The 56,431-nt window shown below is 72.9% G+C and carries 52 protein-coding genes and 1 riboswitch (2 of these 53 cut by a window edge); of the genes, 12 read left to right on the top strand and 40 right to left on the bottom strand.

All coding sequences use genetic code 11. The features are described 5' to 3' along the window. The 4 genes in view from ACFXMG_RS21955 to ribD are tightly spaced (at most 44 nt apart) and all read right to left on the bottom strand, a layout consistent with a single transcriptional unit that may run on beyond the window. A protein-coding gene (locus tag ACFXMG_RS21955; protein WP_383820776.1) for a bifunctional 3,4-dihydroxy-2-butanone-4-phosphate synthase/GTP cyclohydrolase II crosses the window boundary here: on the bottom strand, positions 1–964 show its 5' portion. 314 nt of this gene lie to the left of the window's left edge; the window shows 964 of its 1,278 coding nt (coding positions 1–964); it begins with the start codon at positions 962–964; its stop codon lies beyond the left edge, outside the window. Next, positions 961–1,551, bottom strand: coding sequence for a nicotinamide riboside transporter PnuC (locus ACFXMG_RS21950; RefSeq protein ID WP_383820863.1), 591 nt, complete (start codon positions 1,549–1,551; stop codon positions 961–963). Before ACFXMG_RS21950 ends, ACFXMG_RS21955 begins: the two co-directional genes overlap by 4 nt. Before the next feature lie 44 nt (positions 1,552–1,595). After that, the gene (locus ACFXMG_RS21945; protein WP_383820774.1) at positions 1,596–2,204 is read right to left on the bottom strand and encodes a riboflavin synthase; all 609 of its coding nucleotides are present in this window, start codon (positions 2,202–2,204) and stop codon (positions 1,596–1,598) included. Positions 2,205–2,206: 2 nt separating this feature from the next. Continuing rightward, positions 2,207–3,283 carry a bifunctional diaminohydroxyphosphoribosylaminopyrimidine deaminase/5-amino-6-(5-phosphoribosylamino)uracil reductase RibD gene (gene ribD / locus ACFXMG_RS21940; protein WP_383820771.1) on the bottom strand — a complete coding sequence of 359 codons (1,077 nt, stop codon included), beginning with the start codon at positions 3,281–3,283 and terminating at the stop codon, positions 2,207–2,209. Positions 3,284–3,457: 174 nt separating this feature from the next. After that, positions 3,458–3,588: riboswitch (FMN riboswitch) on the bottom strand. Positions 3,589–3,833: 245 nt separating this feature from the next. On the opposite strand from ribD, the gene ACFXMG_RS21935 reads away from it, so the two are divergent. Further along, positions 3,834–6,209, top strand: coding sequence for a chitinase C-terminal domain-containing protein (locus tag ACFXMG_RS21935; protein ID WP_383820769.1), 2,376 nt, complete (start codon positions 3,834–3,836; stop codon positions 6,207–6,209). Between the two features lie 154 nt (positions 6,210–6,363). Here the strand turns inward: ACFXMG_RS21935 and ACFXMG_RS21930 are convergent, their stop codons facing one another. Next, positions 6,364–7,488, bottom strand: a complete 1,125-nt coding sequence (locus ACFXMG_RS21930; RefSeq protein ID WP_383820766.1) for an ROK family transcriptional regulator — start codon at positions 7,486–7,488, stop codon at positions 6,364–6,366. A gap of 117 nt (positions 7,489–7,605) precedes the next feature. On the opposite strand from ACFXMG_RS21930, the gene ACFXMG_RS21925 reads away from it, so the two are divergent. The 3 genes from ACFXMG_RS21925 to ACFXMG_RS21915 all read left to right on the top strand — a co-directional run bounded on the left by ACFXMG_RS21925 (position 7,606) and on the right by ACFXMG_RS21915 (position 11,229). After that, complete coding sequence (locus ACFXMG_RS21925) at positions 7,606–8,826, top strand: MFS transporter (protein WP_383820764.1); 1,221 nt, start codon at positions 7,606–7,608, stop codon at positions 8,824–8,826. A 140-nt stretch (positions 8,827–8,966) separates the two neighbouring features. Beyond that, entirely contained in the window at positions 8,967–10,448 is a 1,482-nt protein-coding gene (locus ACFXMG_RS21920) for a uracil-xanthine permease family protein (RefSeq protein ID WP_383820761.1), read from the top strand. 73 nt (positions 10,449–10,521) lie between these two features. Continuing rightward, positions 10,522–11,229, top strand: coding sequence for a DUF5995 family protein (locus ACFXMG_RS21915; protein ID WP_383820758.1), 708 nt, complete (start codon positions 10,522–10,524; stop codon positions 11,227–11,229). Between the two features lie 33 nt (positions 11,230–11,262). Here ACFXMG_RS21915 and ACFXMG_RS21910 read toward each other — a convergent pair whose 3' ends face one another. Both ACFXMG_RS21910 and ACFXMG_RS21905 read right to left on the bottom strand, forming a co-directional pair. Next, positions 11,263–12,963, bottom strand: coding sequence for a flavin monoamine oxidase family protein (locus ACFXMG_RS21910; RefSeq protein WP_383820756.1), 1,701 nt, complete (start codon positions 12,961–12,963; stop codon positions 11,263–11,265). A 62-nt stretch (positions 12,964–13,025) separates the two neighbouring features. Beyond that, positions 13,026–13,832, bottom strand: coding sequence for a carbon-nitrogen hydrolase family protein (locus ACFXMG_RS21905; RefSeq protein ID WP_383820754.1), 807 nt, complete (start codon positions 13,830–13,832; stop codon positions 13,026–13,028). Between the two features lie 286 nt (positions 13,833–14,118). On the opposite strand from ACFXMG_RS21905, the gene ACFXMG_RS21900 reads away from it, so the two are divergent. After that, entirely contained in the window at positions 14,119–14,715 is a 597-nt protein-coding gene (locus tag ACFXMG_RS21900) for a Repetin (protein ID WP_383820752.1), read from the top strand. Positions 14,716–14,719: 4 nt separating this feature from the next. Here ACFXMG_RS21900 and ACFXMG_RS21895 read toward each other — a convergent pair whose 3' ends face one another. Together ACFXMG_RS21895 and ACFXMG_RS21890 are read right to left on the bottom strand one after the other, a co-directional pair. Next, positions 14,720–15,175: an Lrp/AsnC family transcriptional regulator gene (locus tag ACFXMG_RS21895; RefSeq protein WP_189852696.1), complete on the bottom strand. Its 456-nt coding sequence runs from the start codon at positions 15,173–15,175 to the stop codon at positions 14,720–14,722. Positions 15,176–15,185: 10 nt separating this feature from the next. Next, positions 15,186–16,652 carry an amino acid permease gene (locus tag ACFXMG_RS21890; protein ID WP_383820749.1) on the bottom strand — a complete coding sequence of 489 codons (1,467 nt, stop codon included), beginning with the start codon at positions 16,650–16,652 and terminating at the stop codon, positions 15,186–15,188. A gap of 346 nt (positions 16,653–16,998) precedes the next feature. Here ACFXMG_RS21890 and ACFXMG_RS21885 point away from each other — a divergent pair, with 346 nt between their 5' ends. Next, complete coding sequence (locus tag ACFXMG_RS21885) at positions 16,999–17,982, top strand: GDSL-type esterase/lipase family protein (RefSeq protein WP_383820746.1); 984 nt, start codon at positions 16,999–17,001, stop codon at positions 17,980–17,982. Between the two features lie 473 nt (positions 17,983–18,455). Here the strand turns inward: ACFXMG_RS21885 and ACFXMG_RS21880 are convergent, their stop codons facing one another. The 8 genes from ACFXMG_RS21880 to fmt form a co-directional block, all read right to left on the bottom strand. Continuing rightward, complete coding sequence (locus tag ACFXMG_RS21880) at positions 18,456–19,898, bottom strand: GuaB1 family IMP dehydrogenase-related protein (protein WP_383820743.1); 1,443 nt, start codon at positions 19,896–19,898, stop codon at positions 18,456–18,458. A 65-nt stretch (positions 19,899–19,963) separates the two neighbouring features. Continuing rightward, positions 19,964–20,332, bottom strand: coding sequence for a barstar family protein (locus ACFXMG_RS21875; RefSeq protein WP_383820740.1), 369 nt, complete (start codon positions 20,330–20,332; stop codon positions 19,964–19,966). Continuing rightward, on the bottom strand, positions 20,319–20,798 hold the full coding sequence (locus ACFXMG_RS21870) for a ribonuclease domain-containing protein (protein ID WP_383820737.1): 480 nt from the start codon (positions 20,796–20,798) through the stop codon (positions 20,319–20,321). Before ACFXMG_RS21870 ends, ACFXMG_RS21875 begins: the two co-directional genes overlap by 14 nt. A 119-nt stretch (positions 20,799–20,917) precedes the next feature. Then, entirely contained in the window at positions 20,918–21,976 is a 1,059-nt protein-coding gene (locus ACFXMG_RS21865) for a sugar-binding transcriptional regulator (RefSeq protein ID WP_383820734.1), read from the bottom strand. Positions 21,977–22,097: 121 nt separating this feature from the next. After that, positions 22,098–22,781 carry a ribulose-phosphate 3-epimerase gene (rpe, locus tag ACFXMG_RS21860; protein WP_043223725.1) on the bottom strand — a complete coding sequence of 228 codons (684 nt, stop codon included), beginning with the start codon at positions 22,779–22,781 and terminating at the stop codon, positions 22,098–22,100. 96 nt (positions 22,782–22,877) lie between these two features. After that, the gene (locus ACFXMG_RS21855; protein WP_383820731.1) at positions 22,878–24,290 is read right to left on the bottom strand and encodes an RsmB/NOP family class I SAM-dependent RNA methyltransferase; all 1,413 of its coding nucleotides are present in this window, start codon (positions 24,288–24,290) and stop codon (positions 22,878–22,880) included. Between the two features lie 59 nt (positions 24,291–24,349). Further along, positions 24,350–24,688, bottom strand: coding sequence for a hypothetical protein (locus tag ACFXMG_RS21850; RefSeq protein ID WP_383820728.1), 339 nt, complete (start codon positions 24,686–24,688; stop codon positions 24,350–24,352). After that, complete coding sequence (fmt, locus tag ACFXMG_RS21845; protein WP_383820726.1) at positions 24,685–25,617, bottom strand: methionyl-tRNA formyltransferase; 933 nt, start codon at positions 25,615–25,617, stop codon at positions 24,685–24,687. Before fmt ends, ACFXMG_RS21850 begins: the two co-directional genes overlap by 4 nt. A gap of 226 nt (positions 25,618–25,843) precedes the next feature. On the opposite strand from fmt, the gene ACFXMG_RS21840 reads away from it, so the two are divergent. Further along, positions 25,844–26,362 carry a hypothetical protein gene (locus ACFXMG_RS21840; RefSeq protein ID WP_383820723.1) on the top strand — a complete coding sequence of 173 codons (519 nt, stop codon included), beginning with the start codon at positions 25,844–25,846 and terminating at the stop codon, positions 26,360–26,362. Between the two features lie 73 nt (positions 26,363–26,435). Here ACFXMG_RS21840 and ACFXMG_RS21835 read toward each other — a convergent pair whose 3' ends face one another. Beyond that, entirely contained in the window at positions 26,436–28,565 is a 2,130-nt protein-coding gene (locus tag ACFXMG_RS21835; protein WP_383820721.1) for a primosomal protein N', read from the bottom strand. 183 nt (positions 28,566–28,748) lie between these two features. On the opposite strand from ACFXMG_RS21835, the gene ACFXMG_RS21830 reads away from it, so the two are divergent. The 4 genes from ACFXMG_RS21830 (at position 28,749) to ACFXMG_RS21815 (ending at position 33,871) form a co-directional block, all read left to right on the top strand. After that, positions 28,749–30,026 carry a helix-turn-helix domain-containing protein gene (locus ACFXMG_RS21830; protein WP_383820719.1) on the top strand — a complete coding sequence of 426 codons (1,278 nt, stop codon included), beginning with the start codon at positions 28,749–28,751 and terminating at the stop codon, positions 30,024–30,026. Continuing rightward, positions 30,019–30,771: a toll/interleukin-1 receptor domain-containing protein gene (locus ACFXMG_RS21825; protein WP_383820716.1), complete on the top strand. Its 753-nt coding sequence runs from the start codon at positions 30,019–30,021 to the stop codon at positions 30,769–30,771. The genes ACFXMG_RS21830 and ACFXMG_RS21825 overlap by 8 nt, the downstream gene beginning before the upstream one ends. Then, positions 30,768–32,708 carry a hypothetical protein gene (locus tag ACFXMG_RS21820; protein ID WP_383820713.1) on the top strand — a complete coding sequence of 647 codons (1,941 nt, stop codon included), beginning with the start codon at positions 30,768–30,770 and terminating at the stop codon, positions 32,706–32,708. The genes ACFXMG_RS21825 and ACFXMG_RS21820 overlap by 4 nt, the downstream gene beginning before the upstream one ends. An 89-nt stretch (positions 32,709–32,797) precedes the next feature. Then, the gene (locus tag ACFXMG_RS21815; protein WP_383820711.1) at positions 32,798–33,871 is read left to right on the top strand and encodes a hypothetical protein; all 1,074 of its coding nucleotides are present in this window, start codon (positions 32,798–32,800) and stop codon (positions 33,869–33,871) included. Between the two features lie 60 nt (positions 33,872–33,931). Here the strand turns inward: ACFXMG_RS21815 and metK are convergent, their stop codons facing one another. The 13 genes from metK to pyrR form a co-directional block, all read right to left on the bottom strand. Continuing rightward, a complete protein-coding gene (metK, locus tag ACFXMG_RS21810; RefSeq protein WP_383829756.1) occupies positions 33,932–35,140 on the bottom strand; it encodes a methionine adenosyltransferase in 1,209 nt (402 codons plus the stop codon). 260 nt (positions 35,141–35,400) lie between these two features. Next, positions 35,401–36,615: a bifunctional phosphopantothenoylcysteine decarboxylase/phosphopantothenate--cysteine ligase CoaBC gene (gene coaBC, locus ACFXMG_RS21805; protein ID WP_383829759.1), complete on the bottom strand. Its 1,215-nt coding sequence runs from the start codon at positions 36,613–36,615 to the stop codon at positions 35,401–35,403. A 106-nt stretch (positions 36,616–36,721) separates the two neighbouring features. Continuing rightward, complete coding sequence (rpoZ, locus tag ACFXMG_RS21800) at positions 36,722–36,994, bottom strand: DNA-directed RNA polymerase subunit omega (RefSeq protein WP_030493615.1); 273 nt, start codon at positions 36,992–36,994, stop codon at positions 36,722–36,724. 28 nt (positions 36,995–37,022) lie between these two features. Beyond that, entirely contained in the window at positions 37,023–37,586 is a 564-nt protein-coding gene (gene gmk / locus ACFXMG_RS21795; RefSeq protein ID WP_383829763.1) for a guanylate kinase, read from the bottom strand. Between the two features lie 72 nt (positions 37,587–37,658). Next, positions 37,659–37,982, bottom strand: coding sequence for an integration host factor (locus ACFXMG_RS21790; RefSeq protein WP_030493613.1), 324 nt, complete (start codon positions 37,980–37,982; stop codon positions 37,659–37,661). A gap of 308 nt (positions 37,983–38,290) precedes the next feature. Further along, on the bottom strand, positions 38,291–39,127 hold the full coding sequence (pyrF, locus tag ACFXMG_RS21785; RefSeq protein ID WP_383829767.1) for an orotidine-5'-phosphate decarboxylase: 837 nt from the start codon (positions 39,125–39,127) through the stop codon (positions 38,291–38,293). Continuing rightward, a complete protein-coding gene (locus tag ACFXMG_RS21780) occupies positions 39,124–40,233 on the bottom strand; it encodes a quinone-dependent dihydroorotate dehydrogenase (RefSeq protein ID WP_383829770.1) in 1,110 nt (369 codons plus the stop codon). The genes pyrF and ACFXMG_RS21780 overlap by 4 nt, the downstream gene beginning before the upstream one ends. Before the next feature lie 55 nt (positions 40,234–40,288). Then, complete coding sequence (gene carB, locus ACFXMG_RS21775; protein ID WP_383829773.1) at positions 40,289–43,597, bottom strand: carbamoyl-phosphate synthase large subunit; 3,309 nt, start codon at positions 43,595–43,597, stop codon at positions 40,289–40,291. Then, entirely contained in the window at positions 43,590–44,729 is a 1,140-nt protein-coding gene (gene carA / locus ACFXMG_RS21770; protein ID WP_383829776.1) for a glutamine-hydrolyzing carbamoyl-phosphate synthase small subunit, read from the bottom strand. The genes carB and carA overlap by 8 nt, the downstream gene beginning before the upstream one ends. Next, positions 44,726–45,298, bottom strand: a complete 573-nt coding sequence (locus ACFXMG_RS21765; protein WP_383829779.1) for a hypothetical protein — start codon at positions 45,296–45,298, stop codon at positions 44,726–44,728. The genes carA and ACFXMG_RS21765 overlap by 4 nt, the downstream gene beginning before the upstream one ends. Then, positions 45,295–46,581, bottom strand: coding sequence for a dihydroorotase (locus tag ACFXMG_RS21760; RefSeq protein ID WP_383829781.1), 1,287 nt, complete (start codon positions 46,579–46,581; stop codon positions 45,295–45,297). Before ACFXMG_RS21760 ends, ACFXMG_RS21765 begins: the two co-directional genes overlap by 4 nt. Positions 46,582–46,583: 2 nt before the next feature. Continuing rightward, a complete protein-coding gene (locus tag ACFXMG_RS21755; protein ID WP_383829784.1) occupies positions 46,584–47,579 on the bottom strand; it encodes an aspartate carbamoyltransferase catalytic subunit in 996 nt (331 codons plus the stop codon). A gap of 84 nt (positions 47,580–47,663) precedes the next feature. Further along, positions 47,664–48,227, bottom strand: a complete 564-nt coding sequence (gene pyrR / locus ACFXMG_RS21750; RefSeq protein ID WP_383829786.1) for a bifunctional pyr operon transcriptional regulator/uracil phosphoribosyltransferase PyrR — start codon at positions 48,225–48,227, stop codon at positions 47,664–47,666. Between the two features lie 257 nt (positions 48,228–48,484). On the opposite strand from pyrR, the gene bldD reads away from it, so the two are divergent. Continuing rightward, positions 48,485–48,985: a transcriptional regulator BldD gene (gene bldD / locus ACFXMG_RS21745; protein ID WP_015032294.1), complete on the top strand. Its 501-nt coding sequence runs from the start codon at positions 48,485–48,487 to the stop codon at positions 48,983–48,985. Positions 48,986–49,172: 187 nt separating this feature from the next. Here bldD and nusB read toward each other — a convergent pair whose 3' ends face one another. The 9 genes from nusB to ACFXMG_RS21700 all read right to left on the bottom strand — a co-directional run. Further along, positions 49,173–49,610 (bottom strand): transcription antitermination factor NusB, encoded by a 438-nt coding sequence (gene nusB, locus ACFXMG_RS21740; protein WP_383829790.1) that lies wholly within the window; start codon positions 49,608–49,610, stop codon positions 49,173–49,175. Positions 49,611–49,612: 2 nt separating this feature from the next. After that, positions 49,613–50,179, bottom strand: a complete 567-nt coding sequence (efp, locus tag ACFXMG_RS21735; RefSeq protein WP_043228086.1) for an elongation factor P — start codon at positions 50,177–50,179, stop codon at positions 49,613–49,615. Between the two features lie 48 nt (positions 50,180–50,227). Then, complete coding sequence (locus ACFXMG_RS21730; protein WP_383829795.1) at positions 50,228–51,340, bottom strand: M24 family metallopeptidase; 1,113 nt, start codon at positions 51,338–51,340, stop codon at positions 50,228–50,230. Between the two features lie 71 nt (positions 51,341–51,411). Continuing rightward, complete coding sequence (locus tag ACFXMG_RS21725) at positions 51,412–52,239, bottom strand: AAA family ATPase (protein ID WP_383829798.1); 828 nt, start codon at positions 52,237–52,239, stop codon at positions 51,412–51,414. Positions 52,240–52,464: 225 nt separating this feature from the next. Then, positions 52,465–52,923 carry a type II 3-dehydroquinate dehydratase gene (gene aroQ / locus ACFXMG_RS21720; RefSeq protein ID WP_384338821.1) on the bottom strand — a complete coding sequence of 153 codons (459 nt, stop codon included), beginning with the start codon at positions 52,921–52,923 and terminating at the stop codon, positions 52,465–52,467. Then, a complete protein-coding gene (aroB, locus tag ACFXMG_RS21715) occupies positions 52,920–54,017 on the bottom strand; it encodes a 3-dehydroquinate synthase (protein WP_383824544.1) in 1,098 nt (365 codons plus the stop codon). The genes aroQ and aroB overlap by 4 nt, the downstream gene beginning before the upstream one ends. After that, the gene (locus ACFXMG_RS21710; protein WP_383824547.1) at positions 54,014–54,532 is read right to left on the bottom strand and encodes a shikimate kinase; all 519 of its coding nucleotides are present in this window, start codon (positions 54,530–54,532) and stop codon (positions 54,014–54,016) included. The genes aroB and ACFXMG_RS21710 overlap by 4 nt, the downstream gene beginning before the upstream one ends. Further along, complete coding sequence (gene aroC, locus ACFXMG_RS21705; protein ID WP_383824550.1) at positions 54,529–55,713, bottom strand: chorismate synthase; 1,185 nt, start codon at positions 55,711–55,713, stop codon at positions 54,529–54,531. The genes ACFXMG_RS21710 and aroC overlap by 4 nt, the downstream gene beginning before the upstream one ends. 189 nt (positions 55,714–55,902) lie before the next feature. Continuing rightward, positions 55,903–56,431, bottom strand: the 3' portion of a protein-coding gene (locus ACFXMG_RS21700) for a shikimate dehydrogenase (protein WP_383824553.1). The gene runs 314 nt beyond the window's last position; 529 of the gene's 843 nt are visible here — the last part of the coding sequence; the start codon falls outside the window, past its right edge; it ends in the stop codon at positions 55,903–55,905.

Raw genomic sequence — 56,431 nt, 5'->3', positions numbered from 1 at the left:
ACGCGCGCAGCTTGGAGAGCAGGCCGATGCCGCGTCCCTCGTGCCCGCGGAGGTAGACGACGACGCCGCGGCCGGCCTCCTGGATGCGGTCCATGGACGCCTGGAGCTGGGGGCCGCAGTCGCAGCGCAGCGAGTGGAAGACGTCGCCGGTGAGGCATTCGGAGTGGACCCGGACGAGGACGTCGGTGCCGTCGCCGATCTCGCCGTGGACGAGGGCGACGTGCTCGACGCCGTCCACCGTGGAGCGGTAGCCGTAGGCGGTGAAGTCGCCGTGGGCGGTGGGGAGGTGGACCTCGGCCTCGCGGCGGACGGTCGGCTCGGCGGAGCGGCGGTAGGCGATCAGGTCCTCGATGGAGATGATCGTCAGGCCGTGCTTGCGGGCGAAGGGGACGAGTTCGGGCAGCCGGAGCATGACGCCGTCCTCGCCGGCGATCTCGACGATCGCGCCGGCCGGGCGCAGGCCCGCGAGGCGGGCCAGGTCGACGGCGGCCTCGGTGTGTCCGGGGCGGGCGAGGACGCCGCCCTCGCGGGCGCGCAGCGGGAAGATGTGGCCCGGGCGGACGAAGTCGGAGGGCTCGTGGCGGCCGCTCGCGAGCATCCGGAGGGTGGTGGCGCGGTCGGCGGCGGAGATGCCGGTGGTGACGCCGTGCTCAAGGCTCGCGTCGACGGAGACGGTGAAGGCGGTCCGCATGGACTCGGTGTTGTGCTCGACCATCTGCGGGAGGTGGAGGCGCTCCAGCTCCTCGTGCTCCATGGGGGCGCAGATCAGGCCGCGGCACTCGCTCATCATGAAGGCGACGACCTCGGGGGTGGCCTTCTCGGCGGCGATGACGAGGTCGCCCTCGTTCTCGCGGTCCTCGTCGTCGACGACGACCACGGGGCGGCCCGCGGCGATGTCGCGGATGGCCTGCTCGACGGGGTCGAGGGCGAGGTCCTCGGCGTCCCAGCTGGTGAGGGCGCTCATGCGGGGGCTCCTTCCAGAGCGGGGGCGGTGCGGGTGCGGAGCCACCAGTCGCGCATGCCCCACAGGACGAGGGCGAAGTAGACGACGTAGACCAGGCCGGAGAAGGCGAGGCCGCTGCTGAAGGCGAGCGGGACGCCGACGAGGTCGACGAGGAGCCAGGCGAACCAGAACTCGACCAGGCCGCGGGCCTGGGCGACCATCGCGACGAGGGTGCCGACGAAGATGTACGCGTCGGCCCACGGGCTCCAGGAGAGCGACGGGTAGAGGGTGAAGAGCCCGCCGACGGCGAGGGTGCCGAGGACGGCGCCGCCCGCGAGGAGGCCGCGCTCCTTCCAGGTGGCGAAGCGGACGGCGATGGAGCCGTCCTGGGCCTGCTGCCGCCCGCGGTTCCACTGCCACCAGCCCCAGGCGGCGACGCCGATGACGAGGAGCTGCTTGCCGACGCCGCCGGCGAGGTTCGCGGAGGCGTAGGCGCCGACGAGGATCAGTCCGGAGAGGAGCTGGGCGGGCCAGGTGAGGATGGAGCGGCGCCAGCCGAGGGCCAGGGCTATCAGGCCGATGGTGTTGCCGATCATGTCGGACCACATGATGTGCTGGCCGAAGACGGTGAACGCCTCGGAGTTGAGCCAGTTCACTTGACGTTCTCCCGTGCGTTCGGGCCGAGCAGCCGCTCGACGTACTTGGCGATGACGTCCACTTCGAGGTTGACCGGGGCGCCGGGCCGCTTGATGCCGAGCGTGGTCAGGGCGAGCGTGGTGGGGATGAGGCTGATGGTGAACCAGTCGTCGCCGACCTCGACCACGGTGAGGCTGACGCCGTCGACGGTGATGGAGCCCTTCTCGACGACGTAGCGGGCGAGCTGCGCGGGGAGGCCGACCCTGACGAGCTCCCAGTGCTCGGACGGGGTCCGGTCCAGGATCGTGCCGGTGCCGTCCACGTGGCCCTGGACGATGTGGCCGCCGAGCCGGCCGCCGACGGCCATGGGGCGCTCCAGGTTGACCCGGGAGCCCACGTCGAGGGCGCCGAGGCTGGAGCGCTTGAGGGTCTCGGCCATGACGTCGGCGGTGAACTCGCCGTCGCCGTGCTCGACGACCGTGAGGCAGACACCGTTGACGGCGATGGAGTCGCCGTGCTGGGCGCCTTCCGTGACCAGGGGGCCGCGGAGCCGGAAGCGGGAGGCGTCCGCCAGCTGCTCGACGGCGACGACCTCGCCCAGTTCTTCGACGATTCCGGTGAACACGGTCAGGCTCCCTTGACGGTGGCGGTGAGGCGGAGGTCGGATCCGATCCGCGCGGTCTCGGTGATGTCGAGGCGCAGCGCGTCCGTGATCGTGGTGATTCCGGCGTCGGCGAGGGCGTGCGGGCCCGCGCCGAGGAGGGCCGGGGCGAGGTAGCCGACGATCTGGTCGACGGCCCCGGCGGCGATGAAGGCGCCCGCGAGGGTGGGGCCGCCTTCGAGGAGGACGGAGCGGACGCCGCGCGCGTGCAGGGCGTCCAGGAGGGCGGGTACGGAGAGGCCGCCGGCCGCTGCCCTGGGGAGCCGTACGACGTCCGGGAGCGCGGTCTCGGCGTCCTCGGCGACGGCGATCAGGGTGGGCGCGGCGTCGTCGAGGACCCGGGCGCCGGGCTTCACGGCGCTCGCCTCGGTGTCGACGACGACCCGGAGCGGCTGCGTCGCGCCCTCGACGCCGCGTACGGCCAGGTGGGGGTCGTCGGCGCGGGCGGTGCCGGAGCCGACGACGACGGCGTCGGCCTCGGCGCGCAGCCGGTGGACGTCGGCGCGGGACTCGGCGGAGCTGATCCAGCGGGAGGTGCCGTCGGCGGCGGCGATCCGGCCGTCGAGGGTGGCGGCGTACTTCCAGCGGACGAAGGGGCGGCCGGTGCGGACGGAGGTGAGCCAGGCGAGGTTGCCGGTCTCGGCCTCGGCCTCCAGGAGGCCCCGCTCGACTTCGGCGCCGGCCGCGCGCAGGGTGTCGGCACCGCCGGTGGCCTGCGGGTTCGGGTCGGCGACGGCGTACACGACGCGGGCGACGCCGGCCTCGATCAGGGCCTGGGCGCAGGGGCCGGTGCGGCCCGTGTGGTTGCAGGGTTCGAGGGTGACGTAGGCGGTGCCGCCGCGGGCCCGGACGCCGGCCGCGCGCAGGGCGTGGACCTCGGCGTGGGGGCCTCCGGCGCGCTGGTGCCAGCCCTCGCCGACGACGTGGCCGGAGGCGTCGGTGACGACGCAGCCGACGACGGGGTTGGGGCTGGTGGCGCCGAGTCCGCGGGCGGCGAGCTCCACGGCGCGTCGCATGGCGGTGATGTCGGCCTGCCGGTCCACCGGGTCCTCCTGCCTCTTCGGGCACGGACTCCGGGGCCTGTCGATGACGACAGAGAGCGGGTACGACGACTGCGCACGGGTGTGCCGGAACGGCCGGAGGTCCACGGGTGCGCCGACGGAAAACGCGGCCACCAGCGGACGTACGGCCGGCACACCCCTGTCAGGGGTCGCCCGCCGCGCACTGCCTCCCATCCGGACTTTCACCGTCGGTCCAGGAATCTCACCTGGTCAACCGGCCGCTGGCTTGCGGACGGGTCGCGGACTATACCGCCGGTTCGGAATTACACCGACCCCGGAGTGCGCTGCTGCTGATACAGGGCCAGTGTGCCACGCCCTGTCAACGGGCACTCACGCGATGCCTGTGCGATGGCTCACAGGACCCCCCGGAATTTTCCGATGGTCCAGACCTATTGACGCACTGGTCTAGTCCTCTTAATGTCCGTGTCACCTCCGAGGCACGGCTCGCCGGTGTGCGCACACCACGGGCCCAACACGTACCACCCCCTTGTTCGTTGCGTGTTTCTTTTACCTCCCTGAGGAGGACCAGATCGTGCTGTCCCCCACGACCAAGAGAGCGTCGCTGCTCGCGTCCGGTGCCGCTGTCGCCGGCCTGCTGCTCAGCTCGCTCGCCGGAGGCGTCTCGTACGCCGCCGACAACGAGACCTGTCGCCCCGACGGCCTGTACAAGACGCCCGGCGTCGACGTGCCCTACTGCTCGGTCTACGACGCCGAGGGCCGCGAGAAGATGGGCGCCGACCACCAGCGCCGCGTCATCGGCTACTTCACGGGCTGGCGCACCGGAAAGAACGGCGAGCCCGCGTACCTCGCCAAGGACATCCCGTGGGAGAAGATCACCCACATCAACTACGCCTTCGGCCACATCGGCGGCGACAACAAGCTCTCGGTCGGCACGGACGGCCCGAACAACGCCGCCACCGGCATGACCTGGCCCGGCGTGGCCGGCGCCGAGATGGACCCGGCCCTCCCCTACAAGGGCCACTTCAACCTGCTGAACAAGTTCAAGAAGCAGCACCCCGACGTCAAGACGCTGATCTCCGTCGGCGGCTGGGCCGAGACCGGCGGCTACTTCGCGGACAACGGCGACCGGGTGAACTCCGGCGGCTTCTACTCGATGGCGACCAACGCCGACGGCTCGGTCAACCAGGCCGGCATCGACACCTTCGCCACCTCCGCGGTCGACTTCATCCGCAAGTACGGGTTCAACGGCGTCGACATCGACTACGAGTACCCGACCACCATGAAGGACGCGGGCAACCCGCTCGACTGGACCTTCGCCAACGCGCGCCGCGCCGGCCTGGTCCAGGGCTACGCGGCCCTCATGAAGTCCCTGCGCGAGAAGCTGGACACGGCCGGCGCCGCCGACGGCAAGCACTACCTGCTGACCGTCGCCGCCCCGTCCTCCGGCTACCTGCTGCGCGGCATGGAGACCTTCCAGGTCCAGAAGTACCTGGACTACGTCAACATCATGTCGTACGACCTGCACGGCGCCTGGAACGAGTACGTCGGCCCGAACGCCTCGCTCTTCGACGACGGCAAGGACGGCGAGCTCGCCGCGGCCAACGTCTACGGCAGCCAGCAGTACGGCAACATCGGCTACCTCAACACCGACTGGGCCTACCACTACTTCCGCGGCTCCATGCCGGCCGGCCGCATCAACATCGGCCTGCCCTACTACACCCGCGGCCACAAGAACGTGCAGGGCGGCACCGACGGCCTCTGGGGCAAGGCCACCGCGGCCACCTGCCCGGCCGGCGCCGGCCTGACCAAGTGCGGTGACGGTGCCGTCGGCATCGACAACCTGTGGCACGACAAGGACACCGCGGGCAAGGAGTCGCCCGCCGGCTCCAACCCGATGTGGCACGCCAAGAACCTCGAGAAGGGGATCGTCGGCGACTACGTCACCCAGTACGGCTTCCCGGCGAACACCACCCTGACCGGCACCTACGCCCGCAAGTACGACTCGACCCTGGTCGCGCCGTGGCTGTGGAACGCGCAGAAGAAGGTCTTCCTCTCCACCGAGGACGAGCAGTCCGTGGCCGCCAAGGCCGACTACGTGGTCGACCGCGGCATCGGCGGCACCATGGTCTGGGAGATGGCCGGCGACTACGCCTGGAACGCCGCCAAGGGCCAGTACGAGATGGGCTCCACGCTCACCTCGCTGATGTACGACAAGTTCAAGGCCGCCACCCCGTACGGCGCCAAGACGTCCAACAAGGCGCTGCCGACCCAGGCCGTGAACATCGAGACCGCCTTCACCGAGTTCAAGCTGGGCGACTCGAACTACCCGATCACCCCCAAGGTCAAGATCACCAACCGGACGAACACCACGCTGCCCGGCGGCACGGAGTTCCAGTTCGACTACGGCACCTCGGCCCCGGCCAACGCCTCCGACCAGTCCGGCTTCGGCACCAAGGTCATCAGCAGCGACCACACGGGCTCCAACGTGGGCGGCCTGAAGGGCGACTTCCACCGGGTCTCGCTGAAGCTCCCGGCCTGGCAGTCCCTGGCCCCCGGCGCGACGATCGACCTCTCGTTCAACTACTACCTGCCGGTGTCCACCCCCTCCAACTGGACGGTGAACATCAACGGCACCACGTACGCCCTCTCCGGCGACCTGGCGCGCGGCACGACGGTCGTGGAGCCCGGCACGGGCACCACCCCGCCCACCACGCCGCCGACGACTCCGCCCACCACGCCCCCGACCACCCCGCCGACGACGCCTCCGACGACGCCGCCCACCTCGGGCTGCGGCACGGTCCCGGCGTACGTGGCCGGCACGGTCTACAACGCGGGCAACGAGGTCTCCCACAACGGCCGCAAGTGGAAGGCCAAGTGGTGGACGCAGAACGAGGCGCCCGGCACCACCGGTGACTGGGGCGTCTGGCAGAACCTCGGCGCCTGCTGACGCACCACCCCTGAGATACCCCCGGCGGCGGACTCACGGCCCTTGGCCGCCGCCGGGCCGCACCCTTCCGCGCCGCGCCCCCCTGTCCGGGGCGCGGCGCGGTCGCGTTTTCCTGCTCGACGGAAGCGCCTCGGGCTACGGGACCCGCTGAGGGTTACGGGAAGATCGCGTCCTGCGCCTCGTCCCGGGCCCGCAGCAGCGCCCCGCGCAGGACGGCCGCGTCGCCCAGGGTCGTGGCGCGGACCTCGGTGCGCAGCGGGGAGAGCGCCGCGAGCTCGGCCTCGACGCGGGCGGCGAGCCCGGGGCCGCCCTGGTGGCCGGTCTCGCCGGCGAGGACGAGGCAGCCCGGGTCGAGGACGGCGGCGACGGCCGCCGCGCCGACCGCGAGGCGGCGGGCGAGGGCGTCGAGGAAGGGGCCGTCCCCGGAGGCGAGGGCGCCCGCCGGGTCGAGTCCGTGCTCGGCGGCGAGGGCCTCGACGGCCGCGACGCAGACCAGCTCGTGGAACCCGCCGTCGCAGTCGATGGCCGAGGGCAGCCCGGAAGTGCCGGGAACGGGCAGGAAGCCGATCTCGCCCGCTCCGCCGGACGCGCCCCGGCGGAGCCGTCCGCCGAGGACGACGGCGGCGCCCACGCCCTGGCCGAGCCAGAGCAGGACGAAGTCCTCGCGCCCCCGGGCCGCGCCCTCGCGCAGTTCGGCGACGGCGGCGAGGTTGGTCTCGTTCTCGACGAGTACGTGGGCGGGGAGGCGTTCCTGGAGCACGGCGACGAGCCTGCGGTGCCAGGCGGGCAGTCCGGTGGAGTCGCGGAGCTCGCCGGTGGCCGGGTCGATGAGGCCGGGGGCGCCGACGGCGACGGAGTGCAGCCGCTCGACGCCGGCCTCCTTCGCGGTCCGCTCCAGGAGGGCGACGGCCTTCTCGACGGCGGGGCCGGTGCCGGCGTCCTCGCCGACCGGGGCGGTGGCCCCGGCGAGCGGGGTGCCGAGCAGGTCGGTGACGGTGACGGTGACCGAGCGGGTGCGGACGTCGAGCGCGGCGAGGTGGGCGCGGTCGGCGACGATGCCGTACAGCTTGGCGTTGGGGCCGCGGCGCTCGGCGCCGGACTCTCCGACGACGTGCACGAGGCCGGAGTCGCCGAGCCGCTCGACGAGGTCGGCGACGGTGGGCCGGGAGAGCCCGGTGAGGGTCTTGAGCTGGGCTGCCGTCAACGGGCCCTCGTCCTGGAGCAGGCGCAGGGCGAGCCGGTCGTTGATGGCCCGGGCGGTGCTCGGGGATGCGGCCATGCGGTGATCCTCTCAGACGCTTCCCCGCCGTCTTCTCTCCGGACCACTATTTATCAGGCAGGGTTCCTGATAGTTTACGGCTCGACCTTCGGACCACGAATCCCCGGGGAGGACCCCATGGCGGCGGAGACCGTCCTCAGTTCCGAACGGCTCCGACGGGCCCGCTTCGCCGTCGCCGCCGTCTTCTGCGTCCACGGCGCCGTGACCGGCAGTTTCGCCACCCGGATCCCCTGGATCCAGGAGCACGCGGGCGTGAGCGCCGGCCAGCTCGGCCTCGCCCTCGCCTTCCCCGCCCTCGGCGCCTCGCTCTCGATGCCGCTGGCCGGCCGGATCAGCCACCGCTTCGGCGCCCGCACCGCCCTGCGCGGACTGCTCGCGCTGTGGACGCTGTCGCTCATCCTGCCCTCGCTCGCCCCGAACATCTGGGGCCTGTGCGCGGCGCTCTTCGTGTACGGCGCCACGGCCGGCATGTCCGACGTGGCGATGAACGCGCTCGGCGTCGAGACCGAGAACCGGCTCGGCCGCTCCATCATGTCCAGCCTGCACGGCATGTGGAGCGTGGGCGCGCTGCTCGGCTCGGCGGCCGGCACCGTCGCCGCCCACCTCGGCGGCGACGCCCGCCTCCACCACCTGGTCGCCGCGCTCGTCCTCACCTGCCTCGGCCTCGCCTTCTGCCAGGGCGTCCTCGACCCGGCGCCCGCCGAGGAGGAAGAGGCCCCGCCGCGCTTCGCGCTGCCCCCGAAGTCCGCGCTGGTGATCGGCGCGATCGGCTTCTGCGCGGTCTTCGCCGAGGGCGCCAGCCTCGACTGGTCGGCCGTCTACCTCCGCGACGAGCTGGGCAGCTCGGCCGGGCTCGCCGCCGCCTCCACCACCGCCTTCGCGCTGACCATGGCCGTGGCCCGGCTGGCCGGCGACCGGATCGTGGACCGCTTCGGCGCGGTCCGCACGGTACGGGTCGGGGGCGCGGCCGCCACCCTCGGCGGGGTCCTGGTCGTCCTCGCCCCGCACGCCGCCGTCGCGATGGCCGGATTCGGACTGATCGGCCTCGGGGTCGCGGTCGTCGTCCCGCTCGCCTTCGCCGCCGCCGCGCGCAGCGGCCCGAACCCCAGCCAGGCCATCGCGGGCGTCGCCACCATCACGTACACCTCCGGTCTGATCGCCCCCTCCGCGATCGGCGGCATCGCGAACGCCACCTCGCTGGTCTTCTCGTTCGGCCTGGTCACGGCACTGGCCCTCGGCCTGGTCGTCGGCGCGGGCGTGCTGCGGACCGCCCCGCGCGCCCCGAAGGCGGCGCCCTCGGCGGCGGACGCGGCGAAGAGCGCGGGCCCGGTCGGCTGAGCCCGTACCGGGGCCGTACGGAGGCCGCCCCCGCACCCCCTCCCCCGGCCGGTTCCGGCGCATACCATGTGGCTGATCTTTTACGGCCCTGACACGACGGCCCGCCACGGCCGCCGGAACCGGAGAACGGGAGCGACCTCATGAAACTCGGCGTGCGCTGGACCCTGCACGGGGACGGGAGAACGCCCGCCCCCGGGGCCGTCGTCCGCCCCGACGAGCGGCTGTCCTGGCCCCGTACCGCCGGTCTCGGCGCACAGCACGTGGTCGCCATGTTCGGAGCGAGTTTCGTCGCGCCCGTCCTGATGGGCCTCGACCCGAACCTCGCGATCATGATGTCCGGCGTCGCCACGGTCATCTTCCTGCTGGCGACCCGCGGCACGGTGCCCTCGTACCTGGGCTGCTCGCTCTCCTTCGTGGGCGTGGCCGCCGCGATCCGGGCCTCCGGCGGCAGCAGCGCCACCGTGACCGGCGCCGTCCTCGTGGTCGGCGCGGTGCTCTTCCTCGCCGGTCTCGCGGTGCGGAAGTTCGGCGCCCGGATCATCCACGCGGCGATGCCCCCGGTGGTCACCGGCGCCGTCGTCATGCTGATCGGCTTCAACCTGGCGCCGGTGACGGCCTCCACGTACTGGCCGCAGGACCAGTGGACGGCGCTCCTGGTCATGCTCTTCACCGGTCTGGCCGTGGTCTGTCTGCGCGGCTTCTGGTCGCGGATCGCGATCTTCCTGGGCCTGATCTTCGGCTACGCCCTCTCCTGGGTCCTCGACCTGGTCTTCGGGAAGATCCACTCGATGTCGCCGGGCGGCCAGGTCACCGACCACTGGCGGCTCGACCTCTCCGCCGTGGGCCAGGCCGACTGGATCGGCCTGCCGTCCTTCCACGGCCCCAGCTTCGAGTGGTCGGCGATCCTGGTCGCGCTCCCGGTCGTGATCGCCCTGATCGCCGAGAACGCCGGCCACGTGAAGGCCGTCGGCGAGATGACCGGGGACGACCTCGACGACAAGCTGGGCACCGCGATCGCCGCCGACGGCGCCGCGTCGATGCTCTCCACCGCCGTGGGCGGCCCGCCGAACACCACGTACTCCGAGAACATCGGCGTCATGGCCGCCACCCGCGTCTACTCCACGGCCGCCTACTGGGCCGCCGCCGGCTTCGCGCTGCTCTTCGGTCTCTGCCCCAAGTTCGGCGCGGTCGTCGCCGCCATCCCCGGCGGCGTACTCGGCGGCATCACCGTCATCCTCTACGGCATGATCGGCCTGCTCGGCGCCCAGATCTGGATCAACGCCAAGGTCGACCTGCGCAACCCGCTCAACCTGGTCCCGGCCGCCGCCGGCATCATCATCGGCGTCGGCGGCGTGAAGCTGACCTTCACCGACACCTTCGAGCTGGGCGGCATCGCGCTCGGCACCATCGTCGTCATCACCGGCTACCACGTGCTGCGCGCCTTCGCCCCGGCGCACCTCAAGGGCTCCCCCACGGAGCAGGAGCCGCTGCTCGACTCCGGCACCAGCTCGTACGAGCAGGAGCCGAGCGAGAAGGAGCCGCGCGGGAAGGAGCCGCACGGGGAGGAGCCGCACGGGGAGGAGCCGTACGAGAAGGGCTCCGGCGACACGGCGAAGAGCTGAGGTATTCGCCCGTTCCGGCGAAGCCGGGCCCCAGGTACTCCCTCCCGGGCCCGGCGGCTGGAAGTCTGCACCCATGGCGCAGACCCAGTGGACCGATGAGCGGCTCGGGCAGTTCGTGGCGGTCGACCCCGTGGTGGACCGGATGCGGTCGCTCCGCGCGACCTGGCACCCGGCCGACGGGGTCGCCGTCTTCAACCGGGTGTACCTGACCGTCACCGAGGAGATCGGCCACGCCATCGAGGCGGGCACCTTCGGGGACCGGCGGGCGGCGGCCACCCTGGACGTGCGCTTCGCCGAGCGCTACCTCGCCGCCGTCGACGCCCACGCGTCCGGCGGCCCCGGCCCCGCCTGCTGGCGGCCCCTCTTCCACTACCGCCGGCACCCCGGCGTGACCCCGCTCCAGTTCGCGCTGGCCGGGATCAACGCGCACATCGGGCACGACCTGGCGCTCGCCGTCGTCGACACCTGTCACACCCTGGGGTGCGTACCGGCGGACCTGGAGGACGAGTTCGACCGGGTCGGCGACGTCCTCGTCCTCCTGGAGGAGCGCATCCGCGAGGAACTGATGCCGGGCCCGGACCTCCTGGAGATCGCGGACCCGCTGACGCATCTGCTCGGCTGCTGGAGCCTGGACCGGGCCCGCGACGGGGCCTGGCTCGCCGCCCGCTCGCTCTGGCAGCTACGGGCGCTGCCCGGCCTCGGCGCCGAGTTCACCGAGCGGCTCGACCGCTCGGTCGGGCTGGTGGGGCGGATGCTGCTCACCCCACTCGCCCGTCCCTGAGACCGCTCGGTCCTCCGGCGTCCCCGAGACCGCTCAGTCCTCCGGCAGCTCGACCGGGGCGATCTCGTCGTAGACGTCGCCCGGGCCCGGGTTGGTGCCGTCGGTCGCGCCGCCGAAGTGGTGCATCACGCCCCACACCGCGTTGAGCGCCGTCTGCACCGCGCCCTCGGCCCAGCCGGCCGTCCACGAGATGTCGTCGCCGGCGAGGAAGATGCCGCGCTTGTCCTCGGGGAGACGGTCCTGCATGAAGTGGGTGAAGAGGCGCCGCTGGTAGCGGTAGTGACCCGGCAGGTTGGCCTTGAAGGCGCCCATGAAGTAGGGCTCGTTCTCCCAGGAGACCGTCACCGGGTTGCCGATGATGTGCTTCCGGATGTCGACCTTCGGGTAGATCTCGCCGAGCGACTTCAGCATGACCTCCATCCGCTCGTTCGCGGAGAGCGGCAGCCACTTCAGGCTGTCGTCGCACCACGTGTACGAGAGGCAGATGGTGGCCGGCTTGTCCGGGCCGTCGTCCAGGAGGTACGTACCCCGGGTCATCCGGTCGGTCAGCGTCATCGACATGACGTCGCGGCCCGTCTCCTCGTCCTTGTCCAGCCAGAACGGCCGGTCCACCGGGACGAACAGCTTCGAGCTCTCCATGTAGTGGGTCCGCTCGATCGCCGTCCAGTGGTCGATCGGGAAGAGCGAGTCGTCGCAGGCGATCTTGGAGAGCAGCATCCAGGACTGGGCGGTGAAGACCGCCGCCTGGTAGGTGCGGATGTCGCCCGAGGCGTCGGTGACCGTGATCCGGTTGCCCGCCGTGCGGTTCAGCCGGGTGACGGCCGGCTTCGGCTGCCCGCCCTCGTGCAGGGAGGCCAGCGAGGTGCCCTGCGCCCAGTGGACGATCTTCTCCGGCTCGCGCTCCCACAGGCGCAGCGGCAGCTGCTGCGAGCCGCCGTCGATGCCGCGGTGGTGGTCGTCGGCCTCGGTGTAGACGACCCGGAGGATCTCCAGGATGGAGTTGGGGAAGTCGGTGTCCCAGCCGCCGGTGCCGAAGCCGACCTGGCCGAAGATCTCGCGGTGCCGGAAGGACTTGAACGCCTCGGACTCGCAGAGGAAGCCGTAGAAGGTCTGGTTGTCGAGCTTCTCGACGAGCTCCGCCCAGATCTCGCGGATGCGCGGGACGTCGCGCTCGCGCATCGCCCGGTTCATGTCGGAGAAGTCGGCGCCCTCGTCGAGGCACTTGTTCCAGGCGGCGGCGACGTCGCGGTAGACCTGCGGCAGGTCGTCGACGGTCTCGGCGTAGTGCGACTCGCCCTTGAGGTCGACGACGGTCGAGGGGGTGGCCTCGGCCAGCGGGTTCGGGAACGGCGAGGTCGTCAGGCCGACCAGGTCGATGTAGTGCTGGAGGGCGGTGGAGGAGGGCGGGAAGCGCATGGCGCCCATCTCCGCCGTCAGGCCCTCGGTCTCCGGGCCCTCGAAGCCGACCGTGCGCAGCCGTCCGCCGATCTGGTCCGCCTCGTAGACGACCGGCTTGAGGCCCATCTTCATCAGCTCGTACGCGGCGATGACGCCGGACAGGCCGCCGCCGACGACCGCGACCTCGGCGCCGTGCTCGGTCGCGGGTATCTGGCCGAGGCCGGCCGGGTGGGCCAGGAAGTCGTCGTACGCGTACGGGAAGTCCGGGCCGAACATGGTGATCGGCGGCTGCTGCTCGTCGGCGTGCTCGACGGCGTTGGGCACGGTGGACGTCATGGGGTACGGACTCCTTGCACGGGGGTGGGGCGGGAAGAGTGGGGGCGGCGCGGGCGGCGGACTCAGACGAGGGAGCCGTACAGGCCCGGCCTGCGGTCGCGGAGGTACGGGTTCTCCGCGCGGGAGGCCGCCAGGGCCTCGGGGTCGACGTCGCCGAGGACCAGGTCCTCGCCCCGGCCCGCGCGGGCCCGGGCGGTGCCGTCGGGGCCCGCGAGCACCGAGAGGCCGACGAACTCGAAGTCGCCCTCGGCGCCGGCCCGGTTGGCGTACGCCACGTACAGCTGGTTCTCGAAGGCGCGCACCGGGACCACGGACAGCGGCACGATCTCGGCGGGGTGCATGAGGGCGGTCGGCACGAGGAGGAGGTCCGTGCCGGCCAGCGCCTGCGCGCGTACGTTCTCGGGGAACTCGACGTCGTAGCAGATCATCAGGCCGACGGTGAGGTCGCCGATGCGGGCCTGGACGAGGGGCTCGTCGCCGGGGGTGAACGACTTCAGCTCGAAGTCGCCGAAGAGGTGGGTCTTGCGGTAGTTCGCCAGCGGGGCGCCGTCGGCGCCGAAGAGGCGGGCGGCGTTGTAGATCACGCCGTGGCGCTCGGTGTCGCGCTCCGGGTAGCCGTAGCCGACGGCCAGGCCGTGGCGGGCGGCGATCTCGGCGACCGCGCGGGCGGAGGGGCCGTCGGCCGGCTCGGCCAGGCGGGCGATGTCGGCGCCGATGGCGTAGCCGGTGAGGAAGAGCTCGGGGGCCAGCAGCACGCCCGCTCCGGCGGCCGCGGCGCGGCCGGCCGCCTCGTCGAGGATCCGCAGATTGGCGGAGACGTCACCGAGCCGGCCGGAGCTCTGGAGCAGGGCGGTGCGCAGCGCGGGCATGGTGAGTCCTCGTGGGGGCGGAGGGGAGGGAGGGGCGTCTCCGGGAGACGTTCAAAACGGTACGGTTCCGGGCTCTCCCCGGACAAGACGGGACCGTTGCGGACCGACCGTCGAACCGTTGCGCGATGGACGACCTGAGCGGCGATTCGTTGCGCGGCGATCGGACCGGGGTCGTACGCGCTCCGCGACCGGAGGCGTACCCCCGGATCGTCCGCCGGCGCGACGACCCGGCGGGGGCCGGGCGGAAGAGTGGGGGGCGTCCGCTCGACCTGCCGGAAGGACGGCCATGAACCGCCGTACGAGGATCGCCGCCGTCGCCGCCGCCCTGCTCGTCACCGCCGGGGCCGCGGGCTCCGCGACCGCCTCCTCCGCCTCCGGGGCCGCGGGCTCCCCGGCCCTCGCCGTCTCCGGGGAGGGCCGGGGCGGGGCGCCGTGCGAGGCGGCGGCGCTGACCGGGTCCGCCTGGCTGGACCGCGACCCGGCCACCCGGCAGAAGGTGCGCTTCGCCTTCGACGCGCACCTGGCCTGGGCGGACCGCGACGATCCGCTCGCCGCGACCGGGACCTTCCGGTTCGAGCACTCGGCCGGCGACGAGACCTTCACCGCCGTGGTGAAGGTCGACTGCCTCGCCACCGGCGGCCCGGTGGCGACCGTCACCGGGATCGTCCAGGAGACGAACGTGCCGGGGCTCGGCGGGAAGCGGGTCGGGGTGTCGGTGCTCGACGACGGGAAGCGCGACCGGCTGGGCTACAGCCGGCTGGCCTCGACGCCGCAGACGGACGAGGTGCCGCCGTGCAACGCGGCCGCCCCGCACGAGAAGGTCGTACGGGGCGGTGGGGACTTCCGGGTGCTGCCGTGGATCTACGACGGCATGGCCGAGTAGCGCGTCAGGCGGGCGAGCCGGAGGAGAAGCGCCGCAGCAGCGGGGAGAGCACCAGGACGGACTTGGTGCGCTCCACGAAGGGCTCGCCCGCGATCCGCTCCAGGACGCGCTCGAAGTGGCGCATGTCGGAGGCGAAGACCTGGACGACGGCGTCCGCGTCACCGGTGACGGTCGACGCGGCCACCACCTCCGGATACCGCTCGAGACCTCGCCGGATGTCGTCCGGCGAGGTGTTGTGGCGGCAGAAGATCTCGACGAACCCCTCCGTCTCCCAGCCGAGCGCCGCCGGGTCCACCCGTACGGTGAAGCCGGTGATGGCGCCCTCGGCCCGGAGCCGGTCCACGCGCCGCTTCACGGCGGGGGCGGAGAGCCCGACCAGCGAGCCGATGTCGGCATAGCTGCGGCGGGCGTCCTCCGCGAGGGCGTGGACGATGCGTTCGTCGAGGTCGTTGAGTCGCACTACGGGTGGATCACTTCTCTGCGTCGGTGGCCAGTCGGGAGCGGCGCATGCCGTACACGAAGTAGAACACGAGGCCCACGCCCATCCAGGCACCGAAGTACGCCCAGGTCTTCGGGGCGAGGCTGTACATGCTGTATCCGCAGCAGATGAAGCCGAGGACGGCGAAGACCGGGCCGAAGGGGACCTTGAAGGAGCGCTCCATGTCGGGGCGGGTGAAGCGGAGCACCACGACGGCGACGTTGACCAGGGCGAACGCGAAGAGCGTGCCGATGCTGGTGGCGTTGACCAGCTCGCCGAGCGGGACGACGGCCGCGAGACCGCCGCAGAGCAGCGAGACGATGAGGGTGTTGGTGCGCGGGGTGCCGGTCTTCGCGTCGACCTTCCCGAAGACCTTGGGGACGAGGCCGTCGCGGGACATCGCGAAGAGGATGCGGGTCTGTCCGTAGAGGACGGTGAGGACCACGCTGGCGATGGAGATCACGGCGCCGGCGGCGAGCAGGGTGCCCCAGAAGCTCTGTCCGGTGACGTCGTTCATGATCGCGGCGAGGGTGGCGTCGGCGCCCGCGAACTTCTTCCAGTCCCAGGCGCCGACGGCGACGGCCGCGACGAGGACGTACAGCGCGGTCACGATGACGAGCGAGAGCATGATCGCCCTGGGCAGGTCGCGCTTGGGGTTCTTGGCCTCCTCGCCGGCCGTGGAGGCGGCGTCGAAGCCGATGTACGAGAAGAAGAGGATGGCCCCGGCGGCGCCGACGCTGCCGATGCCGAGCGGCATGAAGTCGGAGTAGTTGCCGGACGTGAAGCCCAGGAAGCCGACGGCGCAGAAGAGCACCAGGGCGGCGATCTTCACCACGACCATGATCGTGTTCGCGCGGGCCGACTCCTTGGCGCCGCCGAGCAGGAACAGCATCGCGAGGACGACGACGATCAGCGCCGGCAGGTTGAAGACACCGCCGTCGCCGGGCGGCGCGCTGAGCGCGTCCGGGAGCGTGACGCCGATCGTGCCGTCGAGCAGCTCGTTCAGGTACTCGCCCCAGCCGACGGCCACGGCGGCGACCGACACGCCGTACTCCAGCATCAGACACCAGCCGCAGACCCAGGCGACCAGCTCGCCGAGCGTTGCGTACGCATACGAGTAGGAGGAGCCCGCGACCGGGATGGTGCCGGCCAGCTCGGCGTACGAGAGCGCCGAGAAGAGCGCGGTGAGTCCGGCGAACACGAAGGCGAGCGTCACGGCCGGGCCCGCCTTGGGGACCGCCTCGCCGAGGACGACGAAGATGCCGGTGCCGAGGGTGGCACCGATGCTGATCATGGTCAGCTGCCACATGGAGAGCGTGCGGCGAAGCGTGCCGCCCTCGCCCTGCCCACCCTCCGCGACCAGGCGTTCCACCGGCTTGCGGCGGGTGAGGGAGGTCAGGACGGTGGTCTTGCGGGCGGTCGTGTCCTCGACCGGTGGGGCTGCGCCGTGGTCCAGCACTGTGGGGGGCTCCTTATCGCTGCCTGTCGGTACGGCGGGGACCGCGACGGACGCGTGCCGGAACCGCGGGCATGCCGGAGCAGCCCACGAGGGCAGGAAGACCGCCGAGCAGGCGGTCCCCGCCACTCCTGGTACGAGGGTTGAGCCTAAGCCCGCGGCTTCGCACTTGTAATGCAGTGTTGTTGCGCAATGGCGGATGATCATTGCGCACTTCGGGCGCGGACGGGGAAACATTGCGCGCCCCCGCATGAATCCACACATCCAGGGACAGGCCGGATCCGGCGCACGCGTCTTGACTCCTCGCCCCGCGTGGACCACCCTGCACCCGGCCGACCGGAGGTGCCGTGTGAGCTGGCTGGAGCCCGAACCCTTTCTGCGCGGCACGGCATGGCGGGACGGCGACCGGCCGGTCCGCGCCGACCCCGCCGACCTGGAACGGCTGCCGTGGGACATCGCGGAGCGGGCCGCGCTGCCGATCGGGGTGCGGGTGGAGTTCCGGGCGGAGCCGGGGACGGAGGCGGTGGAACTGCGCTACCGGGCGGCCGTTCCGCCCGCCGGGGACGAACTGCGGGCGCTGCGGCACGCGTTCGCCCTGTGGCAGGGCGGGAGGTGCGTCACGGAGGTCTTCGCGGAGCCGGCCGAGGAGAGCTCGGTACGGCTCCGACTCCCGCCGGGCGGCGGGGAGTTCACCGTCCATCTGCCGGAGGCGCAGGCGCCGGTCGTGCGCGGTGTACGGGCCGTCGGCGGGGTCCTCGTCCCGGCGGCGGCGCGGCCCCGCTGGCTGGTCCTCGGCGACTCGATCACCGAGGGCTGGTGGTCCACCCGCCCCGCCCACGCCTGGCCGGCGGCGGCCGGGCGGGCGCTGGGGCTCGACCCGGTGAACCTGGGGTACGCGGGCGGCGCGCGCGGCGAGCTGCCGCTGGCGGAGCACCTGTCGCGGCTGCCGGGCGAGCTGATCACGCTCGCGTTCGGCACGAACTGCTGGGACCGGGTCCCGGCGACTCCCGAGTGGCTCCACGCCACGGTACGGGCCTACGTGGCCCTGATCCGGCGGGGCCACCCCCGCACCCCGCTCCTCCTGGTCTCCCCGGTGCTGCGCCCGGCGGCGGAACACACGCGCAACGTCCTGGGAGCGACGCTGGCGGAACTCCGCCGAGCAATGGAACACGCGGCCCGGGAGGTGGCGACATCGGACCCCCACCTCCACGTCCTCCCAGGCCACCCCCTCCTCCGCCCCGAGCACCTGGCGGACGGCCTCCACCCCAACGACAAAGGCCACACCCGCCTAGCCCAAGCCATAACCACCACCCTCCACCCCCTAACCCCCTGACTCCCCGCGCGGCCGCCACCGCGCCGCCGTCGTTTCGTTGTGGGCAATCGTTCCGCTGGGGCGGAACGGGTGGGCACAACGGAACGGCACCCTTCGCGGGTGCCTCCGCTCCTGTGCCTGGACCCGCACCACTTGTGCACCGCGCTACGGGTGCGGGTTCAGGCGCGGAAAGCCTAGGCCCGGCAAGGGGCGCCGTCCCGTGTGCCCACCCGTCCCGCCCCTAGCGGGACGCATGCCCACACGGAGGTGGTACCGAGGGCGCCGTCCAGCGCGGCGCGGGCACACACGGAGGTGCAACGAAGGACACCGTCCCGTGGGCACGGGCCCACACGGAGGTGTGGTGGAGGGCGCCAGCCCGCAGGTGCGGGCTTGCGCGCGGGGCGGGGGGACGACCCCGGGCGCCGGCCCGGGAGGGGTATGCCGGAGCCCCCGGGACCGGAAGGGTCCTGGGGGCTCCTGGGTTTCTGGGAGGGTTAGCTCCAGCTGGCGTGGAGGGGCTTGCCTTCCGCGTAGCCGGCCGCCGACTGGATCCCGACGACCGCCTTCTCCTCGAACTCCGCCAGCGTGCTCGCCCCCGCGTACGTGCACGAAGACCGCACACCCGCGATGATCGAGTCGATCAGATCCTCGACCCCCGGCCGCGCCGGATCCAGGAACATCCGCGACGTCGAGATGCCCTCCTCGAACAGCGCCTTCCGCGCCCGGTCGTACGACGACTCGTCGGACGTCCGGTTCCGCACCGCCCGTGCCGACGCCATGCCGAAGGACTCCTTGTAGGCGCGCCCCTGCGCGTCCTGCTGGAGGTCGCCGGGGGACTCGTACGTCCCGGCGAACCAGGAGCCGATCATCACGTTCGACGCGCCCGCGGCCAGCGCCATGGCGACATCGCGCGGGTGCCGCACGCCACCGTCGGCCCAGACGTGCTTGCCGTACTTCTTCGCCTCGGCGGCGCACTCCATGACGGCGGAGAACTGCGGGCGGCCGACACCGGTCATCATGCGGGTGGTGCACATGGCGCCGGGGCCCACACCGACCTTGATGATGTCCGCTCCGGCCTCGATGAGGTCCTTGACGCCCTCGGCGGCGACGATGTTGCCCGCGACGATCGGGACGTGCGGGTCGAGCGCCCGGACGGTCCGGATCGCGGAGATCATCGACTCCTGGTGCCCGTGGGCGGTGTCGATGACGAGCGTGTCGACGCCCGCGTCGAGCAGCAGCTTGGCCTTGCCGGCCACGTCGCCGTTGATGCCGACGGCCGCGGCGATCCGCAGCCTGCCGTTCGCGTCCACGGCCGGGGTGTACAGCGTGGCCCGCAGCGCGCCCTTGCGGGTGAGGATGCCGACGAGCCGGCCCTCCGCGTCGACCGCGGGGGCGTAGCGCCGGTTCGCGCCGTCGAGCGTGTTGAACGCCTCGCGGGGGTCGATGGAGGCATCCAGCAGGAGGAGGTCCTTGGACATGACCTCGGAGAGCTGGGTGAAGCGGTCGACGCCGGTGAGGTCCGCGTCGGTGACCACACCGACGGGGCGGCGGTGCTCGTCGACGACGACGCCGGCCTCGTGCGCCCGCTTGGGCAGCAGCGCGAGGGCGTCGGCGACCGTCTGGTGCGGCTCCAGCACGATGGGGGTGTCGAGGACCAGGTGGCGGCCCTTCACCCAGGAGATGACCTCGGTGACGACCTCGATCGGGATGTCCTGGGGGATGACGACGAGGCCGCCCCGGCGGGCGACCGTCTCGGCCATGCGGCGGCCGGCGATCGCGGTCATGTTGGCGACGACCAGCGGGATCGTCGTACCGGTACCGTCCGGCGCGGAGAGGTCCACGGCCTGCCGGGAGCCGACGGCCGACCGGCTCGGCACCATGAACACATCGTCGTACGTGAGGTCGTACGGCGGCTTGACGTCATTGAGGAAACGCACGTGCTGACATCCCAGTCGTTCGGATCGGCCCCTAGGCATTTCAGCCAGGGGAAAAAGCACGTAGTTCATTCTCCCACGCCGGGGGCGCGGGGCGATGCGGGCGGATCGTCCGAGCCTGGCGCACTGCTCCTTGTGCGATCATCCGAATCGCCGAGCGCGAGGAGGACCGCGAGGCCCTGGTGGCTGCTGCGTACCGCCGAGGAGAAGACCTCCTGCGCGGTGGCCCAGTCGCCCGGTGCGGCCTCGGCATAAGCCTGCCAGCCGGTCACCACGATCGCCATGGGGCGGCGCACATCGGCGAGACTGTCGGCGAGCGCGTCCCAGTTCCGCCCGAACCAGACGGGCAGCGGCAGGGCCCGTACGCAGCGGTCCATGAAGGCGGTCCGGTCGGTGACCCCGTGCAGGTCGAGGACGACGGCGTCATCGAGTTCCATCCGCGACCACCTCCCGGAAGCTCTCGTAGTGGTCGGCGGTGTAGTACCGCTCGCCGTCCCGCCCGGTGACGATCCGGCGGGCCCCTCGGTCGCGTTCACCCGGGGTGCGGACGGTGTACTCGTGGTAGTAACCGCGTTCGCGCCGCGGCAGGATCCGCTCGAAGTTCGAGAAGACGGCCCCGTCCCTGGCGTACGGGAAGGGCCCGCCGGCCCGGATCAGCGCGAGGGTCTCGCGCGCCTCGCGCGGCAGCTCCGCCTCGCGGACGGTCGGCAGGTCCGAGGCGCGCGAGGCGGCCGGAGCGGCGGAAGCGGTGGCGGGCCCGGACGGCTCGGCGGCGGCCGTCGCGCTGGTACGGGACGGGGCGGCGGTGGCCGTGGAGGTGCCCGTCCCGGCGGAGCAGCCGGTGAGGAGCAACGACAGACCGGCCAGGAGGGCGAGCCCCAGCCGGACGCAGCGAGCGATCATGCCCCGATGCTGTCACCGCCCGCCGGGGCCCGCCCCGGGACGCGCCCGGGCAGGCGAAAGGCGCCGGCCGTGGGGTACGACCGGCGCCCTGAGGTGCCGTGAGCGGCCGTGCGCGGCCGTCAGCGGGCGTCGGTGCCCGTGTCCGGGTCCGCGCGGTCGAGGGCCGGCCGGGGGCCCGGGCTGGACTCACTGAGCAGGTAGTCGGCCGCCGAGCGGTCGGTGACCAGGCTGGTGACGAGGCCGGAGCGGAGCACCGCGCCGATCGCCGCCGCCTTGCGCTGGCCGCCCGCGATGGCGACGACCTCGGGGATCCGGCGCAGCCGGTCCGCCTCGACGGTGATGCACCGCTCGCCGAGGTCGCGGCCGACCCGGCGGCCGTCGGCGTCGAAGAGGTGCGCGGACATCTCGGCGGCCACGCCCAGGGAGGCGTAGTGGGCGCGCTCCTCCTCGGAGAGCATGTCGTGGACGGTGGAGATGCCCGGCTCCCAGGAGCCGATGGAGACGCAGGCGACGGTGACCTTGTCGAAGTACTCGAAGGCCCGCGCGATGCCGGTCTGGTTGCGCAGCGCGGCCGCGGTGGCCGGGTCGGGCAGCAGCATCGGGGCGTAGATGGGGTGGGCCTCGCCGCCGGAGACCTGGGCGGCGCGCCGGACCGCCTCGACCGAGCCGCGCTCGGCGGTCCCGGCGTCGTACACCCCGGTGAGCTGGACGACCGTGCACGGGGGCAGCCGGTCGAGCGCCGCCGCCATGTGGATGGTCGAGCGGCCCCAGGCCAGGCCGAGGACGTCGCCCTCGGCGACCAGCTCGCCGAGCAGGTCGGCCGCGACCTCGCCGAGGTTCTCGGGGTCGGGCGACTCGTCGTCCTCGGCCGGGGACTCCACCACGACCGCGTGGCGGAGCCCGTAACGGGCGCGCAGCGCGTCGGAGCGTTCGGCGTCCAGCTCGGCCGGTACCCGGATCTCGATGCGTACGAGATCCCGTTCCAGAGCGGTCTCCAGGACCCGGGCCACCTTGAAGCGGCTCACGCCGAACTCCTCGGCGATCTGGATCTTGGATTTCCCCTCCAGGTAGAAGCGGCGCGCCATGGCAGCCGCCTGCACCAGCTCCGCGGGGCCCATCCGCAGGGCCGACCGTCCCGCCGACATTCCCGCCACCGCGATCTCCTCACTGCTGTTCACGCACCGCTGTCCACGGCCCGCGATCGTTCACACTCTGGACCCGCTGTTCATCCTGTCAGAAACGGCGGGCCTTGATCAGTCCTGTCGGCGGCCCGTCGGACCGCGTTCACCGGCCGGAGGCTCAGTGGCCACATGCCCAGGCGGCCCCGGCCGTGGCGGCGTCCGCCTTGGCGCGCAGCGCGGCCACCGCGGCGGCCGGGTCGGCCGCGCCGTAGACCGCCGAGCCGGCCACGAAGACGTCGGCGCCCGCCTCGGCGCAGCGCTCGATGGTGGACTCGGAGACGCCGCCGTCGACCTGGAGCCACAGCTCCAGGCCGTGCTTGGAGATCAGCTCACGGGTGCGGCGGATCTTGGGCAGCATGATGTCGAGGAACGCCTGGCCGCCGAAGCCGGGCTCGACGGTCATGATGAGCAGCATGTCGAGCTCAGGGAGCAGGTCCTCGAAGGGCTCGATGGGGGTGGCCGGCTTGAGCGCCATGGAGGCCCGGGCGCCCTTGGCGCGGATCTCCCGGGCCAGCCGGACCGGCGCGGCGGCGGCCTCGACGTGGAAGGTGACCGAGCCCGCGCCCGCCTCCACGTACTGCGGCGCCCAGCGGTCCGGGTCCTCGATCATCAGGTGGCAGTCGAGGGGGGTGCCGGTCGCGCGGCTGAGCGACTCGACGATCGGCACGCCCAGCGTCAGGTTGGGCACGAAGTGGTTGTCCATGACGTCGACGTGCAGCCAGTCGGCCCCGTCGACGGCCTTGGCCTCGTCCGCGAGGCGGGCGAAGTCTGCGGAGAGGATGCTGGGATTGATCTGCGCCATGTGCCAAGCCTGCCACGTTCTCGGGGACTTCTTCGCCGTGAACCGGTGTGCGGTCGTTCCGGCGCCGGACGTACTGGTACAGACCAGCGGAAACCGTCAGGCCGTCCGGCGGATGAGCGCCAGGTACATGGCGTCCGTACCGTGCAGATGCGGCCACAGCTGGACGTCGGGACCGTCGCCGAGCCGGTCGACGCCGGGGAAGAGCGGCCGGGCGTCGATCAGTTCGCCGCCGCCGAGCTTCTTGAGGACGTCGTCGACGACGATCCGGGTCTCGGCGAGGTGCGGCGAGCAGGTCGCGTACCCGACGACTCCGCCGACGCGGACGGCCTTCATCGCCTCGGTGAGCAGCCCGCGCTGGAGCGGCCCGAAGCCGTCCAGGTCCTCGGGGCGGCGGCGCCAGCGGGCCTCGGGGCGGCGGCGCAGGGCGCCGAGCCCGGAGCAGGGCACGTCGACCAGGACCCGGTCGAAGACGCCCTCGCGCCACGGCGGGCGGGTGCCGTCGGCGGCGATGACCTGGTACGGGCCGGGGTTGCCGGCCAGCGCGCGCTCGACGAGCCGGGCGCGGTGCGGCTGCTTCTCGGAGGCGAGCAGGGCGGCGCCGCGCTCGGCGGCCAGCGCCCCGAGGAGGGCCGCCTTGCCGCCGGGGCCGGCGCAGCCGTCGAGCCAGCGGGTGTCGGGACCCTCCAGCGGCGCGTTGGCCAGCGCGATCGCGACGAGCTGGCTGCCCTCGTCCTGGACGCCGGCCCGCCCGTCCCGCACGGCCTCGATGGCGCCGGGCTCGCCGCCCTCGGTGAGACGGAGGGCGTACGGGGACCAGCGCCCCGGCTCGGTCTCGGCGGCCTCCGCCAGCTCGTCGACGGTGGTCCGGCCGGGGCGGGCGACGAGGGTGACCTCGGGCCGCTCGTTGTCGGCCTCCAGGAGCGCCTCGATGCCGGCCCGGCCGCCGCCGAGGGAGTCCCAGAGCGCGGAGACGACCCAGCGGGGGTGGGAGTGCACGACGGCGAGGTGGTCCTCGGCGTCCTTCTCGTACGGCGGGGCGACCTCGGCCACCCAGGCGTCGAGGTCCTGCCGCGTGATCTTGCGGAGCACCGCGTTGACGAACTTGGCGCGCCCCTCGCCGAGCACCGCGCGGGCCAGCTCGACGGTGGCGGAGACGGCGGCGTGCGGCGGGATCCGCGTCCCGAGCAGCTGGTGCGCGCCGAGCGACAGCACGTCGAGCACCGGCGGGTCGACCTCGCGCAGCGGCCGGTCGACACAGGCCGCGATGATCGCGTCGTACGTGCCCTGCCGCCGCAGCGTCCCGTACACCAGCTCGGTCGCCAGCGCCGCGTCCCGCGCCTCGAAGCCCTCCTTCTCCCGCGCCTTCCGCAGCAGCGGCGGCAGCACGAGATTGGCGTACGCGTCCCGCTCGTCGACCGCCCGGAGCACCTCGAAGGCGAGCATCCGCACGGGATCCTTCTGAGGCCGGCGGTGGGGCTTGTGGGGACGGCGACGTGCCTGCTCGCTCAAAGGTGCTCCGCATGAGAAAAGAAAGAGGTCGAACCCTCCCAGCCTACGTCCGCCCGCCGCTACCGGGGAAAACGCCCCTGCCGCATCGCCCATGCCTCGGCGGCGATCAGACAGGACACCGGCCCGGTGCCACCCCCGTCCGCCTCGAACGCGAGAAGCACGGGCGGCTCGCCACCGACGGCCCGGACGGCCTCGGCCCACTCCTCGGGGGTGGGCTCGCGGAACTCGGGGTCCGCGAAGGCCGTCGGGCACCGGACGTAGAGGGTGTCGGTGAGCTCGATCTCCAGCTCGTGGTGGTACGCCAGGTCGTGCCCGGCGACCAGGGTGAGCCGGCTGCCGTCGAACCCGCGCACCTCCCAGTCCCACCACGCGCCCTCGGGGAGCGGCAGCAGGGTCACGCGCCCAGGCGCTCGCCCGTGGTGATGCGGACGCCTCGGGCCCAGTCGGCGGCCTTCATGGGCTTCTTGCCCTGGGGCTGGACCCAGAGGAGTTCGACGGCGTAGGAGCCGGTGCCCGCGTAGACGTTGTTCTTGCCGGCGGAGAGCTCGCCGGGGGCGAGGTCGGTGCGGTCGGGGACCGGGGCCGCGTGGATGAGCTTGAGGCGCTCGCCGCGGAAGAGGGTCCAGGCGCCGGGGGCGGGGGTGCAGCCGCGGACGACGCGGTCGACGCGGAGGGCGGGCGCGGCGAAGTCGACGTGCGCGTCCTCGACCTCGATCTTCGGGGCCATGGTGATGCCGTCGGCGGGCTGCGGGACGGCCTTGAGGGCGCCGTCCTCGATGCCGTCCATGGTGGCCGCGAGCAGCCCGGCGCCCGCGAAGGCGAGCCGGGTGAGGAGGTCGCCGCTGGTGTCGGTGGGCCGGATCTCCTCGGTGATCACGCCGTAGACCGGGCCGGAGTCGAGGCCCCGCTCGATCTGGAAGGTGCTGGCGCCGGTCACCTCGTCGCCCGCCATCACCGCGTGCTGGACGGGCGCCGCGCCGCGCCAGGCCGGGAGGAGGGAGAAGTGCAGGTTGACCCAGCCGTGCGCCGGGATGTCGAGGGCCTTCTGCGGCAGCAGCGCGCCGTAGGCGACGACCGGGCAGCAGTCCGGGGCGATCTCGCGGAGCCGGGCGAGGAAGTCCTCGTCGCGCGGGTGGGCGGGCCGCAGGATCTCGATGCCCTCCTCCTCGGCCCGCTGCGCGACCGGGCTGGCGACCAGCCGCCGGCCGCGGCCCGCGGGCGCGTCCGGGCGGGTGACCACGGCGGCGACCTCGTGGCGGCCGGAGGCGAGCAGGGCGTCCAGGGCGGGGACGGCGACCTCGGGGGTGCCTGCGAAGACGAGCTTCATGGGTGGCGACTGCCTGTCTGTCCGGGGGCGTTGCGGGCGACACACCAGTCTAGGGGCCCGGCCGGGAGGGGGCGTACGCGACGGCGAGCGCCCCGCGCATATGCGTGTACGCCCCCGCAGCGTGACCCAACTCGCGGTGGCGCGTTGGTCAAGAGAGATTGACCGATCCGGGCCGCCGTCCCCCCTGCGGCCCGCCCTTATCATCGCCGGTTCGAGAGGCTTTCACATGGCCGACCACGCAACCCACGACGCCCAAGCCCGGGCGAGTCTGCACCTGTTGGTGCGGGACATCGAGCGGGTCCGGCGGCAGGTGGACGCACTGCGCACGCTCACGGCCCAGCTGGGCAATGTCTACCGCCCTCGCCGCTCCGGCCCGTCCACGGGCTTCGTCGTCTACGGCCGCGCGCCCGCCCCCACCGTACGGCTCGCCCAGGAGCTCCGCGACAGCGTCGAGACCCTGGTGACCGCGGCCGTCGAGTTCGACCGCTCCCTCGGGTTCTCGTGGGACGCGGTCGGTTCCGCGCTCGGTGTCACCAAGCAGGCCGTCCACCGCCGTTACGGTGCCCGCCGGGCGCCCCAGCAGCCCTCGGTGGAGCCGGAGCAGCACGGCCCCGAGCCGGGCGCGACCCGCACGCTCCCGTCGGTGCCTGCGGCCCGCTCGATGCCGCCGCAGCCCACCTCGGGCAGCGCCACCCTCCGCGAGGAGCCCCGCTCCCCCGCCTTCCCCAGCCCGCGCAACGGCTGACCGCGCGGGGCCGACGACCGGCCGCCGCCCCCTGGCCGAAGGGGGCGGCGGCCGTCGTCGTGTCCGGCCGCCCTCAGCCGATGTCCGGCGGGTCCACCCTGATCCGGACGGTGTCGCCGGCGCCCCGGGCCTGCCGGCTCGCGCGCGCGTGCTTGAGGGCCTGGGCGAGGGCCGCGCCGCTGCCCGGCGGGACCCGGACCAGGGCCCGGTCCCACTGCTCGCCGGGCGGCGGGTCGCCGGGACGGCGTACGGACCCGGGGCGGACGACCGGCAGCGGCACGGGGCCGAGGATCTCCGCGTCCATGGGCAGCGCGGCGGCCGTGAGGAAGGTCTCCACCGACTCGGGCGGACCGCTCACCGCGGCCATCCGGGAGACCGGCGGGAAGCCCAGCTCGGCGCGCTCGGCCAGCTCCCGCTGGGCGTGCCCGACCGGGTCCCAGCGGACCAGGGCCTGCACGGGCCGGAGCGTCGGCTCGGCGACCACCACCACCGTCCCGCCCTCGGCCTGGCCCCGGACCAGCGAGGCCGCGTCCATCCAGCGGCGCAGCGCCTCCTCCCCGGCCCGCAGGTCGGGGCGGCCGAGCAGGGCCCAGCCGTCGAGCAGCAGCGCCGCCGCGTAGCCGCCGTCGGCGACCGGTTCGGCGCCGGGGGTGGAGACGACGAGGGCGGGGCGGTCGGGGACCCGGTCCAGGACGTGGTCGCGGCCGGAGGTGCGTACCGGCACGGCGGGGAAGGCCCGGCCAAGCTCCTCCGCGGTCCGCCGGGCGCCGACCACCTGGGCGCGCAGCCGGGTGGAGCCGCACGCCTCGCAGTGCCAGTCGGGGGCCTCGCGCCCGCACCAGCCGCAGTGCAGCTCCCGCTGGTCGGGGGCCTCCAGCGGCCCGGCGCAGTGCCGGCAGCGGGCGGGCGTCCGGCACTGCTGGCAGGCGAGCCGGGGTACGTACCCCCGGCGGGGCACCTGGATCAGGACCGGTCCGGCGCGCAGCCCGTCCCGGAGGGTCTCCCAGGCGAGCGAGGGCAGCCGGGCGGCCCGGGCGGCCCCGTCCCGGGCGAGGAGGTCGTCGCCGACGGTACGGACCAGGGGCGCGGCCGCGCGGACCTGTTCGCGGCTCGCGGCGAGCGGCCGGGCCCAGCCGGACTCGACGAGCTGCGCGGCCTCCACGGTGCAGCCGGTGGAGCCGAGCAGGAAGGCGCACCGGTCGTGGGCGGCGCGCAGCAGCAGGACCTCGCGGGAGTGCGGCTGGGGGGCGTGCGGGTCGCTGTGGCTGCCGTCGCCGTCGTCCCAGACGACGACGAGGCCGAGCTCCCCGACGGGCGCGAACATGGCGGCGCGGGTGCCGACGACGGCCCGCACGGAGCCGCGCCGCACGGCCAGCCACTGCCCGTACCGCTTCTCGGGCCCGGCCTCGGCGGTGAGCACCGCGTGCCGCCCCTCCCCCAGGACGCCGGTCAGCGCCGCGTCGACCCGCCCGACGGCCCGCCCGTCGGGCACGACGACAAGGGCGCCGCGCCCGGAGGCGAGGGTGGCGGCGACGGCGCGGGCGATCTCCTCGGCCCAGTACGGCCCCGGCAGCGCCGTCCACACGGCCCGGGGGCTCCCGCCGCGCGCCAGCGACTCCAGGAACGCGGGCCCCTGCTCGTACCGGCTCCAGGTGCCCGCCTCGGGCGGCGGGGGCGGCGGCAGCGGCGCGGGCGAGGTCCGGCGCTCGGCGGCGGCGCTGCGCGGCGGCACCGCGAGCTGCAACACGTCGGCGAGACTCCCCGCGTACCGATCGGCGACGGCCCGCGAAAGGGCCAGCAGCTCGGGCCCGAGCACGGGCTCGGGCGAGACCACGTCGGCGAGCGCGGCCAGCGGCCCCGCGTAGTCGGAGGCGGCCCGCCGCTCGACGAGGAACCCGTCGATCAGCCGCCCGCCCTCCCGCCGCCCGCCCCGCACCTGCCCGGACCCGGCACCGAACCGCACCCGCACCCGCACCCCCGGCCGCGCGACGGCGTCGAGCTCCTCGGGCACGGCGTAGTCGAAGAACTGGTCGAGGTGGAGCGCCCCCTTGTTCACCACCACCCGCGCGACCGGCAACTCCTTGGCCAGCGCGGCCCCCCGCCAGGTCCGCGGCTTGGCCTTCGGCACCTTCGCCTTCCGCACGGTCTCCCGAATGAGCGCGAGCTGCTCGGGCCCCTCGGAACTCTCCTTCTCGCTGCTCACAGCCTCATACCTACCAGACGCCACCGACACTGCCCGAAGTCCATGATCGGCCACGCCCGTGGCCGAATCGGCGCTCTGTCCGCCACCCCCACCCCGATGGAAACGTGAAACAGCGGCCACCGCCTTGTTGCCGTACCGCCGGCGACCCCAGGCTGGCACACGTCCACGTGAGGGAGCGGAGTGGTGAAAACGTTGTCGAAGTTCGGCCCGGAGCTGCGCCGGAGGCGGCTGGCGGCCGGAATGACGCTGGACGGCCTGGCCGCCCGCGTGCACTACAGCAAGGGCCAGCTGAGCAAGGTGGAGACGGGTGCCCAGCGCCCGACCACCGAACTGGCACGCCTGTGCGACGCGGCGCTCGGCGCTGAGGGCGCGCTGGCCGCACTGGTCCCGGTCGGCGCCGGGCCGGCGCTGCTCGACCGGCGGCGCGTGATGACCACCGGAGCCATGTCCGCACTCGCGCTCGGTGCGTCACCCGCGGCCGTCGCACGGGGCACGAAGGCCGCGGAGCGGGCGGCCGACGCTGCCGGCGGCCCGCTGGTGGACGGGGTGCGGGCACTGTTCGATCAGTTCCGGGCACTGGGACAGACGGCTCCCGCGGCCGCCGTGCTGCCCGCCCTGGAGGCGCAGACGCGGACCCTGCCCGCGCTCGCCGAAGGCGCGGGGGCCCGCTCGGCACGGGAGCTGTACCTCCTCGCCTCCCGGTTCGCGGAGTACACCGGCTGGATGGCCCAGGAGAGCGGCGACGAGCGCGCGGCCCTCGCCTGGACCGATCACGCGGTACGGCTCGCGGCCGCCGGAGGTGATCACGACCTGGAGGCGTACGCGCTCGTCCGCCGCGGACTGCTGACCTTCTACGCGGGGGACGCCCGCTCCACCGTCGACATCGTCCAGGGCGCCCAGTCCGGCCGATTACCCGCCCGCATCCGGGGGCTCGCCGCGCAGCGCGAGGCCCAGGGACACGCCTTGAACGGCGACCGGGACGCGTGCCTGCGGGCGCTGAACCGGGCACGGGCACTCCTCGACCGGGCGGCCACGGACGGCAGCGCGGGCGCCCTTCCCGTCATCGGCACCACCCACCTCTCCGATCCCACGGCCATGACCACCGGCTGGTGCCTGCTCGACCTCGGTCTGCCGCGCCAGGCGGCGGAAGTCCTCGACCGGGAGGTCGCGCGGATCCCGGTCCACGCGACCCGCACGCGCGTCCGCTACGGCATCCGCCGGGTGCTCGCCCACGCCGTCGCGGGCGAGATCGATCACGCGTGCGTCCTCGCCGTCCCCCTGCTGAGCCAGAGCGAGGCGCTGGCCTCCGGGACCATCCGGACCGATCTGCGCAGGCTCTCCCGGGTCCTCGCCCGGCACCCCCGCAACCCGAACGCCCATGCCCTGGCGCCGCGGCTGGCCGCCGCGCTCCAGGACGCCCTCCCACCCGCTCCCCTACGAGAGGCAGGCCCTCGTGGCTGAGATCTTCATCAACTACCGCACCGGCGACGGCAACGAGATCGCCGCGCTGCTCGACGAGGCCCTCTCGAAGCGCTTCGGGGACGACGCCGTCTACTTCTCGGGGCGCTCCGGCCGGGCCGGTCAGCGCTATCCCGACGCACTGCTCACCGCCGTGCGCCGCAGCAGCGTCCTGCTCGCGGTGGTCGGCCCCGAATGGGCCGCCCACCCCGGCCTGCGCAGGGAGGACGACTGGGTACGCACCGAGATCCTGGAGGCGTGGCGCTGCGGCGTCCATGTGATCCCCGTCCTGCGAGGGCGCCGGACCGAACGGCTCTCTCCCGAAGCGCTGCCTCCGCAGCTGGCACATCTGGCCGAGCTGAACTCGCTGCGCATCGACTCCCAGAGCCACTCCGAAGGAACGGCCGCGATCGGAGACGCCATCGCCCAACTCGTCCCTCGCCTCGCCACCCGGCCCGGGCAGGCGGACGGGGCCCATGACGAACGCGCCACGGACACCACCCAGAACGCGCTGGCCGGCGGCAACAGCGGCATCAGCATCCAGGGCCGGGACATCGGTCAGATCGGCACCCTCGTCTCCCACCCCACGGGCCCGGTCAACACCGGATCCGGCACGCAGAACAACCAGAGCCACACGCACCGGCCGCACTTGTCGGGCGACGGGGCGGCCTACGTCGCGGGCGACAACCACGGGGGCATCTCGCACCGGTTCGGACGTGCGGAGAGGGACGAGGCCGACGGCCGATGAGCGAAACGGCCTTCACGGGGGTCCACAACCCGAACGGGCCGGTGAACACCGGCTCGGGCACGCAGAACAACCTGTTCAACTACCACTACCACCAGGCCGGGGCCTCGTCCGGACGCGCCCGCCTCCCCCAGCCCTTCTCCTGTGAGCATCTGGAGTGGCTGGGACAGCGGTTCGTCGCACCCGCCGGGATGCGCGCGGCCGCGCTCAAGCTGCGGGTCGAGCAGGCCGTCCTGATCGACGCCCCACCCGGCAGCGGGCGCGAGGCCGCGGCCAAGATGCTGCTCAAGGACATCGACGGGCCCCGCACGGCCCGTCGTCTCCTGGCCGAGGACGACAACGCCGAAGCCGCTCTGTCGGGCGACCACGTGGGCGACGGGGACCGGCTGCTGCTCGACCTCTCGGACGCGCGTGCCGCGGGCTGGGAGACTCTGCGAGGGCAGCTCCCGGCCCTTCTGGAGAGTGTCCGCCTCCACCGTGCGCACCTGGTGGTGATCCTGCCGCACGGGGTGCCGGTCGGCGACGAGCTCGCGATCCACCGCACCGTCATCGAGCGCCCCGATGCCCTGCGCGTCCTCATGCGGGCCGTTCGCGCGGAGCAGATTCAGGGCATCGACTCCCCTGATCAGCTGTCATCGGACGTCCACACCTTCCTGGCAGGGGTGCCCGCGCTGAGGGAGGTGGCCCGACTGGCCCGACTCCTCGGCGAGGCCCGGCGCTCGGCGCCCGGAGCGCGCCGTGAGCACTGGTGCTCCGTCGCTCTGGAGGGACTGCGTCATCTCGGAGACGCGGTCGCGGAGCAGGTGAGGAAGCTGGCCGACGGCAGACAGCGGGCGCTGCTCCTGACCGCCTCGATGCTGCCCGGTGCCCGCGTCGAGGCGGTCCACCACGCCCACGAACTGCTCCTGAGGAACGTCCACCATCCGCACGACGAACGGCCGGTGTTCGAGCGTGAGGATCTGAGGGAGCAGCTCGACAGCATCGACGCCGTGGTCCACGTGAACGGGACCGTGGCGTTCCGCCGCCCCGACTTCGCCTCGGCGGTCCGCGAGCATTTCTGGACCACCCGGCCGGGTCTGTGGGACGTCTTCCGTCGCTGGGTCGACGGTTCCCTCCGGCTTCCCGCGCTCGACGACCCGGACTGTGACGAGCTCGTAGCCGGCTACGCCGAGCAGGCCCTCCGCCTGGGGCAGCAGCGACAACTGTGGGATCTCGCCCGCCGGTGGACCCGCCGGAACGAACCCCGGCTGCTCCAGGCGGCCGTCCAGGCCCTCGGGCACGGACTCGAGGACCCCCGGACGGGGCGGGCGTTCCGCCAGTACGTGTACGGCTGGTGCCTGGAGACCGGGATCGAGGCATGGACGGCCCAGGTCCTGGTCGCCGTGTCGGCCGACGTGATCGCCACGAGCCATCCCGATCAAGCGCTGGTACGCCTGCACCACCTCGCTCGGGGCGTCCACGGCCGCAGGTCTGGCGCGAGCGACCGGCTCGTACGGCTGGCCCGCACGGACGAGCGTCTCTACCGCAAGCTCCTGGACCGGCTCGCCTCCGGCCTGGCCAGGGGCGGACGGCAGGCCGACACGCGCATCTTCATCGCGGCCGTCGCGAGCTCCGTGCTCCTGGAGGCGAGCACTGATTCCCGGCCGCCGATCGACGATCCGCGGACCCGCGAGGCGCTCACCGCCGCCTGGCGCGCGCTGCTCTCCGGCTCCGATCCCGGCGACTGGACCGCTCCGGCGGAGGAGTGGATGGCAGCGGCCCGCCCCGGTGACGGCCGTGGCCAGGCCCTGCTCGACGTCCTGGTGCGGGCGGCGGCGCCCCATCCAGCGGCCCTCGACCGCCTGTACGTGACGTCCCTGCGGCATCCCTGTGCGGCCCGGGTACGCCGGCTGGTGGACGCCGCGCAGGGCGTCCGGCCGGCCCGGGCGCCGCAGGACTGATCACCGCGGCGCGTCCTGATCCCGCTTCTTCCCGCATTCCGTACCAGCCGGCACGGCATCGTCGTGCCGATCCACCAGGGGGACCTTCCATGAGCTCCGGACACAAGATCCTGACGGCCTTCCTCACACTGATCGGCGGGCTGCTGATCGTGATCATCGGCCTGTGCGCCGCCTGGCCCTGGTGGTACTGGCCGGCCGCGGCGGGCGGGCTGCTCGCGCTCGCGGGGCTCTCGTACCTGTTCGCCCGCAGACGCCGTCCGACGATCCCGCAGGACCACCTGCTGGAGCCGGACCGGCCGATCCCTCCGATCGAGCGCTGGGAGAAGGTCGTCCGCGAGGTCGCTCTGCCCAGCTCCTCCCCCGACTACGACTTCCTCGTCACGGCCCTCGTCCGGTGGATGCCGCTCGACGCGGCGCACGGAGCCCCGGTCGTCAGTGGCACCGGCCTGGCGGTGGACGCCGTCCTCACCCGGGCCCGGGCGATCACCGCCACGCACGCCCCGCATCGCGGCAGCCTCGTCCAGCACCAGCTGGCGGGCGCGCTCGGCACGATGGAACAGGATCCGTCCGGACGGGTGCTCGCGATGGCGGAGAACATCCACGTCTCGCTGTCGCCGGCGGACCGCGAACGGCTGGAGAAGCTCGCCACCGTACGCAAGGACGAGGCCGTCTGGGAGCACGAGCGGAAGTGGGAGCAGAACAAGCGCGCCTACCTGGGCGAGGACGTGCTGGCCTCGACGGGCAGCGCCGTCGTTTGGTGGCTCGCGAGGAACGACGACCGCGTGGACAAGGCCGTGGCCGACATCGGTCTCCTCGCCCAGCTCACCTCGGTGGCCAACGACGAGCCGGTGCCCGAATCGCTCCAGCCGTATGTGATGACGTCCGTGGCTCCGGAAGCGGAGGAGGCAGGCACGGCCACCGACCACTTCGTGGCGGCGCTTCGGGGGCTGGGGCTCGACGAGCACGACCCCGCCGGGTCGCTCTTCCTGCGCCGTGTGGCCGAGGCGGCACGCGCCGCGCGTCTGCACGGCGCCGACTCCCTGGACCGGCTCGCCGCCGAGGAGGAGCAGCGCTACCGCGATCCGGTGCGGCCCGAGCCGTCCGAGGAGGGGGACGGTGACGGCGGCGGCGGTCTTCCGACGGGCGGCGTACCCGGACCGTGACACGACGGAAGCCCGGCGCCCCCCAAGGGGGCGCCGGGCTTCCGTCGTCGTGCGGGTGCCTTACAGGCCGGCGGCCTTCTTCAGGGCGTCGACGCGGTCGGTGCGCTCCCAGGTGAAGTCGGGGAGCTCGCGGCCGAAGTGGCCGTAGGCGGCGGTCTGGGAGTAGATGGGGCGGAGGAGGTCGAGGTCGCGGATGATCGCGGCCGGGCGGAGGTCGAAGACCTCGCCGATGGCGTGCTCGATCTTCTCGGTCTCCACGGCGTTGGTGCCGAAGGTCTCGACGAAGAGGCCGACGGGCTCGGCCTTGCCGATCGCGTAGGCGACCTGGACCTCGCAGCGGGAGGCGAGGCCCGCGGCGACCACGTTCTTGGCGACCCAGCGCATGGCGTAGGCGGCCGAGCGGTCGACCTTGGACGGGTCCTTGCCGGAGAAGGCGCCGCCGCCGTGGCGGGCCATGCCGCCGTACGTGTCGATGATGATCTTGCGGCCGGTGAGGCCGGCGTCGCCCATCGGGCCGCCGATCTCGAAGCGTCCGGTCGGGTTGACCAGCAGGCGGTAGCCCTCGGTGTCGAGCTTGATGCCGTCCTCGACGAGCTCCTTGAGGACGTGCTCGACGACGAACTCGCGGATGTCGGGCGCGAGCAGCGAGTCGAGGTCGATGTCCGAGGCGTGCTGCGAGGAGACGACGACCGTGTCGAGACGGACGGCCTTGTCGCCGTCGTACTCGATGGTGACCTGGGTCTTGCCGTCGGGGCGCAGGTACGGGATGGTCCCGTTCTTGCGGACCTCGGTGAGGCGGCGGGAGAGCCGGTGCGCGACGTGGATCGGCAGCGGCATCAGCTCGGGGGTCTCGTCCGAGGCGTACCCGAACATCAGGCCCTGGTCGCCGGCGCCCTGCTTGTCCAGTTCGTCCTCGTCGCCCTCGACACGCTTCTCGTACGCCGTGTCCACGCCCTGAGCGATGTCCGGGGACTGCGACCCGATGGACACCGACACGCCGCAGGAGGCGCCGTCGAAGCCCTTCTTCGAGGAGTCGTACCCGATCTCGAGGATCTTGTTGCGGACGAGGGTGGGGATGTCCGCCCACGCCTTGGTGGTCACTTCGCCGGCGACGTGCACGAGGCCGGTGGTGATCAGCGTCTCGACGGCGACGCGGGAGGTGGGGTCCTCCCGGAGCAGCGCGTCGAGGATGGTGTCGCTGATCTGGTCAGCGATCTTGTCGGGGTGTCCCTCGGTGACGGACTCCGAGGTGAACAGACGACGGGACACAACGCTCCCTGGGGTTGCAGCGGCTGCTGGCTATCTCTTCGCGGACCGGCAGGGGGCTGCGCCCCGCGACGTTCCACGGACAGTCTATCGGGCCAGGTCGGACCTTGGACCAGGTGTCTCGCCTGACGAATGCTCGTACTGGGGTCGAACCGGCCTCGGGAAGGGGTGGAGAGGGGCGGACGATGCGGCGCAGATCACTCCCACCCCGGCGTTTCGCACCCCTCTCGGCCGCTCCCGACCGCCGCGCGTGCGCGCCCGGGTCAGGCGGGGCGCTCGCGCAGGCGGGGCAGGACCAGGTCCCAGACGGTCTCGGCGAGGGCTTCCTTCGGGCCGTACGGGACCGGGGTCTCGGTGCCGTCGGCGGCGAGGACCACGGCCTCGTTCTCCTCCGAGCCGAAGGTCTTGCGCTCGCCGACCTCGTTGACGACGAGGAGGTCGCAGCCCTTGCGGGCGAGCTTGGCGCGCCCGTTGGCGAGGACGTCGTCGGTCTCGGCGGCGAAGCCGACGACGACCTGGCCGGGCAGGGCGCGCTCGGCGGAGAGCTCGGCGAGGATGTCGGGGTTGCGGACCAGCTCGATCGTCGGCGCTCCCCCGTCGTCCGTCTTCTTGATCTTGCCGGTGGCGTAGACGGCCGGGCGGAAGTCGGCGACGGCGGCGGCCATGACCACCGCGTCGGCGTCGGCGGCCGCCTTGAGCGCGGCCTCGCGGAGCTGGAGGGCGGTGCCGACGTGGACGACGTCGACGCCGGCCGGGTCGGGCAGGCCGGCGTTGGCCGCGACGAGGGTGACCCGGGCGCCGCGCGCGGCGGCGGCCTTGGCGAGGGCGTAGCCCTGCTTGCCGGAGGAGCGGTTGCCCAGGTAGCGGACCGGGTCGAGCGGCTCGCGGGTGCCGCCGGCGCTGACCACGACGTGCCGGCCTGCGAGGTCGGGGGCGGTGACGCCGCGGGCGAGGATCCGGCGGCAGACCTCGAAGATCTCGCCGGGGTCGGGGAGCCGGCCCTTGCCGGTGTCGACGCCGGTGAGGCGGCCGACGGCGGGCTCGATGACGACCGCGCCGCGGCGGCGCAGCGTGGCCACGTTCTCCTGGGTGGCCGGGTGCTCCCACATCTCGGTGTGCATGGCGGGGGCGAAGACGACCGGACAGCGCGCGGTGAGGAGCGTGTTGGTGAGGAGGTCGTCGGCGAGGCCGTGGGCGGCCTTGGCGAGCATGTCGGCGGTGGCGGGGGCGACGACGACGAGGTCGGCGCCCTGCCCGATGCGGACGTGCGGCACCTCGTGGACGGCGTCCCAGACCTCGGTGGAGACGGGGTGGCCGGAGAGGGCGGACCAGGTGGCGGCGCCGACGAAGTGGAGGGCGGAGTCGGTGGGGACGACGCGGACGTCGTGGCCCGACTCGGTGAGCCGGCGCAGCAGCTCGCACGCCTTGTAGGCGGCGATGCCGCCGCTCACGCCCAGAACGACCTTCGGCTTGGTCACGGCTGCCTCTCCCCACGCGGTACGCGCTCTCGGATGACGTACGACTCCATGAGACACCACAGGCCCGGCGGGAGGACCGCCGGGCCTGTGGTGACGAACGCAACGCTTACTGAACGGGGCCCTCGACGGCCTCGGAGGTCAGCAGACCCGCGTTGATCTCGCGCAGGGCGATCGAGAGCGGCTTCTCGTGGACGTGGGTGTCGACGAGGGGACCGACGTACTCCAGCAGGCCCTCACCGAGCTGCGAGTAGTACGCGTTGATCTGACGCGCGCGCTTGGCCGCGTAGATCACGAGGCTGTACTTCGAGTCAGTGGCCTCGAGCAGCTCGTCGATCGGCGGGTTGATGATGCCCTCGGGCGCGGTGATGGAAGAGGACACGCTCTACCTTCCGAAGATGGATAAAAGATCAGACTACGTGCATCAACGTTAGCAGCTCACGCGCGACGTCCTCGACGGAGGTGTTGACGAGCGTGGTGTCGAACTCCGACTCGGCGGCGAGCTCGATCTTGGCCGCCTCCAGCCGCCGCTCGACGACCTCGGGGGACTCGGTGCCGCGGCCGGTGAGCCGGCGGACCAGTTCCTCCCAGCTCGGCGGGGCGAGGAAGACCAGCTGGGAGTCGGCCATGGACTCCTTCACCTGGCGGGCGCCCTGGAGCTCGATCTCCAGGAGGACGGGCTCGCCGGCCTCCAGGCGGTCGGCGACCGCGCTGCGGGGGGTGCCGTAGCGGTTGCCCGCGAACTCGGCCCATTCGAGGAGTTCACCGTTGGCGATCAGCTTGTCGAACTCGTCGTCCGTCACGAAGAAGTAGTGGACGCCGTGCTTCTCGCCGGGGCGGGGCTTTCGTGTCGTGGCCGACACCGAGAGCCAGACCTCGGGGTGGACCTTGCGCATATGAGCGACGACCGTGCTCTTGCCGACCCCTGAGGGGCCGGAGAGCACGGTCAGCCGCGGACGTACCTCTGCTGCCATGCAGCGATTATTCCAGTATCGCCGGGGTGCCCGGGACGTCCGTCCCGGATCGGGCACCGGTCGGGCGACGCGTCAGGCGCCCGCGCCGCCGAACTCGCGCTCCAGGGAGGCGATCTGGTTGGAGCCGAGACCTCGGACACGGCGGCTCTCGGAGATGCCGAGCCGCTCCATGATCTGCTTGGCGCGGACCTTGCCGACGCCGGGCAGGGACTCAAGGAGGGCGGAGACCTTCATCTTGCCGATGACGTCGTTCTCCTGGCCCTGCTTGATGACCTCGTGGAGGGAGGCGCCGGAGTGCTTGAGTCGATTCTTGACCTCGGCCCGCTCCCGGCGAGCCGCGGCGGCCTTTTCGAGCGCGGCTGCGCGCTGTTCAGGGGTAAGGGGCGGAAGAGCCACGCCTACGTCACCTCGGATGTCGATCTGTCGGATACGGACCGGTGAGGGACCTGGTCGACCCACACCAGTGGAGCAACGCCCAACGACGTGACCGTTGGTCGTCTTCTCTGCCCCGGAGACTAGCGGCCATGGCCGCTCCAGTCAGCGAGAACAGCGGAAAAGTCCTGGTCAGCCTCTGCCGACCAGGACTTTTCCGGCATATCGACCCTGTTTTCGGCCAAGATTTCGTCAAGTGCCGCCGCGGCCCGCCGTCCGGGGGCCCCGTCCGCTCCCACCTGCGGGGATGGCGGGAGGACGGCGGAACCGGATCAGCCGGCGACGGCCGCCCGGATCTCGTCCGCGTAGCGCGTCGCCGCGTCCCGCAGGGCGGACGCGTCCGGTCCGGCGCGCAGCACGCCCCGGCTCACGTTCGGGACCACGTTGCGGACCGCGTCGCCGAAGACGACCGGGAGGTCGGCCGGGGTCGCGCCCTGGGCGCCGATGCCCGGGGCGAGCAGCGGGCCGTTGATGTCGAGGTCGAAGGAGGAGAGGTCGCCCAGGGTGGCGCCGACGACCGCGCCGAAGGAGCCCATGGGGGTCTCCCCCGCGTTCTCCTCGGCGAGGTGGGCGAGCATGGTCGCGCCGATCGTCCGGCCGTCCTCGCGGACGGCGCGCTGGACCTCGCCGCCCTCCGGGTTGGAGGTGAGGGCGAGGACGAAGAGGCCGGCGCCGGACTCGCGGGCCAGGTCGACGGCCGGCTTAAGGGAGCCGTAGCCGAGGTACGGGGAGACCGTGAGCGCGTCGGAGAAGAGCGGGGAGTCCTTGCGCAGGAACGCTTCCGCGTAGGCGCCCATGGTGGAGCCGATGTCGCCGCGCTTGGCGTCCATGACGACCAGGCCGCCGGCCGCGCGCAGGTCGGCAGTGGCCCGCTCCAGGACGGCGATGCCGCGCGAGCCGAAGCGCTCGAAGAAGGCGGCCTGCGGCTTGAAGACGGCGACGGTGCCCGCCAGCGCCTCGACCACGGTGTACGTGAAGCGCTCCAGGCCCGCGATGTCGTCGGCGAGGCCCCAGGAGCCGAGCAGGGAGGCGTGCGGGTCGATGCCGACGCAGAGGGGGCCGCGCTCGTCCATGGCGGAGCGCAGGCGGGTGCCGAAGGAGAGGGTCACTGGGTGGCCTTTCGGTGGTCGGCGCCGACGGCCTCGGCGAGGGTGGCGTACGGGGAGGCCGCGAGGCGCGCGGCGAGTCCCTGGTGGATCGCGCGGGCGTAGAACGGGCCCTCGTAGATGAAGGCGCTGTAGCCCTGGACCAGGGTGGCACCGGCCAGGATGCGCTGCCAGGCGTCCTCGGCGTTCTCGATGCCGCCGACGCCCACGAGGACGATCCGGTCGCCCACGCGCGCGTACAGGCGGCGCAGGACCTCCAGGGAGCGCTCCTTGAGCGGGGCGCCGGAGAGGCCGCCGGTCTCCTGGACGAGGGCCGGCTCGGAGGTGAGGCCGAGGCCGGAGCGGGCGATCGTGGTGTTGGTGGCGATGATGCCGTCCAGGCCGAGCTCGACGGCGAGGTCGGCGACGGCGTCCACGTCCTCGTCGGCGAGGTCGGGGGCGATCTTCACCAGGAGCGGGACGCGGCGGTCGGTGACCGTGCGGTCGGCGGCCTCGCGGACGGCGGTGAGCAGCGGGCGCAGCGACTCGGTGGCCTGGAGGTTGCGCAGGCCGGGGGTGTTCGGCGAGGAGACGTTGACCACGAGGTAGTCGGCGTGGGCGGCGAGCCGCTCGGTGGACTTCACGTAGTCGGCGGCCGCGTCGGCCTCCTCGACGACCTTGGTCTTGCCGATGTTGACGCCGACGACGGTCTTGAACACCGGCACGCGCGCGTGGAGGCGGGCGGCGACGGCGGCGGAGCCCTCGTTGTTGAAGCCCATGCGGTTGATCAGGGCCCGGTCCGGGACGAGGCGGAAGAGCCGCTTCTTGGGGTTGCCGGGCTGGGCCTCGCCGGTGACCGTGCCGATCTCGACGTGGTCGAAGCCGAGCATGGCCATGCCGTCGATGGCGACGGCGTTCTTGTCGAAGCCTGCGGCGAGGCCGAAGGGGCCGTGCATGCGGAGGCCCAGGGTCTCGACGCGCAGCGACGTGTGGCGGGGGGCGAGGACGGCGGCGACGAAGGTCCGCAGGACGGGGACGCGGGCCGCGAGGCGGATCCAGCGGAAGGCGAGGTAGTGGGCCTTCTCGGGGTCCATGCGCTTGAACACGAGGCGAAAGAAGAACTTGTACATGGTGGTGTCCTCAGCAAGAGGGGGACACCGTTTCCGGTGTCCCCCTCGTGGGTTGCTAGTCGCGGGCCGCGGTCAGGTGTTCGGCGTGTTCCTGGAGGGAACGGACGCCGACGTCGCCGTGGTTGAGGGCGTCGATGCCCTGGACGGCCGCGGCGAGCGCCTGCACCGTGGTGAGGCACGGGACGCCGCGCGACACCGCCGCCGTACGGATCTCGTAGCCGTCGAGGCGGCCGCCGGTGCCGTACGGGGTGTTGACGATCAGGTCGACCTGGCCGTCGTGGATCAGCTGGACGACGGTCTTCTCGCCGTTCGGGCCCTCGCCCTCGCTGAGCTTGCGCACGATGGTGGCGTTGATGCCGTTGCGCTTGAGGACCTCGGCGGTGCCGGAGGTGGCGAGCAGCTCGAAGCCGTGGGCGACCAGCTCGCGCGCCGGGAAGATCATCGAGCGCTTGTCGCGGTTGGCGACGGAGATGAACGCGCGGCCCTTGGTGGGCAGCGGGCCGTAGGCGCCGGCCTGCGACTTGGCGTAGGCGGTGCCGAAGACCGTGTCGATGCCCATGACCTCGCCGGTGGAGCGCATCTCCGGGCCGAGGACGGTGTCGACGCCGCGCCCGTGGATGTCGCGGAAGCGGCTCCACGGCATCACGGCCTCCTTGACGGAGATCGGCGCGTCGAGCGGCAGGGTGCCGCCGTCGCCGGTCTTCGGCAGCAGGCCCTCGGCGCGCAGCTCGGCGATGGTGGCGCCCAGCGAGATGCGGGCGGCGGCCTTGGCGAGCGGGACGGCGGTGGCCTTGGAGGTGAAGGGCACGGTCCGGGAGGCGCGCGGGTTGGCCTCCAGGACGTAGAGGATGTCACCCGCCATGGCGAACTGGATGTTGATCAGGCCGCGGACGCCGACGCCCTTGGCGATGGCCTCGGTGGAGGCGCGCAGCCGCTTGATGTCGAAGCCGCCGAGGGTGATCGGGGGCAGGGCGCAGGCCGAGTCGCCGGAGTGGATGCCGGCCTCCTCGATGTGCTCCATCACGCCGCCGAGGTAGAGCTCCTCGCCGTCGTAGAGGGCGTCGACGTCGATCTCGATGGCGTCGTCGAGGAAGCGGTCGACCAGGACCGGCCGGGTGGGGCTGATCTCGGTGGACTCGGCGATGTACGACTCCAGGCGGGTCTCGTCGTAGACGATCTCCATGCCGCGGCCGCCGAGGACGTACGAGGGGCGGACCAGGACCGGGTAGCCGATCTCGTCGGCGATCTTCTTGGCGCCGGCGAAGGTGGTGGCGGTGCCGTGCTTGGGGGCCGGCAGGCCGGCCTCCTCCAGGACGCGGCCGAAGGCGCCGCGGTCCTCGGCGGCGTGGATGGCCTCCGGGGAGGTGCCGACGACCTTCACGCCGTTGTCCTTGAGGGCCTGGGAGAGGCCGAGCGGGGTCTGGCCGCCGAGCTGGACGACCACACCGGCGATCGGGCCCGCGAGGGACTCGGCGTGGACGATCTCCAGGACGTCCTCCAGGGTGAGCGGCTCGAAGTAGAGCCGGTCGGAGGTGTCGTAGTCGGTGGAGACGGTCTCCGGGTTGCAGTTGACCATCACGGTCTCGTAGCCGGCGTCGCTCAGGGCGAAGGAGGCGTGGACGCAGGAGTAGTCGAACTCGATGCCCTGGCCGATGCGGTTCGGGCCGGAGCCGAGGATGATCACGGCGGGCTTCTCGCGCGGCGCGACCTCGGACTCCTCGTCGTAGGAGGAGTAGAAGTACGGCGTCTTGGCGGCGAACTCGGCGGCGCAGGTGTCGACCGTCTTGTAGACCGGGCGGACGCCGAGGGCGTGCCGGACCTCGCGGACGACGTCCTCGCGCAGGCCGCGGATCTCGGCGATCTGGGCGTCGGAGAAGCCGTGGCGCTTGGCCTCGGCGAGGAGTCCGGGCTCCAGCTTCTCGGCGCCGGCGAGCTCGTCGGCGATCTCCTTGATCAGGAAGAGCTGGTCGACGAACCACGGGTCGATCTTCGTGTACTCGAAGACCTCCTCCGGGGTGGCGCCGGCGCGGATCGCCTGCATGACGGTGTTGATGCGGCCGTCGGTCGGGCGGACCGCCTCGCGGAGCAGCTCGGCCTTGTCGCCGGGCTCGCCGGTGAAGGCGAACTGCGAGCCCTTCTTCTCCAGGGAGCGCAGGGCCTTCTGGAGGGCCTCGGGGAAGTTCCGGCCGATGGCCATGGCCTCGCCGACCGACTTCATGGTCGTGGTCAGCGTGGAGTCGGCGGAGGGGAACTTCTCGAAGGCGAAGCGCGGGGCCTTGACGACGACGTAGTCGAGCGTGGGCTCGAAGGACGCCGGGGTCTTCTCCGTGATGTCGTTCGGGATCTCGTCCAGGGTGTAGCCGACGGCGAGCCGGGCGGCGATCTTGGCGATCGGGAAGCCGGTGGCCTTGGAGGCGAGGGCCGAGGAGCGGGAGACGCGCGGGTTCATCTCGATGACGATCACGCGGCCGTCCACGGGGTCCACCGCGAACTGGATGTTGCAGCCGCCGGTGTCGACGCCGACCTCGCGGATGATCGCGATGCCGACGTCGCGGAGGATCTGGTACTCGCGGTCGGTGAGGGTCATCGCCGGGGCGACGGTGATCGAGTCACCGGTGTGGACGCCCATCGGGTCGAAGTTCTCGATGGAGCAGACGACCACGACGTTGTCGTTCTTGTCGCGCATCAGCTCCAGCTCGTACTCCTTCCAGCCGAGGATGGACTCCTCCAGGAGGACCTCGGTGGTCGGGGAGAGCGTGAGGCCCTGGCCGGCGATGCGGCGCAGCTCCTCCTCGTCGTGGGCGAAGCCGGAGCCGGCGCCGCCCATGGTGAAGGAGGGGCGGACGACGACGGGGTAGCCGCCGAGGGTGTCGACGCCCTTGAGGACGTCGTCCATGGTGTGGCAGATGACCGAGCGGGCGGACTCGCCGTACCCGATCTTGGCCTTGACGGCCTCGACGACGCCCTTGAAGAGGTCGCGGTCCTCGCCCTTGTGGATGGCCTCGACGTTGGCGCCGATGAGCTCGACGCCGTACTTCTCCAGGACGCCCTGCTCGTGCATGGAGATCGCGGTGTTGAGCGCGGTCTGGCCGCCGAGGGTGGGCAGGAGGGCGTCGGGGCGCTCCTTGGCGATGATCTTCTCGACGAACTCGGGGGTGATCGGCTCGACGTAGGTGGCGTCGGCGATCTCCGGGTCGGTCATGATCGTGGCCGGGTTGGAGTTGACCAGGATGACCCGCAGGCCCTCGGCCTTGAGGACGCGGCACGCCTGGGTGCCGGAGTAGTCGAACTCGGCGGCCTGGCCGATGACGATCGGGCCGGAGCCGATCACCAGGACGGACTGGATGTCGGTGCGCTTAGGCACGCTCGGCCTCCATGAGGGTCACGAAGCGGTCGAAGAGGTACGCGGCGTCGTGCGGGCCCGCGGCCGCCTCGGGGTGGTACTGGACGGAGAAGCCCGGCTGGTCGAGCAGGTGGAGGCCCTCCACCACGTCGTCGTTCAGGCAGACGTGGGAGACCTCGGCGCGGCCGAAGGGGGTCTCGGAGACCTTGTCGAGGGGCGCGTCGACGGCGAAGCCGTGGTTGTGCGCGGTGACCTCGACCTTGCCGGTCGTACGGTCCTGGACGGGCTGGTTGATGCCCCGGTGGCCGTACTTCAGCTTGTAGGTGCCGAAGCCGAGCGCGCGGCCGAGGATCTGGTTGCCGAAGCAGATGCCGAAGAGCGGGGTCTTCCGCTCCAGGACGGCGGTCATGAGCGCGACCGGGCCGTCGGCGGTGGCCGGGTCGCCCGGGCCGTTGGAGAAGAAGACGCCGTCGGGGGCGACCGCGTACACGTCCTCGACGCTCGCGGTGGCGGGCAGCACGTGGACCTCGATGCCGCGCTCGGCCATCCGGTGCGGGGTCATGCCCTTGATGCCGAGGTCGATCGCGGCGACGGTGAACTTCTTCTCACCGATCGCGGGGACGACGTACGGCTCCTTGGTGGCGACCTCCTCGTAGAGGCTGGCGCCCTTCATGTGCGGCTGGGCCTGCACGCGGGCGAGCAGCTCGGCCTCGGTGGCGAGGGCCTCGCCGGAGAAGACGCCGGCGCGCATGGAGCCGCGCTCGCGCAGGTGGCGGGTGAGGGCGCGGGTGTCGATGCCGGAGATGCCGACGACGCCCTGCGCGACCAGCTCGTCGTCGAGGCTGCGCTTGGCTCGCCAGTTCGACGGGATGCGGGCGGGGTCGCGGACCACGTAGCCGGAGACCCAGATGCGGCTGGACTCGTCGTCCTCGTCGTTCCAGCCGGTGTTGCCGATCTGGGGGGCCGTGGCGACGACGATCTGCCGGTCGTACGACGGGTCGGTGAGGGTCTCCTGGTAGCCGGTCATGCCGGTGGAGAACACGGCCTCGCCGAAGGTCTCCCCCACGGCCCCGTAGGCGCGGCCGCGGAAGGTGCGGCCGTCCTCCAGGACGAGTACGGCGGGAGCCTGGGCTCCCCTTGTGGAGGTCGTCATCGTGCGATGCCTTCCGTCGTGTTGATCATGGAGTTGATGGTCTCGACCCAGGCCGTGTGCTCGGCCGCCCGATCGGAGCGGAAGCCGGAGTCGAGGAGGGTGCCGCCGTGCTCCCAGGTGACGATCAGGAGCCCGCCCTCGGCGAGGACCTTCCCTGCGATGCCCTTGTCGAGGCGGGCCTCGCGCAGGGCGGCGGCGGGGATCAGGAAGTCGTTCGCCCCGGGGCGGACGACCGAGATCCCGGCGTCGGTGAGTGTGAGCTCGGCGCGGCTGCGGGTGCCGAGGCCGTGGGCGACGATCCGGTCGAGCCACTGCCCGGCGGTGGTGGAGCCGTGGTAGCGGCCGTCCATCGTCAGCTTGGCCTCGGCGGGAGCCTCCGGCACCTCGGGGAGCGCGGGGAGGTCCGACTGGAGGCTGCCGCGCCACTTCCATCCCTGGCGCATCAGCCAGTAGACGAAGGCGACGAAGAGCAGGAGTCCGACGACCCAGCCGATGCGGCCGGCCCAGTCGGTCACCTCGGCCGACTTCTGCTCCGCGGCGAGGGCCGCGCTTGCGATGTGGTGTGTCACGCCAACTTCCCGTCCATGACCGTTGCCCGGCCCCGCAGGAAGGTGTGGGTGACGCGACCCGGCAGCTCACGGCCCTCGTAGGGGGTGTTGCGGCTGCGGGAGGCGAAGTCCGCGGGGTCCACGGTCCCACGGTAAGCCGGATCGACCAGGACCAGGTTCGCGGGCTCACCAGCCGAGACGGGTCGTCCATGGCCGGTGGCGCGGCCGATGCGGGCCGGGGCGGCGGACATCCGGTCGGCGACGCCGGCCCAGTCGAGGAGGCCGGTCTCCACCATCGTCTCCTGGACGACGGAGAGCGCGGTCTCCAGGCCGACCATGCCCATGGCGGCGGCGGCCCACTCGCAGTCCTTGTCCTCGTGCGGGTGCGGCGCGTGGTCGGTGGCGACGATGTCGATGGTGCCGTCGGCCAGGGCCTCGCGCAGGGCCAGCACGTCGCGCTCGGTGCGCAGCGGCGGGTTGACCTTGTAGACCGGGTCGTAGGTGCGGACCAGCTCGTCGGTGAGGAGGAGGTGGTGCGGGGTGACCTCGGCGGTGACGTCGATGCCGCGGGACTTGGCCCAGCGGACGATCTCGACGGAGCCGGCGGTGGAGAGGTGGCAGATGTGGACGCGGGAGCCGACGTGCTCGGCGAGGAGGACGTCGCGGGCGATGATCGACTCTTCGGCGACGGCGGGCCAGCCGCCCAGGCCGAGCTCGGCGGAGACGATGCCCTCGTTCATCTGGGCGCCCTCGGTGAGGCGGGGCTCCTGGGCGTGCTGCGCGACGACGCCGCCGAACGCCTTCACGTACTCCAGGGCGCGGCGCATGATCACGGCGTCGTCGACGCACTTGCCGTCGTCGGAGAAGACGGTGACGCCGGCGGCGGAGTCGTGCATGGCGCCGAGCTCGGCGAGCTTCTTGCCCTCCAGGCCGACGGTGACGGCGCCGATGGGCTGCACGTCGCAGTAGCCGGCCTCCTTGCCGAGCCGGTAGACCTGCTCGACGACGCCGGCGGTGTCGGCGACGGGGTGGGTGTTGGCCATGGCGAAGACGGCGGTGTAGCCGCCGGAGGCGGCGGCGCGGGTGCCGGTGAGGACGGTCTCGGAGTCCTCGCGGCCGGGCTCCCGCAGGTGGGTGTGGAGGTCCACGAGGCCGGGGAGAAGGATCTGCCCTTCGGCCTCGACCACGGTCGCGCCCTCGGCGGACAGGCCGGTGCCGACCGCCTCGATGGTCTCGCCGTCGACGAGGACGTCCTGCGGCTCGCCGCCCAGCACCTTCGCACCACGGATAAGGATCTTGCTCATCTTTACTTGCTCTCCTCGGTACGGGCGGTGGTGCTGGTGACGGGGGCGGCGGCGGGCTCGGAGCCGCCGAGCAGCAGGTAGAGGACGGCCATCCGGACGGAGACGCCGTTGGCGACCTGCTCGACGACCGTGCAGCGGTCGGAGTCGGCGACCTCGGCGGTGATCTCCATGCCGCGGACCATGGGGCCGGGGTGCATGACGATGGCGTGCTCGGGCATCTTCGCCATCCGCTCGCCGTCCAGCCCGTAGCGGCGCGAGTACTCGCGCTCGGTCGGGAAGAAGGCGGCGTTCATCCGCTCACGCTGCACACGCAGCATCATGACCGCGTCGGACTTCGGCAGCACCCTGTCGAGGTCGTACGAGACCTCGCAGGGCCAGGTCTCGACGCCGACGGGGACGAGGGTGGGCGGGGCCACCAGGGTGACCTCGGCGCCGAGGGTGTGCAGCAGGTCGACGTTGGAGCGGGCGACCCGGCTGTGCAGGACGTCGCCGACGAGCGTGATCCGCCGGCCGGCCAGGTCCTTGCCGAGTCCGGCGTCGCGGCCGACCAGGCGGCGGCGCATGGTGAAGGCGTCCAGGAGGGCCTGGGTGGGGTGCTGGTGGGTGCCGTCGCCCGCGTTGATGACAGGGGCGTCGATCCAGCCGGAGGTGGCCAGCCGGAAGGGGGCGCCGGAGGCGCCGTGCCGGATGACGACGGCGTCGACGCCCATCGCCTCCAGGGTCTGCGCGGTGTCCTTCAGCGACTCGCCCTTGGAGACGCTGGAGCCCTTGGCCGCGAAGTTGATGACATCGGCGGAGAGGCGCTTCTCGGCGGCCTCGAAGGAGATCCGGGTCCGGGTGGAGTCCTCGAAGAAGAGGTTGCAGATGGTCCGGCCGCGGAGGGTCGGCAGCTTCTTGATGGGCCGGTCGGCCACCCGGGCCATCTCCTCGGCGGTGTCGAGGATCAGGACGGCGTCGTCGCGGGTGAGGTCGGCGGCCGAGATGAGGTGACGCATCATCGGGGTTTCTCTCCGGGGTGGGGAGGCATGAGGGCATGCGGGGGCACGGGCTGGTGCGCGGGCCCCGCGGGGTGGCCGGTCCGGCTAGGAGGCGGACTTGCCGCCGAGCAGCACGGTGTCGCGACCGTCCTCCTCGGCGAGCTGGACCTTGACGGTCTCCCGCAGCGACGTGGGGAGGTTCTTTCCGACGTAGTCGGCGCGGATCGGGAGTTCGCGGTGGCCGCGGTCGACGAGGACGGCGAGCTGGACCGCGCGGGGGCGGCCGATGTCTCCGAGGGCGTCGAGGGCGGCGCGGATGGTGCGCCCCGAGAAGAGGACGTCGTCGACGAGGACGACGAGGCGGCCGTCGACGCCTTCTCCGGGGATCTCGGTGCGGCCGATGGCGCGCGCCGGCTTCATCCGGAGGTCGTCGCGGTACATGGTGATGTCGAGGGAACCGACCGGGACCTTGGCGCCGGTGATCGATTCGAGCTTCTCGGCGAGCCGGCGGGCGAGGAAGACGCCGCGGGTGGGGATGCCGAGGAGGACCACGTCGTCGGCGCCCTTGGCGCGCTCGACGATCTCGTGGGCGATCCGGGTCAGGACCCGGGCGATGTCGGGGGCCTCGAGAACGGGCCGCGCCTCATCGATGTGTGCTTGCGTGTCCATAGGAAAAGGACCTCCTTCTCCGCCTCACGGGACGGACCTTAAAGGACGTCGGATGTACGGCGTCCACTTTAGCAGGGGTGCTCGCACGGGCTTTCCCGGGGCCACCCCTCCCCCGCTCCCACCTGCGGCGGACCGTCCCCCGGGAGAGGGTGGCGAGCCCCTTTCGGCTTGACGGGAAAGAGTAACGCTGCGTAACCTCACAGTGAGTTACCAGCCGCGCGGCGCAGCCGCATGTCGTCACAGCGTCCGGGAGCGTTATGTCCAGCGAATACGCAAAGCAGCTCGGGGCCAAACTCCGCGCCATCCGCACCCAGCAGGGCCTGTCCCTCCACGGCGTGGAGGAGAAGTCCCAGGGCCGCTGGAAGGCCGTGGTGGTCGGTTCGTACGAGCGCGGCGACCGTGCCGTGACCGTGCAGCGTCTGGCCGAGCTGGCGGACTTCTACGGCGTGCCGGTGCAGGAACTGCTGCCCGGTACCACCCCCGGCGGTGCGGCCGAGCCCCCGCCGAAGCTGGTCCTGGACCTGGAGCGCCTCGCCCACGTCCCGCAGGAGAAGGCCGGCCCGCTCCAGCGCTACGCGGCGACGATCCAGTCGCAGCGCGGCGACTACAACGGCAAGGTGCTGTCGATCCGCCAGGACGACCTGCGCACCCTGGCCGTCATCTACGACCAGTCCCCCTCGGTCCTGACCGAGCAGCTGATCAGCTGGGGCGTCCTCGACGCGGACGCGCGCCGCGCGGTCGCCCACGAGGAGAACTGACCTTCCTCCGCACCTCCCAGTGCAGAAACGTGCCGCCGGGCCCGTGGACGTCATCCGACGCCACGGGCCCGGCGCTTTTTCGTCGCACGTCCCGTCCCTGTGGCGCGTGCCCTTCACCCGTTCGGCGGTACGCGAAGGGGCCCGCGTCACCGGAGTGCCGCGGGCCCCTTCGCAGAGCCGTGAGGGACTAGGCGTCCACGTCCCGGCGCAGTCGGGGCTTCAGGTCCTTGAAGCGCCCGAGGAGACCGTTGACGAAGGACGGGGAGTCGTCCGTGGAGAACTCCTTGGCCAGCTGCACGGCCTCGTCGATCGCCACCGCGTCCGGGGTGCCGTCCTCCCAGATCAGCTCGTACGCGCCGAGGCGCACGATGCTGCGGTCGGCGGCGGGCATCCGGTCGAGGTCCCAGTCCACCGCGTAGGTGGCGATGAGCTCGTCGATCCGCGCCACGTACTGGGCGTACCCCTCGACCAGCTGCATCGTGAAGTCACCGACCGCGGGCTGACGCTCGTCGGCACGGTGGAGCCGGATCTGGTCCGCGAGGACCTCCTGCACCGAAGTGCCGCGCTGGTCGGCCTCGAACAGGATCTGGAAGGCCCGCCTGCGGGCCTTGCTCCGGGCGGCCACGGTTAGCTGTTCACCCGGCCGAGGTAGTCGCTGTTGCGGGTGTCGACCTTGACCTTCTCACCGGTGGTGATGAAGAGCGGGACCTGGATCTCGTGACCCGTCTCCAGCTTGGCGGGCTTGGTGCCACCGGTGGAGCGGTCGCCCTGGACGCCCGGCTCGGTCTCGGCGATGACCAGCTCGACGGCGGCCGGCAGCTCGACGTAGAGCACGGAGCCCTCGTTCTGCGCGACCAGGGCGGTGAAGCCCTCGATGAGGAAGTTGGCGGCGTCGCCCACGACCTTGCGGTCGATGTGGAGCTGGTCGTAGGTGTCCAGGTCCATGAAGACGAAGTAGTCGCCGTCCATGTAGGAGAACTGCATGTCGCGCTTGTCGACGTTCGCGGTCTCCACCTTCACGCCGGCGTTGAAGGTCTTGTCGACGACCTTGCCGGACAGCACGTTCTTGAGCTTGGTGCGCACGAAGGCCGGGCCCTTGCCGGGCTTGACGTGCTGGAACTCGACGACGGACCAGAGCTGGCCGCCTTCGAGCTTGAGCACCATGCCGTTCTTGAGGTCGTTCGTGGAAGCCACGGTTGCGGAATCTCCTGGACTGACGTGGACCGAGGAGGCGTACGCGCTCTACAGCGCGAGCAGCTCCTTGGTCGTGATGGTGAGTAGCTCGGGTCCGCCGTCCGCCTCCTGGCGCACGACGAGCGTGTCATCGATCCGGACCCCGCCCCGGCCCGGGAGGTGGACCCCCGGTTCGACGGTGACCGGCACACAAGCGTCCAGTTTACCCATGGCCGAGGGGGAGAGCTGCGGGTCCTCGTCGATTTCGAGCCCCACACCGTGTCCGGTGAGGGGAACGGCGGTCTCCGCGTGCCCCGCGGCGTCGAGGATCTGGCGGGCCGCGCGGTCCACGTCACGGTACTCGGCGCCGGGCATCAGGGACTCCCGGCCGGCCCTCTGGGCGGCGAAGACGAGCTCGTACAGCTCGATCTGCCAGTCGGCGGGCGCGGTGCCGATGACGAAGGTCCGGCCGATCTCGCAGCGGTAGCCGCGGTAGTCCGCGCCGAGGCAGACGGACAGGAAGTCGCCCTCCTCGACCCTGCGGTCGGTGGGCCGGTGGCCGCGCCGGCCGGAGTGGGGTCCGGTGGCGACGGATGTGGGGAAGGCGGCCCCGTCGGCGCCGTGGTCGACGAGCCGCCGCTCCAGTTCGAGGGCGAGGTGGCGTTCGGTGCGGCCGACGAGGATGGACTCGAGGAGTTCGCCGAGGGCCTGGTCGGCGATCTCGGCGGCGATCCGCAGGCAGGCGATCTCGTCCTCGTCCTTGACCACCCGGAGCTGTTCGACGGCGCAGGCGAGGTCGGCGAGGCGGAGTCCGGGCGCGGCGGAGCCGAGGCTGCGGTGCCGGGCCACCGTCAGGTCGTGCTCCTCGACGGCGAGCCCGTCGGCGCCGGAGCGCCGGGCGAGCTCGGCCGCGGCGACGGCCGGGTCACCGCCGCCGAGCGGGAGCTGCTGCTGGCGCAGCAGCTCGTCGAGCCGCCCGTCGAGGGGCTCGCCCTCGCCCGCGAGGGGACGGATCAGCAGGTCCGCGCCCGGCTCGGGGCCGACGAGCAGGACGGCGCCGCGCGGGGCGCCGCCCGCGAGGTACCGGACGTTGGCGGGACGGGACACCAGGGCCGCCGCGCTCCCCGCTGCCGCGACCCGGTCGCGCAGCCTGACCCGGCGGTCCGCATACACCTGTGACATGCCTCCGAGCCTACGAGCCGGGCCCCGCCCCGGCCTGTCGGCGGCGTCCGACCGGGGAGACGCCCGCCCGGTCAGCCGCCGGGCGGCGCGGCTATCGCGCGGGCCAGCGCCTCGTCGATGAGGCGGGCGGTGGCGTCCACGTCGAGCGCGGAGTTGTCGATGATCGGCAGCCCGGAGCCGTACCAGCCGGCCATCCGGCCGTGGATCGCGGCCACCTCCTCGTCGGAGAGCCGCCGGTTGCCGGCGCGCTGGGCGTTGCGCTCCAGGACGACCTCCAGGCCGGGCAGGAGGACGACCGGCAGCAGGCCGGGGCCGACGTGCCGCTTCCAGCCGCCGAGCCCGACGACGGGCCGGTCGGGGAAGACGGCGTCGTCGAGGATGCAGGAGATGCCGTTGGCGAGGAAGTTGCGGGCGGCGAAGCCGCAGGTGCGGCGGGCGAGCCGGTACTGCGCCTCGGAGTGCTCGTTCCACCCCGACTGCGGGTCGGCGAAGCCGGAGCACACCCATTCCCGCACGTCGTCGAGGCTGATGTGGGCGGTGGGGACGGGCCGGCGGCGCGCCCAGTGCCGGGCGACGGTCGTCTTGCCCGCGCCGGCGGGTCCGATGAGCAGCACGGCGAGGGTCGCGGCCCCGGTGCCTGGCCGGTGCTCGACGACCGGCACGGGCGGCGCCAGCGGCACCGCGCCGGTGGCGTGCGGGGGTACGGCTCCGGGGCCGCCGCCCCAGCCCGCCGTGCCGGCCTGGACGGCGGGGTGCACCCCGAGCCGGCCGCCGGGCACCCCGGACGGCGGCCCCGGGTAGGGCGCCGCCTGCGGGGGCGGGGGCGGGGGTACGGGGCCGTGTCCGCCCACCGGTCCCGTGCCGGGCGGTGGCAGCGGTCCCCCCACTGCGTGCTGCATCCGGTGCCACTCCGTCTCGTCGGCCTCGTAGGTCGGTGAGGGCGGCCGCTCCGCTGCCGCCGTCGCCCCCGCTCCGGTCACCCGGGGATGCCAAAACGTTACCGCCCCGTCCCCCCGCTCGGGGAACGGGCGGGACCCTACCGAAAGTACCCGGAACCGCGGGCCCGGCCCACGCCCCGGAAGGCGGCCACCGTTCCGGCGGCCGCCCCGGGTCCCGCGTACCTCTCACGCCTTGCTGTCGGCCGCGACTTCCTCGGCGAGGGCCCGGAGGGCCAGGCGGTAGGAGCCGATGCCGAAGCCGGCCACCGTGCCGGTCGCCACGGCGGCGACCACCGAGGTGTGGCGGAACTCCTCGCGGGTGTACGGGTTCGAGATGTGCACCTCGATCAGGGGGGCGGTGCGCTGGGCGGCCGCGTCCCGCATCCCGTACGAGTAGTGCGTGAAGGCGCCGGGGTTGAGGACGACCGGCACGTGCCCGTCGGCCGCCTCGTGCAGCCAGCGGATCATCTCGCCCTCGTCGTTGGTCTCGCGGACCTCGACGTCGAAGCCGAGCTCGGCGCCGAGCTCCCGGCAGGACTCGACGAGCCCCTTGTAGGAGGTGGCGCCGTAGATGTCGGGCTCGCGCGAGCCCAGCCGGCCGAGGTTCGGCCCGTTCAGCACCAGGACGCGGCGCGGTGCGCTCATGCGGAGAGCTCCCCGTAGGCGGCGACGAGGACGGCCGGGTCGGGGCCCTCCAGGACGGTCGGCTTGGCGAGCCCGTCGAGGACGATGAAGCGCAGCAGGTCGCCGCGGGACTTCTTGTCCACCTTCATCGTCTCCAGGAGCTTGGGCCACTGGTCGCCGCGGTAGGTGAGCGGCAGGCCGACGGACTCCAGGACGGCGCGGTGCCGGTCGGCGGTGGCGTCGTCGAGGCGGCCGGCGAGCCGGCCCAGCTCGGCGGCGAAGACCATGCCGACGGAGACGGCCGCGCCGTGCCGCCACTTGTACCGCTCGTTCTTCTCGATGGCGTGCGCGAGGGTGTGCCCGTAGTTCAGGATCTCGCGGCGGCCCGACTCCTTGAGGTCGCCGGAGACGACGTCGGCCTTGACCTGGATGGAGCGGACGATCAGCTCGGCGGTGTGCGGCCCCGCGGGCGTACGGGCCGCCTGCGGGTCCTCCTCGATGAGGTCGAGGATCACCGGGTCGGCGATGAAGCCGGCCTTGATGATCTCGGCGAGACCGCTGACGAAGTCGTGGACGGGCAGCGACTCCAGCGCGGCGAGGTCGCACAGGACCCCGGCCGGCGGGTGGAAGGCGCCGACGAGGTTCTTGCCCTCGGCGGTGTTGATGCCGGTCTTGCCGCCGACGGCCGCGTCGACCATGCCGAGGACGGTGGTCGGCACGGCGATCCACCGGACGCCCCGCAGCCAGGTCGCGGCGACGAAGCCGGCCAGGTCGGTGGTGGCGCCGCCGCCGACGCCGACGATCACGTCGGTGCGGGTGAAGCCGGTCTGGCCGAGCGCCTTCCAGCAGTACGCCGCGACCTCGGCGGTCTTCGCCTCCTCCGCGTTCGGCACCTGGATGGCGACGGCCTCGTACCCCTGCTCCGCAAGGTCCTCGCGCAGCGCCTCACCGGTCCCGGCGAGCGCCTCGGGGTGGATGACGGCGACCCGCTTGGCCTTGTCGCCGATGAGGGCGGGCAGTTCGCCGAGCAGCTGCCGGCCGACCAGCACCTCGTACGGATCCGTGCCCGCGCTGCCGCCGACGTGGATGCGGGTGACTTCCTGGTCCGTGGTCATGCGTCCTTCAGCTCCAGTGCGTCGAGGACCGCCTGGGCGACCTCTTCGGGGGTACGGGCGTCGGTGGCGACCACGACGCTCGCGACTTCTTCGTACAGGGGGCGGCGGGCGTCCATCAGCTCCCGCCACTGGCGGCGCGGGTTGACCGCGAGCAGCGGCCGGGCCGCGCCGAGCCCGACCCGCCGCACGGCCTCCTCGACGTCCATCGAGAGGTACGCGACGGGCTGCCCGGCCAGCAGGGCGCGGGTGTCGGCGTCGAGGATCGCGCCGCCGCCCAGGGCGAGGACGCCCGTGTGCGCGGCGAGCGCCTCGGCGACGGCGGCCTTCTCCAGGGCGCGGAAGCGCTCCTCGCCGTCCTCGACGAAGATGTCGGAGATCTCGCGGCCCTCGGCGGCGACGATGTCGGCGTCGGTGTCCCGGTAGGGCGCGCCGAGCCATTCGGCCAGGAGCGCGCCCACCGTGGACTTGCCGGAGCCCATCGGGCCGACGAGGACGACCAGGGGGCCGCCGGTCACCGGATGCGCAGGTTGTCGACGTAGCCCTGGACGTTGCGGCGGGTCTCGGGGACCGAGTCCCCGCCGAACTTCTCCAGGACGGCGTCGGCGAGGACGAGCGCGACCATGGCCTCGGCGACGATGCCGGCGGCCGGGACGGCGCAGACGTCGGAGCGCTGGTGGTGGGCCGCGGCGGTCTCGCCGGTGGCGACGTCGATGGTGGCGAGCGCGCGCGGGACGGTCGCGATCGGCTTCATCGCGGCGCGGACGCGCAGCAGTTCGCCGGTGGTCAGACCGCCCTCGGTGCCGCCGGAGCGGCCGGAGGTGCGCCTGATGCCCTCGTCGGTCCTGACGATCTCGTCGTGGGCCTGGGAGCCGGGCACGCGGGCGAGGTCGAAGCCGTCGCCGACCTCGACGCCCTTGATGGCCTGGATGCCCATGAGCGCGGCGGCGAGCCGGGCGTCGAGGCGGCGGTCCCAGTGGACGTGCGAACCGAGGCCGACGGGCACGCCGTACGCGAGCACCTCGACGACGCCGCCGAGGGTGTCGCCGTCCTTGTGGGCCTGGTCGATCTCGGCGACCATCGCCTTCGACGCGGCCGCGTCGAGGCAGCGGACCGGGTCGGCGTCGAGCCGCTCGACGTCGGCGGGGGTCGGGTAGACGCCGTACGGCGCCTTCGCGGCGGCCAGTTCGACCACGTGCGAGACGATCTCGATGCCCGCGGCCTCCTTGAGGAAGGAGCGGGCGACGGCGCCGAGGGCGACCCGGGCGGCGGTCTCCCGGGCGCTGGCGCGCTCCAGGATCGGCCGGGCCTCGTCGAAGCCGTACTTCTGCATGCCGGCGAGGTCGGCGTGACCGGGACGGGGCCGGGTCAGCGGCGCGTTGCGGCCGGTCTCCTTGAGCTCGGACGGGTCGACCGGGTCGGCCGACATGACCTTCTCCCACTTGGGCCACTCGGTGTTCCCGACCATCACCGCGATCGGGGAGCCGAGGGAGAGCCCGTGCCGGACCCCGCCGAGGAAGGTGATCTCGTCCTGCTCGAACTTCATCCGGGCGCCGCGCCCATAGCCGAGGCGCCGCCGCGCGAGGTGGTCCGCCACCAGCTCAGTGGTGACCGGGACGCCGGCGGGAAGACCCTCCAGCGTCGCGACCAGCGCGGGTCCGTGGGACTCCCCAGCGGTCAGCCAACGCAACCTGCTCAACGATGCTCCTCATGCTCGCGCCTGGGCACTGCGACGGCGCGGCCGGGTGCGCGGCCCTGGCCCGCCATCCCCGATCCTCCCATGTCCTGAGCCCCACCCCGGCCTCCGGTCCAGCTATCGGACGCGCGCCCCGCCGTCGTGGACGGCGGGGCGCGGTCGTAGAGGGCCGGTGGCGGCGTGGTGGCGGCGTCAGCGCGCGGCGAGCGCGGCCTCGCCGGCCGCGCGCATGGCGGCCAGCGGTGCCTGGAGGACGCCCGTCATCTGCTCGACCTGGAGGACGGCCTGGTGGACCAGGAGGTCCAGGCCGCCGACGACCTTGCCGCCGCGCTCGGACCAGGCGGCCGCGAGGGCGGTGGGCCAGGGGTCGTACAGGACGTCGAAGAGGGTGCCGGGGCGGTCGGGGACGGCCGCGGCCAGGGCGTCGGTCGTCCCGGCCGGGGTCGTGGCGATCACCAGCGGGGCGGCGAACGCCCGCGCCGCCTCGTCCCAGGCGGCGGTACGGACGTCCACGCCGAGCCGGTCGCCCCAGCCGCGCATCTCCCGCGCCCGTGCCTCGCTGCGTACGTACGCCGTGACCGGGCCCGCGCAGACGCGGGCGAGCGCGGCGAGCGCGGAGGAGGCGGTGGCGCCCGCGCCGAGGATCGCGGCGGACTCCACCTTCTCGACGCCCCGCTCGCGCAGGGCGGCGATCATGCCGGGGATGTCGGTGTTGTCGCCG

The sequence above is a fragment of the Streptomyces sp. NPDC059201 genome (assembly GCF_042754585.1).
GTDB lineage: Bacteria > Actinomycetota > Actinomycetes > Streptomycetales > Streptomycetaceae > Streptomyces.
Note: the sequence above shows the minus strand (reverse complement) of the source record. Positions and strands in the feature narration are given on the sequence as shown.

What these genes read in the sequence shown, in the direction of transcription:
- ACFXMG_RS21820 (WP_383820713.1), top strand. Translation starts at nt 30,768, where the DNA reads ATGAGCGAAACGGCCTTCACGGGGGTCCACAACCCGAACGGGCCGGTG.
- ACFXMG_RS21780 (WP_383829770.1), bottom strand. Translation starts at nt 40,233, where the DNA reads ATGTACAAGTTCTTCTTTCGCCTCGTGTTCAAGCGCATGGACCCCGAG.
- ACFXMG_RS21905 (WP_383820754.1), bottom strand. Translation starts at nt 13,832, where the DNA reads ATGCCCGCGCTGCGCACCGCCCTGCTCCAGAGCTCCGGCCGGCTCGGT.
- ACFXMG_RS21725 (WP_383829798.1), bottom strand. Translation starts at nt 52,239, where the DNA reads ATGCAGCACGCAGTGGGGGGACCGCTGCCACCGCCCGGCACGGGACCG.
- rpe (WP_043223725.1), bottom strand. Translation starts at nt 22,781, where the DNA reads ATGGCGCAGATCAATCCCAGCATCCTCTCCGCAGACTTCGCCCGCCTC.
- pyrR (WP_383829786.1), bottom strand. Translation starts at nt 48,227, where the DNA reads ATGGACACGCAAGCACACATCGATGAGGCGCGGCCCGTTCTCGAGGCC.
- ACFXMG_RS21920 (WP_383820761.1), top strand. Translation starts at nt 8,967, where the DNA reads ATGAAACTCGGCGTGCGCTGGACCCTGCACGGGGACGGGAGAACGCCC.
- fmt (WP_383820726.1), bottom strand. Translation starts at nt 25,617, where the DNA reads ATGAAGCTCGTCTTCGCAGGCACCCCCGAGGTCGCCGTCCCCGCCCTG.
- aroQ (WP_384338821.1), bottom strand. Translation starts at nt 52,923, where the DNA reads ATGAGCGCACCGCGCCGCGTCCTGGTGCTGAACGGGCCGAACCTCGGC.
- ACFXMG_RS21730 (WP_383829795.1), bottom strand. Translation starts at nt 51,340, where the DNA reads ATGTCACAGGTGTATGCGGACCGCCGGGTCAGGCTGCGCGACCGGGTC.
- carA (WP_383829776.1), bottom strand. Translation starts at nt 44,729, where the DNA reads ATGACGACCTCCACAAGGGGAGCCCAGGCTCCCGCCGTACTCGTCCTG.
- ACFXMG_RS21910 (WP_383820756.1), bottom strand. Translation starts at nt 12,963, where the DNA reads ATGACGTCCACCGTGCCCAACGCCGTCGAGCACGCCGACGAGCAGCAG.
- ACFXMG_RS21875 (WP_383820740.1), bottom strand. Translation starts at nt 20,332, where the DNA reads ATGGAACTCGATGACGCCGTCGTCCTCGACCTGCACGGGGTCACCGAC.
- ACFXMG_RS21755 (WP_383829784.1), bottom strand. Translation starts at nt 47,579, where the DNA reads ATGATGCGTCACCTCATCTCGGCCGCCGACCTCACCCGCGACGACGCC.
- ACFXMG_RS21915 (WP_383820758.1), top strand. Translation starts at nt 10,522, where the DNA reads ATGGCGCAGACCCAGTGGACCGATGAGCGGCTCGGGCAGTTCGTGGCG.
- ACFXMG_RS21815 (WP_383820711.1), top strand. Translation starts at nt 32,798, where the DNA reads ATGAGCTCCGGACACAAGATCCTGACGGCCTTCCTCACACTGATCGGC.
- aroB (WP_383824544.1), bottom strand. Translation starts at nt 54,017, where the DNA reads ATGACCACGGACCAGGAAGTCACCCGCATCCACGTCGGCGGCAGCGCG.
- bldD (WP_015032294.1), top strand. Translation starts at nt 48,485, where the DNA reads ATGTCCAGCGAATACGCAAAGCAGCTCGGGGCCAAACTCCGCGCCATC.
- ACFXMG_RS21900 (WP_383820752.1), top strand. Translation starts at nt 14,119, where the DNA reads ATGAACCGCCGTACGAGGATCGCCGCCGTCGCCGCCGCCCTGCTCGTC.
- gmk (WP_383829763.1), bottom strand. Translation starts at nt 37,586, where the DNA reads ATGGCAGCAGAGGTACGTCCGCGGCTGACCGTGCTCTCCGGCCCCTCA.
- ACFXMG_RS21930 (WP_383820766.1), bottom strand. Translation starts at nt 7,488, where the DNA reads ATGGCCGCATCCCCGAGCACCGCCCGGGCCATCAACGACCGGCTCGCC.
- ACFXMG_RS21840 (WP_383820723.1), top strand. Translation starts at nt 25,844, where the DNA reads ATGGCCGACCACGCAACCCACGACGCCCAAGCCCGGGCGAGTCTGCAC.
- ACFXMG_RS21950 (WP_383820863.1), bottom strand. Translation starts at nt 1,551, where the DNA reads ATGTGGTCCGACATGATCGGCAACACCATCGGCCTGATAGCCCTGGCC.
- ACFXMG_RS21870 (WP_383820737.1), bottom strand. Translation starts at nt 20,798, where the DNA reads ATGATCGCTCGCTGCGTCCGGCTGGGGCTCGCCCTCCTGGCCGGTCTG.
- ACFXMG_RS21760 (WP_383829781.1), bottom strand. Translation starts at nt 46,581, where the DNA reads ATGAGCAAGATCCTTATCCGTGGTGCGAAGGTGCTGGGCGGCGAGCCG.
- ACFXMG_RS21925 (WP_383820764.1), top strand. Translation starts at nt 7,606, where the DNA reads ATGGCGGCGGAGACCGTCCTCAGTTCCGAACGGCTCCGACGGGCCCGC.